Source organism: Arcicella sp. GW458-12-2-14-TSB2 (assembly GCF_059423785.1).
Genome location: NZ_JBWKYN010000007.1, coordinates 1 through 57,671, shown reverse-complemented (window position 1 = coordinate 57,671; position 57,671 = coordinate 1). Strand labels below are relative to the sequence as shown.

Below are 57,671 nucleotides of genomic sequence, written 5' to 3'. Positions count from 1 at the left end.
TTTTTTTCATTTTTTTCTCATTTCTGTGTTTTCTTGTCCTAGTTCAAGAGAAATCAATATCTGAGCGGATAACTTTGTATCAACAAAAAAGGAAAACAATTATGGAAAATAGAATAAATGGATTGCACCATATCACTGCTATTGCAGGAAATGCAAAGAGAAATTACGACTTTTATACAAGAGTAATGGGCTTGAAAATGATTAAAAAAACTGTCAATTTCGATGACCCAAATACATATCACTTTTACTATGGTAACGCTACAGGCGAACCTGGAACAGTATTAACATTCTTCCCTTGGGGTGATGGTATTCCACAAGGAAGAAGAGGGACTCGTCAAGCTACAGAAATTGGGTATGCAGTTCCAGAAGGAAGTTTAGAATTCTGGCAAAAGAGATTCGAGCAAAACAATGTTACTTATAATAAAGTAGCTGAGAAATTTGGAGAACAATACCTTACTTTCTTAGACCCTGACGGTTTGAAGTTTGAATTGATTGTTCCTAAAAAAGCTGATACTCGTGCTCCATTTGAAACAGAGGAAGTAACAGCACAACATGCTACTTTAGGTTTTCATAGTGTAACGATTACTACGAATAAAATTGATGCTACCGCTAAAGTGCTTACAGATATTTTCGGGTATCGTTTATTAGAACAACACGTAAATCGTTATCGTTTTGTAACTGATGCTGTTGAACAGGCAGCCATCGTTGATTTAGTAGAAGTACCAGGTGAAGGCGTAGGACACGTTTCAAAAGGTTCTGTACACCACGTAGCTTTCAGAGTAAGTGATGATAATATCCTAATGGAATTTCGCAAAAAAGTAATGGATGCGGGTTTACAGATTACAGAGAAAATCGATAGAAACTATTTCTATTCATTATATTTCCGTGAACCAGGTGGAGTACTTTTTGAAATTGCAAGTGATAACCCAGGTTTTACAGTAGATGAATCTTTAGAAGAATTGGGATTAAACTTAAAATTGCCTGCTCAATATGAACAATATCGTGCTGGTATCGAAAAAACACTCCCAAAACTGGATTAACTTACTCATTAAAATTATGTATTTACATAGCAAACAAGTTTTGACCACTGGTATTTCAATCGAAAAAGCCAAAAAAGCGATCGTGATGATTCACGGTCGCGGTGGTTCAGCTCAAGATATCATTACATTAAAAGACCATTTGAATCTTGGTGAAATGGCGATTTTTGCCCCTCAAGCTACGCAAAGAAGTTGGTATCCATATAGTTTCATGGCACCCGAGGAACAAAATCAACCTGCACTAGATTCGGCCCTGAATGTAATTGATGAGGTAATGAAAGATATTGAAAAGGCAGGTATTCCTGCTAATTCAATCTACTTTTTAGGGTTTTCTCAAGGAGCTTGTCTTACCTTAGAATACGTGGCTAGAAATGCTAAAAAGTATGGTGGTGTTGTCGCTTTTACTGGAGGCGTGATTGGCGAAGTATTGGTAAAAGAAAGGTATAAAGGAGACTTTGAGCAAACACCAATATTAATCACCACAGGCAATCCAGACCCACATGTTCCGTTAGTAAGGGTAGAAGAAAGTATTTCGATTCTAAAAAAACTTAATTCGAATGTTCATTCAGAAATTTTCAAAGGGAAACAACATGCTATTTCTTTGGAGGAAATCAATTTAGCGAATCAATATATTTTTAAAGAAAATTAATTATCAATTTCATAATATTAAACTTAAAACATCATGTCAACTACAATCTGGGCTATTGACCCATCACATTCAGAAGTACAGTTTAAAGTTAAACATTTGGTTATCACAACTGTAACAGGACATTTCAAAGAATTCAGCGGAACAGTTGAGGCTGGAGACGATTTTGAAGATGCAAAAATATCATTCGAAGCAAAAGTGGATTCTATTAGTACCAATAGCGAACAACGCGACGGACACTTAAAAAGTGCTGATTTCTTTGAAGTTGAAAAGTATCCAACACTTTCATTTACTTCTACTAAATTTACAAAAAAAGATGATGATGAGTTCGAATTAGTAGGTGACTTAACCATCAAAGGCGTAACAAATCCTGTAAAATTGGCAGTAGAATATGGCGGAACAGCAACTGACCCTTGGGGAAATGTAAAAGCTGGGTTTGAATTAACCGCTAAAATCAATCGTAAAGATTTTGGCTTAACTTGGAATGCTCCAACAGAAGCGGGTGGAGTTTTGGTAAGTGAAGAAGTGAAATTAATAGCTAATATTCAGTTATTAAAGCAAGCATAATACACATTTAAAAATGTCTCTATCCTCAAAAGTATAGAGACATTTTTAAATTAATATATTGATTTATAACAAGTTATTACGTATTGTATAAATTATTTATTAACAATATTTGTAGGATTTCCTCCGATATAGGCTGAGATATTTTCTAAAGCGATGGCTAGTAATCTTGTTCTTGCTTCTTTAGTAGCCCAAGCTATGTGTGGTGTAATAATACAATTTTCTGCTGTAAACAATGGATTATCTTTTTGAGGGGGTTCTACAGAAAGTACATCTATCCCAGCCCCTGCAATAGTGCCATTATTCAATGCTTCTGCTAAATCTTCATCGACTACAATGGGTCCTCTTGAGGTATTAATCAGGAAAGCAGTGTTTTTCATTTTCTGTAAATTTTCACGATTAATCAGTCCTTTTGTTTCGGCAGTTAATGGACAATGAATACTTACTACATCTGATGCTACTAACAAATCTGGTATGCTTGCCCATTTAAAATTTTTACGATGCGATTGGTCAGTTTGTGTACGACTATAACCAATGACGTCCATTCCAAAGGCTGTAGCAACATCTGCAACTCTTTGACCAATGCTACCAAAACCAATAATGCCTATGGTTTTTCCAGCTAATTCAATTAAAGGAAAATCCCAGAAACAAAAATCTTTAGAATTTGCCCATTTCCCCTCACGAACAGCATCACTATGTTTTTGAACATGTAAAGTAAGTTCTAGTAAAAGCGAAAAAGTCATCTGCACAACAGATTCAGTACCATAAGCAGGTACATTACTTACAATAACTCCTTGATTTTTAGCAGCTTCAATATCAACAATATTATATCCAGTAGCCAATACACCAATGTATTTCAAACTACTTAATTGTGAAATTTCTGAAGCTCCAAGTGGTGTTTTATTCGTTAACACAATCTCTGCCCCGTCGGCTCGCTCTACAATTTTTTCGCTTGGAGTTCTATCGTAAATTATTACTTCCCCTAATGCGTTTAACTCATCCCATGATAAATCCCCAGGATTTAAAGTATATCCATCTAAAACGACAATCTTCATCTTGCTTAGTTAATTTGTTATAATTACAAAGCTAATTAATTTACCAATTGTAATACAATGAAAGATTTCCGACACTATGTCTATACAGCCCTTTTTTATAAGCACTGGCTACTTTTTGATTATACGAAATACCAAAATTACCTTTAGTAATTACAGCTCCATATGAAATTTCAGCAAACCAATTTCTTATACTATTTTGATAAACATCTGTTTTCGAATTATTTACCTCTCCATTCATCAACTTATTAGTGAGGATATACGATGCTTCAGGTTTAAAGATAAAATATGCCTGAAATTTTTTAAAACGACTGGATTTACTTCCATATTGATTTAAAAATCCTTGAAAATATGGACTAAATTTACCAATCCTAACCATTGGATACACTGTTACAGAATTGAGCATATTACCAAGCGTGGCTCTCCCTCCTGCCATTACTTCAATAAATTTCTGAAAATGAAATACTTCTTTCTCAGCAGTGAAGTTTATGTTAAAAATAGCAGTATTATCTAATTGGTTATCCCATCCTCTTGGAATTTTATCATTAATTATCCTATGCATCAATGTTTGTGTTTGTTTTGCCAAAGCTGCTGGTCCCCTTACTCCCGCTATTATCTCTGTTTGAAAATCGTATTTCTTAACAGGATTATAAGAATAAAGTGTATGTGTAATATACAAAGACCCCGCAAATGGATAATCATCTGGTTGAAATTCAGTTTTGGTAATATCTCTCGGAGTAACCATGAGTTGTGCAAAGCCCCAACCAAAAACATTAATGGTGCTATCGCCTGCTTTCGGTAATAGTCTATCCACAAAAAAATGAGAGTCATGTTTTTTTGTATAAAATAAATCGAATCTTGTTCCATTGCTGTAAGCTTCATCAGTTCCTATTCCTCGAACGTTAAAAAAGTCATTGTCTTCGTACAATCTAAACATAAACCGTGGTGACGATTTTTGAGCAAATATTGAATTCGTAAATATTAAAGCTATAATAGTAGTTAAAATTTGAAACGCGTTTTTCATGAAGATTAAAATTAAAAAGTTCTTTCATCTGAGCTTTGACTTAGAACACTAAATACATTTTTTAAAAGTGATTATTAATAGTAAATGTATTTTGAAAGAATAAAATTCCTTTAATTAAAAAAAACTAGAAAATCAACCTTGAATAAAATAAAAATGATTTTTAGAAGTTTTGTTTAAAATCTAATACGACCCTCTTAGATTTTAAACAAAGCGTATTATATTTGTCTAAAAGTCAAACTTAAGGTTAAAATTCTAAAAGTTGATAGTTTCGGTTATTTCAAAAATTAAATTTGAAAAACAGCAGTAAAATGAAGCGCTTGAGAATCCGTTATTCTGTACCAGAATTAATCTGGCAAAGAAATAATAAAATCTCAGCGGATTTAAAAAAGAGATTTCAAACATATAAAATCTATCTATGAAAAAATATGTAAGCTATCTACGTGTTTCAACAAAAGGTCAAGAACGTTCAGGGCTTGGGTTAGAAGCCCAACGTGCCATTATTGAACATTATGCAAAAATTGATGAAGCAGCTATTGAACATGAATTTATTGAAGCCATCAGTGGTAAAGACATTGAAAATCGTCCTAAATTGATGGAAGCTATTAAATTGTGTAATGAAAAAAAATACACATTTATCGTTGCAAAATTAGATAGATTGAGCAGAGACATCGAGCATATTTTTAAATTGAAAAAATTATTAGGTGAAAACTTTAAAAGTTGCGATTTACCTGATACTGATACAGTTACACTAGGAATTTATGCAATTTTCGCTCAAAGAGAAAGAGAAATCATTAGTATCAGAACAAAAGTAGCCTTAGAAGCTAAGAAAAAAAGAGGTGAAAAAATGGGTAACCCACAGTATTTTACCCAAGAAACAAGAGACCTTGGCGGGAAGATGCAAAGAGAAAAAGCCATTAAAAATATTAACAATAAAATGGCAAGTGGGATGATAGCCCGATACAATAGAGATGAATATACGTTGGAAAGTATTGCTCAAGAACTCAATAATTTTGGTTTCAGAACCGTTAAAGGAAAACTGTTCAACCGTTCAACGGTTTGGTACTTAATAAAACGACAAAAAGAGATAAATACGACGTAAACAATGATTTTTATTACGTTAAATTTCCCTCGCTGTTCTTACCTTTGATAAATATTATTTTGCATTAATTAGACTTAAAAATTGTGAGCATACAGAGCAACCTTTTAAAAATTATCCAAGAAAATGCTACAGATAAAGAGCTAAATTGGATTTTAAGCAAAACATCGGGTGATAGTAAACATATTTTAACAGCATTTGTCGCCACACCAAGATTTGTATCAAAAAAAACAGTAACTACTTTAGTTGATAACGAAAATCTTGTTCATGAATGGACGATGGATAGGTTAACAAGAGTTTATTTATTGTTATCTATTCCACACGACTCAGAAGAAACGTATCTTAAAAATATTAATTCACTTTTTGATACCGCTGAAATCAATGAAGCTGTAGCCTTATATTCAGCTTTACCTTATTTAGCTTTCCCTCAAAAATGGGTTTACAGGGCTACAGAGGCCGTTCGTTCTAATATTGGTTTAATTTTCGATTCTTTAGCATTTAGAAATACTTTTGCTAGTACATATTTTTCTGAAGCAGAATGGAATCAATTAGTGTTAAAATGTATTTTTAATGATAAGCCGATTCATTTAATTCATGGTTTAGCCGACAGAGCTAATCAAAAATTAGCGGATACGCTTTCAGATTTTGCCCATGAACGTTGGGCTGCTGGCAGAACAGTTCCAGCACAAGTTTGGCGATTAGTCATTCAGTTTTTGAACGAGAGTTTATTGAAAGATATAGAGAAGTTATTGTTGACAGATAGTCAGCAAAATCAAATTGCTGCAATATTACTATGCAAAGAAACAACTTTTGAGCCTGCAAAATCCTTGCTTGAAAAATATTCAACATTAGTAGAAGGACTTGATAGTCAGCGTATTTCTTGGAAAACTTTAGAAGAATAAGTAATTATCGCTTCTATTGTCCGATAATAAAGGATATACTAATTAGTATTTTATTCGAAATTTAAAGCTAGTTCAAATCAGAGTTTGTGTGTTGACCTTTGAGCTAGTTATTAACCACTAATCAAATGTGCCAAAAACATAACGAAATAACCCAAAATCCTTCACATTTTGAAGGAACAGCCGAAGAATTGGCAACGGCTACGAATGTACAAGTCAATTTCATGGATTATATCAAAGACATGAAGTTTTTTGATCCACACATTCACATGACTTCTCGTACTACTGATGACTATCAAGCATTGGCTGATGCGGGCGTGGTAGCTATTATTGAGCCTGCTTTTTGGCTGGGTCAACCACGTACAGGGCTTTCAACTTTCAAGGATTATTACAGCAGCTTGATAGGATGGGAGCGTTTTCGTTCTTCGCAATTTGGTATCAAACATTATTGTACTATTGGTCTGAACTCTCGCGAAGCCAACAATGAAGCCCTTGCGGAAGAAGTTATGGAAATTCTACCGCTTTATTTATATAAAGAAGGTGTAGTTGGGGTTGGCGAAATTGGTTTTGATGACCAAACGCCTGCCGAAGAAAAATATTATCGTTTACAATTAGAGTTAGCTAAAGAAGCTGGTTTACCAGTACAAGTACATACTCCACACCGTGACAAGAAAAAGGGAACTGAAAGAAGTATGGCTATTGCACTAGAACATGGTATTAGTCCTGAAATGGTAATTATTGATCATAATAATGAAGAAACTGTAAAAAGTGTATTAGACCAAGGTTTTTATGCGGCCTTTACTATTTATCCATTCACAAAAATGGGTAACGAACGCATGGTAGAGGTGGTAAAACAATATGGTTCTGAAAGAATTATGATTAATTCTGCAGCAGACTGGGGTATTAGTGACCCCTTGGCTATTCCCAAAACGGCAGCGTTAATGAAAATAAAAGGAATCTCAGACCATGATATTCGTTTGGTTACCTATCAAAATGCCATTGATGCCTTTTCTCAGAGCGGACAAATTAATGTGGATGATTTTGAAAATCCGCAAGAAATAGACCAAAGTCTAAAATTTAATGGCAACACGATTTTGAGGGGAGGACAACAACCAAGAGTCGATAAAAATGCCTTAATCATTCGTTAAGTTTTGAACATAAAAGCATACTTCCAACTTTTAAGACCTGCCAACATTGTGACATCCGTAGCTGATATTTTCGCTGGGATTTCCATCGCAGGTTTTATTTTTTCAAGCGATACTCAAAGTATTCAAACGGTTCTTTTACTCGTCATTGCTACCAAGTGTTTATATGGCGGTGGTATCGTGTATAACGATGTTTTTGATGCTGAATTAGACGCTGTAGAGAGACCCGAACGACCAATTCCAAGTGGAAGAGTCAGTAAGCAAAGTGCTGCAATATTCGGCAGTATTTTGCTTATCATTGGTATTATTGCAGCCTTTCTCAACAGTACTCAAAGTGGACTAATCGCTATTGCCGTTGCCATTTTGGCATTGGTTTATAATCGTTTCGGCAAACATCATGATATCATTGGTCCAATTAACATGGGGCTTTGTCGTGGCGGAAACCTGATTTTAGGAATGTCTGCTGTAGCTACTGCTCCAGCGGAACTGTGGTATTTAGGCATTATTCCTGTTATATACATCGCTGCCATAACGATGGTAAGTAGGGGAGAAGTGCATGGAGGAAGCCAAAAAACATTATATTTTGCAGGATTTTTATATGCTTTTGTTAGTATTTCTCAATTGCTTTTTGCATTTCAATTAGGCTATTTTGAACTAGCAATTGGCTTTGTGTTATTACACATATACTTGATTTTCAAACCATTAATTACAGCAATTGCTGACCCAATAGGGCCTAATATCGGCAAGGCTGTGAAAGCAGGAGTACTGTCTTTAATCGTAATGGATGCAGCATGGGTAAGTGTTTCAGGAAACTGGATTCTTGCTTTATGTGTTTTAGCATTGTTGCCCCTTTCTATGAAATTGGCGAAGTTATTTGCCGTTACATAAAGTGAAGGAATTATGCCTTGATAAAGCCAATGGTATGGATTCATCATTAGTTAAATATTGTTTAAAATTTGATTTTTTACTCGTATTATAAATGTCTCAGATTCAGCAAACATTTCAGGTTAATTTTTCGTACAATATCTTATTTACCGAAAATCTCTTCGCCCCTGAAAACACTACTTTAATTACTTTCTTAAACGATTTTGGCAGTCATTATGGTGCAAATGAGTTTCGTAAGAAAATTTTATTTCTAATTGACGAAGGTGTTGCCAACACTCATCAATACTTGCAAGAAGCCATAAAAAAATACTTTGAAGGTCAAGAACAAGTGGAGCTAGTAGCAGACATTATCGTGTTACCGGGTGGAGAACAAGTAAAAAATGATGAAATATATTTAGCTCAAACACTCCGAGCAATTGATACTTATGGTATCGACCGTCACTCATTTGTAGCTGCCATAGGCGGTGGAGCATTTTTAGATATGACAGGCTATGCATCAGCGATTGCTCATAGAGGCGTAAAACATATTCGTATTCCTACGACTGTTCTTTCACAAAATGATTCGGGTGTTGGTGTAAAAAATGGTGTAAATTATTTTGGTAAAAAGAACTTTTTAGGCACATTTGCTCCGCCAGTAGCAGTATTTAATGATAGCACTTTTTTGAAAACATTAGACGAGCGTGACTGGCGTTCGGGTATTTCAGAAGCGGTAAAAGTGGCTCTTATCAAGGATATAACCTTCTTTGAATGGCTAGAAAACAAATCTGTTTTGTTGGCTCATAGAGATGAGGAGTCTATGAACGAGCATATTTTCCGTTGTGCTGAACTCCATGTACAGCATATTTCTAGTGGTGACCCTTTTGAAAGCGGTTCTGCACGTCCTTTAGATTTTGGTCACTGGGCGGCCCATAAATTAGAATATCTTACCAATTTTGAAATACGTCATGGCGAAGCCGTAGCCATTGGCATTGCCCTCGACTGTGTATATTCTTATTTAAAAGGTATGATTAGCGAAGATGCTTTGGATAGAATTTTGTTGGTTTTAGAAAATCTAGGCTTTGATTTATATCATCCTGCCTTAGCAGAAAATGACAAAATTAATCTTTGGAAAGGTCTTAACGAATTCCGTGAGCATTTGGGCGGTCGCCTAACCATTACTTTATTAGAAGGTCTAGGAAAAGGAGTAGAAGTACACGAAATAGATTTCGAATTGGTAAAACAAGCAGTAGATTTTCTCGAAAAACGCTCATAAAAAATTATGCAAACTGCCTTTGGACTTTTAACATATTGTAGTAATATTCATCCTGGTGTAGACTGGAATCACCATTTTTCAGTACTCCAAAGTAGCATTCCTGAAATTAAAAATTCAGTCAGTAAAGATGCTTCGATGGGTATAGGCTTGCGTTTGGCTAATCAAGCGAGCATAGATTTATCCGAAGCAGAGAACTTTAAGGCTTTTCAACAATGGTTGACTGAAAACGATTGCTATGTATTTACAATGAATGGTTTTCCGTATGGTGGGTTTCATGACGTAGTAGTAAAAGACCAAGTACATGCCCCTGACTGGACAACCGTTGACAGAGTACAATATACTATCAGGATGTTTAAGTTGTTGGCTAAACTTTTACCTGCTGAGATGAACGAAGGAGGAATTTCGACATCACCACTTTCCTACCGTTTTTGGTGGAAAGTTGAAAGTCATACTCCATCAGAAAGCCTTCATTATGCTACTACATTAGCTACCCAAAATATGCTTTTAGTAGTTGATGAATTAATTGCGCTTAGAGAATCAACAGGAAAAACATTACATTTAGATATTGAGCCAGAACCAGATGGTATCTTGGAAAATTCTACCGAATTTATCACTTGGTATCAAGACTATTTAAGACCTATTGCTATAGAATATTTTGCAAAAAAAGGACTTTCTTCTGACGAAACATTAGATATTTTACATACTCATATCCAATTATGCTATGATGTTTGTCATTTTGCGGTAAGCTATGAAAAGCCTGCCATCGTAGTTAAGCAATTATCAAAAGCAAATATTGCTGTTGGCAAAATTCAAATAAGCTCAGCTATTAAAGTAGATTTTACGAAAGATGCTGAGGAAAAATTAAAAGCCATTGCTCAGTACGATGAAGTCAGCTATTTACACCAAGTAGTTGCTAAGAAAGCTGATGGTACTTTTGAAAAATACCAAGATTTAAACCTTGCTATTCAAGCATTTGCACCAGAGAAACACGTAGAATGGCGAGTACATTTTCATGTGCCTTTATTTATTGAACAATACGGAGAGCTTTCTTCAACACAATCAGACATTGTAGATACCATAGCCATTCATAAACAAAAACCTTTTACTAATCATTTAGAAATTGAAACTTATACTTGGGGTGTTCTACCTCCTGAAGTGCAAGTCCCTCTGAATGAATCAATTGCTAGAGAGATTAACTGGGTGAAAAGTTTATTGTAAGCTATAAGAAGTGAGCTTTGAGCTTTTTATTTCTTAATAATATAATGGAGATTTACTCATGGCATGACTTGAAGTCATGCCATGAGTAGTTGACTTCTAACAAAAATGCTGAAAGCTGACGACTGACAGCAGATAGCTAAAAAATAATATGCAAAAAACAGTAGTCATTGATGTAGTCGGATTGAGTACTAGCGTCATCGGAGAACATACTCCATTCATTAAAAAATATCTTTCTGAGCATCACCTTACACATATAAAACCTGTATTACCTGCCGTTACTACCACTTCGCAAAGCTGTTATGTAACAGGAAAATTCCCTGATACCCACGGCATTGTTGGCAATGGCTGGTACGACCGTGAAGACAATGAGCATAAATTCTGGAAGCAATCTAACAAAATAGTAAAGGCAGAAAAAATTTGGGAAGCTGCTAAGCGTCAAGACCCGAATTTTACTTGTTCTAAAATGTTTTGGTGGTATAATATGTATTCTTCGGCTGATTATTCTGTAACGCCAAGACCACAATACCATGCTGATGGCGTAAAAGCCCCCGATTGTTATACACAACCAGCAGATTTGCGTGATAAACTTCAAGCTGATTTAGGCACTTTCCCATTATTTAGTTTTTGGGGACCGAATGCTAATATAAAATCTTCAAAGTGGATTGCTGATGCGTCTATCTGGGTTGACAAAGCGCATGACCCAACCTTAAGTTTAATTTACTTACCTCATTTAGATTATTGCTTACAAAAATATGGAGTAGATTTTTCTAAAATCCATAAAGAATTGGGAGAGGTAGATAAACTAGTGGAAGATTTGGTAACGCATTACCAAGCAAAAGATACTAACATCATCATTCTATCTGAATATGGTATCAATAGTGTGAACAATCCTATCCATATCAATAGAATATTCCGAGAAAATGGTTTGATTTCGGTAAGAGTAGAACGTGATTATGAATTATTAGATGCTGGTGTTTCAAAGGCTTTTGCTATTGCCGACCATCAGATTGCTCATATTTATATCAATGATAAAACTGAGGAAGCACGTGTAAAAAGTATTTTAGAAAATACCAAAGGCATTGCTCTAGTGTTGGACGAAGAAGGTAAAAAGGCTCATCACCTTAATCACGAACGTGCTGGGGATTTAGTTGTAATGGCAGATGCCGACAGTTGGTTTACTTACTATTACTGGCTAGATGATGCTAAAGCTCCTGATTATGCTCGTTTAGTAGATATTCATAGAAAACCTGGTTACGACCCTGTAGAGATGTTTATGAATCCTGCTAATCCATTTATTAAATTAAGAGCAGGCTATAAATTAGCCCGTAAATTATTAGGATTCAGGTATTTGATGGATGTTATTCCACTAGATGCGACGCTTGTAAAAGGCTCTCATGGAGGAGTTAATATTGGTAAAGAGTATTATCCTGTATTGATTTCTGATAAAAAAATAAGCGACGGCGAAATTCAAGCAACCGACGTATATGATGTAATTTGGGAAGCTTTGTTTTCAAAATAAGATTAACATATATTTTATTAGAAAGGCTACTTTTTTGAGTAGCCTTTCTTTTGGAGATAAAAACATCACTTTAAGCCAAATAGAATACTCAATTTGGCTTAAAGTGACATAAATAAGACAGATAGAGCCAAATCGACATTTATTCTTACATATCTACATATCGTATTTTCTATCCCTTATTGTTAATAACTAAGTCCTTCTCCAAACTTAAACAGTGCATAGCCTTTCGGTTTTAAATATCCCGGCACATCAGATTGATTTTCTGAAACGGCTTTCTCTGAAACAGGTGTAGTAAAAGGCATTTTACCTGTGGGGTTAAATGTACCACTTACTACATCCAAAAGTGCATCAGTTGTAGTACCAAATGTCGCTATTACTGTTTTTAAGTTTGTATCATCTATTTCATTAATTACCCAAGGATTAGTAAAGTTAATGGCAACCACTGTAGGCTTAGCCTTGATAATTTCATTTACATGGGCTACATCTATTTTATTTTTGGATAAACTCAATTCAATCGGTTTGCCTTGCGAACTAAACAAACTCCCACCATTAGGAATTAGCCATAATAAAACAACATCTGCTTCTTCTTTGCTTCCTACAAATTCAATATTAGGGTTCGAAATACTGGGTTTATTAACAGTAATGGGATTGGGGTTTCTACCATTGTCATAATATGTCTCAAAATATACTTTTGTCTTTTTAGTAATAGGCAAAACCTTTGTGTCATTACGCAATAAAACGATAGATTTTCTCAAGGCTAAATCTGCTTTTTTCTGAAAATTTGTATTGCCTACTGTTTTTACAGCTGTTTCTACATCAACGTAAGGGTTTTCAAAAAGACCTAATTCAAATTTTTCTTTCAAAAGTCTAGTAATCGACTCATTGATTCTTTCTTCGGAAACCAAGCCTTTTCTAACTGTTTCTAGTAATAAAGACGGGTCTGCACTTCCTGAGAAAATATCAACCCCAGCATCAATCGCTTTTTGATAACGCTGTAGAATCGACAAGTTTTCTACCCCCCAAGGCATCATATCAATAGGGCCTGTATCTGAATTAATAATTCCTTTAAACCCAAGTTTTTTTCTTAGCAAATCTTGGATAATTGCTTTGTTGTACGAAAATCCAACTTCTTCAAATCCATCTCCTTTAGGGGCAGAATAATAAGGCATAATAGCCGAAGTCCCTGCTGCAATGGCTGCTATAAAAGGCTTTAAATGGTATTCAAACATTCCGCCAGGATAATGTGCATTTTTCCCCCAATCAAAATGGGAATCTTGCCCGCCAACTTGTGGTCCACCTCCTGGGAAATGCTTGGTAGTCATAGCTACTGAGTTTTTATTCAATTTATTGCCTTGAAAACCCAATACAATTTCGCGAATCATGCTTGATGTCAAATCAGCATTTTCACCAAAAGTGCCTTCAATCCGTTGCCAACGAGGTTCGGTAGACAAATCTGCCATATACATATAGCCTTTTCGTAAGCCTACAGACGACCATTCTTTACCAGCTATTTCAGCAAATTCATGAGTAAGTTTTAAATCTCGCATAGCAGCCAAGCCTAATTCTCCGGGCCATTTTGAAAAAACAGTTGTACCTACACTCAGTCCTATTGAGGCATCAATCGTAACATGATTACGAGGATTGGAAGCAACGATAGCAGGAATGCCAAGGCGTGATGTTTCGCATAATGCTTGCAGATTATTTGACCATTCTGCCATGATTTTGGCTGTAGTATTGGCTCTTAGAATGAAGTGACGAAGGTGATAATTCATTACGCCTTTTGTTGTTCCTGCGGCTGACATGGTAGGAACTGGCAAAGGCTTACGGGTAAACATATTGATGGGTTGCATCAAATCTTCTTCATTAAAACCACTCGAAATTTCAGCTTTAGGTGCATTAGGTTGAAAAGAATAATCACCAGCCAAACGGGTGCTACTAATAATCATAAACCCTATTTTCTCTTCTAAAGTCATTTGAGCAACCAAGTCTTTTACTCTCAAGTCAATGGGCAATCGCCAGTCTTCGTATTTATCGAGTTTAGTATTCTTGTTTAAATCTTTAAATACAAGATTTTTCACTTTCAAAAGACTAACACTTCTATTGCCAAGTTCGGGCTGTATTATTTTCTGAGCATTTGAGCCTACCACAAAGAATGTTTGAAACACCACTACTGCTGTAACTTTTAAGTAAATATTCATATTTTAACTTTATTTTTAATGAACCAATTAGAAACAATCACCATTATTATAGTTAATTTACCCTTCAATACAAGCTCTATCATAGCGAATGGCTTATTTTATAAAGCCTACTATTATCAATTTATACTTATTTTTTATAAATAAAGTTATATTTTATAATCATATAGAGATGACAAACAATCTTAATATTTAAAACCATGAGTGACTCGAAATTCCCAGAGAAATCAATCTTTATTTGTGATGGAAGCAAGTGCGGAAAACACAAAGAAGTGCGTAAGATTTTTAAAGAAGCCATTAAAGAGAATGACTTAAAAGATACTGTAGAGATTTTTAAAATAGAATGTACTGACAGATGTAAACAAGCACCAGTTATGTGCTTTCAACCACAAAACAAATGGTTTACTGAGGTTTCAATGTGGAAAGCTGAGAAGATTTTCAAGGAGATGATTTTAACTAATTAGCGATTCAACAGCCTGAATTGCTCGGGCGTTTGATGAACATCTTTTTTGAACACCCTTATAAAATAAGAACAATCGTCATAACCAAGGTGATAGGCGATTTCGCAAATAGACATACTTGAATGCAATAAAAGCCTTTTAGCTTCCAAAATAATACGGTCGCGGATTAGCTCTCCAGCGGTTCTCCCTACTATTTTATTACAAATAGCATTCAGGTAATTAGCGGTGATGTTTAGTTGACTGGCATAGTCTTTCACAGATTTGTATTTTTGGTAATATCCTTCTATTAAGGTTTCAAAAGTTTTGAATTTTGAAATGCTTAATGTAGAAGTATCGTCTTTGTAATTGGGTTGATATACCCTCAGTGCCTGTATTAGAATTTGCTTAAGAATCGTTTTGATGTAAGATTCATAATGTGCTTTTTTATCGGAATATTCTTGAATAATTTCTTCAAAAAGGGCTTCAATTACTTTGCCTGTTGACTCATCAAAAATAACCATTGGTTCATCATTCGGACTATTGTTGAAAAAGGGTAATCCATTCAAGGAAAGATTATTTTCATCTACTTCATAGAATTCTTTCTTAAAGAAAAAGGAATACCCTTCAATATCATCACTAAGGTTCCATTCATGTACCTGCCCTTCATTCATTAAAAAAAGTTGGTGCGGTACTACCTCGTAATGCCTGAAATCAATATCATGAGTACCCGACCCTCTTTTTATATAAATCAAATTATAAAAATCATGTCTATGCGGAAAATCAGCAGGAGTCAATGTTTTAGCATGAACCTCCAATCTTCTAATATCCATATTCATCATGATATGTGTACCACAACTATTTAGTTGCTCGATGGTGATGATTGGAATTGGTTTTTTCATTTTATAGACAGAAGACGCAAGACTAAAGACTAGAAGATTAAGAATATAATTTTATAAGATTAAGATAGAAGAAACAAGACAAAAGAAGTAAGTTTTATAAAGACTAAAAAAATCTTGTCTTATATCTTATGTCTTGCGTCTTCTGTCTATAAAAAAACTTAATGTGGTAATTTATCTCTTAAATATCCGTACACCCACGTACCAGCAATAGCACTTATTAAGGTGACACTTACTACCGCAAAACCGCTACCGATTTGAGCGAACAATGGCCCTGGACAAGCACCAGTAATAGCCCAACCCAAGCCAAAAATTAAGCCTCCATAGATTTGCCCTTTATTGAAAACCTTATCATGGAAAATGATTTTTTCGCCAGAAAGTGTTTTTATCTTAAATTTCTTGATTAGAAATACAGAAGTCATTCCTACTATCACAGCCGTACCAATCACGCCATACATAAAAAATGATTGTAACCGAAACATCTCTTGTATTCTGAACCATGAAACTATTTCAGCTTTCACGAATACTATCCCAAAGATGATACCTACTAGCATATATTTAAAGTTGCTAGCGAAGGATTCTTTTTTAATTTGTTCGTTTGGTGCATCACACACAAACTCTTCATTCATTAAAACATCTTGTTTTTGCATGGTCTTAGAAAAGTTTAAAGATAAGAGGTAACAGCAGGAATGTCATCAAAAAGCCCCCAATCATAAATGAAATAGTAGCAATTAATGACGGAAGCTGTAGGGTTGATAAACCCATGATAGCATGTCCAGAAGTACAACCGCCTGCATATCTTGTTCCAAAACCAACCATAAAACCACCCAATATAAAAAAGAAGAAGCCTTTCAAAGTAAAAATATTGTCGACGTTAAATAAATCAGCAGGCATTAAGTTTGAAAAATCTGTAATACCCAAAGCTTTCAAATCCATAACCGTTTGTTCACTGATAACAATTGTATTGGGATTGGATAAAAAATTGGTAGCGATAAAACCTCCAATTAATACGCCTGTTACAAAAAACAAATTCCATATTTCTTTCTTCCAATCATATTTGAAGAAAGAAATATTAGCAGGAAAACAAGCTGCACAGATATGACGTAGAGACGATGAAATCCCAAAAGATTTATTCCCAATGATGAGCAAAGTCGGTACAGTTAGACCAATTAGTACTCCGGCAACTGCCCAATGCCAAGGCTGACGAATTAATTCTATCATTTTTCTCGATGTTAAATATTATTTTAATTTAGAAGGACATACAAAATCTGTTGTAGGAACAGCTGTTTTAGCAATCTCATTAAAACCTCCAGCCACATCTACTACATTATCAAAACCTCGGGCTTTTAAAATAGAGCTTGCCATCATAGAACGATATCCCCCCGCACAATGAATGTAATTGGTCTTTGTTTTTGAAAATTCAGCCATGTTATCACTTAATACTGCTAAAGGAATATTCATAGCTTCGTCAATATGCTCGGCTGTATACTCTGTTTGCTTACGAACATCCTTCACAATTAATTGCCCGTTAGCTTCTTCAAATCTTTTAGCAAATTCAGTCGCTGATATAGATTCTATACTATCTGTTTCTTTACCTGCCTTTATCCAAGCCTCGATACCACCTTCCAAATAACCAATCACATTGTCGTAACCAACTCGTGAAAGACGTGTAACAACATCATCGATATTTTCTTCATCTGCAATAAACAGAATTTCTTGTTCGATGTCAGTAATCAAAGTGCCAATCCACGGAGCAAAATCCCCTTTGATACCAATATTAATTGAATTAGGAATAAACGCATCTTTGAATACTTGTGCTGAACGAGTATCCAACACAACAGCTCCAGTTTCATTGGCAGCCGCCTCAAAGGCTTCTACCGATAAAGCCTGTACATTATTAACAATTTCCTTCATCGTTTTGATACCTGTTTTGTTCATCATTACGTTTTTAGGGAAATAATATGGGGGAGGCAACAAGCCATCCGTTACTGCTGCGATAAATTCTTCTTTGGTTTGTTCTTTCAAAGCATAGTTAGTCGCTTTCTGATTACCCAATGTGTCAAAAGTTTCTTTGCTCATATTTTTACCACAAGCCGAGCCAGCACCATGCGCAGGAAAAATAATTAAATCATCTGGCAATGTCATTATTTTATTTCTTAACGAATCATATAAAAAACCTGCTAAATCGTTTGTCGTGATACTTCCCAATTTCTGAGCTAAATCTGGACGACCAACATCCCCAATAAAAAGGGTATCTCCAGAAAACAGACAATGCTGATGACCGTTCTCATCTGTTAGTAAAAAACATGCAGACTCCATCGTATGTCCTGGCGTATGGAGTACTTTGATGCTTACTTTTCCAATTTGAAATACCTGACCATCTTCTGCGACAATACAATCGAAACTAGGATTGGCATTTGGGCCATAAACAATAGAAGCACCCGTTTGGCGAGATAAATCTAAATGCCCTGATACAAAATCTGCATGAAAATGGGTTTCAAAAATATATTTAATTTTTGCATTATTTCTAGCAGCCTTCGCAATATAAGGTTGTACTTCACGAAGAGGATCAATAATGGCAACTTCACCTTCTGATTGAATATAATAAGCACCTTGTGCTAAACAGCCTGTATAAATTTGTTCTACTATCATTGTTAATGAATACATCAATGAAATGTATTAGTTTATTGATTATTGATAAATAATATTAAATACTTAAAGTTTTTTCTTTAGAATTAGCACTGAAACGATACAATAGAATACAACTGGCAACCACAAAATGGAGAGTGAACTATAAAAAAAGGAAGCGATTCCCCCGACTATGAATCCTATAATATTCAGCATTTTAACACTGAAAGCTTTCAAAAAATCTTTTCTACAATCTGCTGAAAACCCTCCAAAAAAATACTTGGCGATATCCAGCCCCGAAGCCATTACAACACCTGTAATCTGTGAAGCTCGAATCTGATTGTCGCTATGATTAGCCCCTAATGCATTTTGTGTGCTGGACACTAAAAAAAGTAGCCAAATAATTAAGTGCTGTGACCAAAGTGCATATAACAGAATAGTCAGATTTAGAAAAATTGGGAATATTTTCACATACGTTTTATTGGTCTTTTTTCCATAATAAAAACATGAGGAAGTCCAAAAGGACCCTAACCAGTACATAAAAACATACGAACACGTAATAAGAATATCTTTATTAGTTTCTGTTTTATTTAATAAAATACTTGTGCTATAATGCCCCGTGATATTTGTTACTACTAATCCTAAAAATTGTATGCCCAAAATATTAATAATTCCCGAAACAAACGAAAATGAAAATGAGGATATATATGTTCTTCGACTAATCATTAATGGTGGTATTAAAAATTAATATATGTTGTTTCTATCATATATAAATGTCAAAAATCTTACATATTACAATCACAATTCTCAATGCATTGCAATAGTTTTACGATTTCCTTCTCCTTCAAATCATAATATACATTCAGTCCATCTTTATGAGATTGAAGTATTCCACGGAGTTTCATATTAATCAGGTGATGAGAAATAAGCGATTGTTCACAATCTAAGGCTTTACAAATATCATTTACTCCCATTTCTCCTTGCTGATTCAGCAAATCTATAATGGCTAAACGAACAGGATGTGCCACAGTCTTTAAGATATAGGCAGCCTTCTCCATTTTCTGTTTACTGGCTTGAAATCTTTCTTTAGGGGTGTTTTCTAATATTTCCATTGCTGTCTTGTTAATCACAATACAAATATATGATAATATTTTCATATATAAGTGAAGAATTGTTCAATCCGATGTCATTTAGGTAAATTGTACTGTAAATTTGTTGATTTGTTCGATAAAAACCATACTTAACCTTCTTTACTTTTTTGAATATCTTTTAAAATTTTATGGTCAATATAAAAAGTACCAAACGGTAAAATACTGGCTACTAATACCTTCCAAGTGGTTGTCGAAAACTTCCAGTTTTCTTCTACACCCACACTTAAAGCATTTAAAATGAAAAGGATAAATAATGCCCCATGAATAGGTCCAAGTATTTTTGTTCCTGCTGGACTATCAAAATAATATTTCATCGGCGTAGCGATAAAAAGTAATAATAAAAATGATACTCCTTCAAGAAAAGCAATGATGCGCAAACGCCCAATATTGGTCGATAATAATGTTTTCATCTTAAAATTGTCTAAAAAATGGTCTATGTGCTAAAGGAGAAAATGGCCAAGGAATGGCTATGAAAATGATGAATAAGGCTAATGAAAACCAAACTAAGATTGTCTTATATTTAACTTCATCGTTTTTTCTACGTTTTGCTAATGCCGAGCCAATGGTTAAAACTATGATGGCAATCGACATTAAAAGGATATGTATTAAACCGAAAAAAGTAAATTCTAAGTGCTGAATAGCCTGCTTAAAATTACTTAAAAAATATTTAACTGTTGGGCTTTTAATATAAAGATTAATCCCAACAACCAATTGGATATGAGCAATAGTAGCTGTCCAATGTCGGACTGAATTATCTGTTTTAGAAAAAGTAGTTTGATTTTTTAAACCAAGATAAGCCCTCAATATCGCATAAATGATGCTGATTAAGACTAGCCACCTTAACAGAGAATGAACAAATAAGAGTATATGCATTAATATTTTCAGTTTTAATACTGCAAAGATACCCAAAAACATACCAAATGGTATGTTTTTGGGTAAAAATTATTCCAATCGATTCAAATAGTTTTTTAACTCATTTAAATAGGCTCGATAATAATCAGCGTTCTCATATAATTTTCCTAAATTTCTGATACCTCCATAGCTAGCAGAAACGAAGATTGCTACTTGTTTACTATTAACATCTGCCCTTACCAAGTCCAAAGATTTTGCTCTTTCAACAGCTTTCTCAATACTTTGCAAAACATCATCCATAATTTTAGTAAGTGCTTTGCTAAAGTTTTCATTCAAAGGAGCCATTTCTTGAATCAGGTTGTTAGTAGGACAACCATACTTAATTTGTAAATAAGGTTCTTGCATTAATAAATATTCCATCATGTGATAAATAGCCATTAATGGGTTTTCAGCCGTCAAAAGTGGCTCTAATAACATTTTCCCCATCGTTTGCTGCATCATTTCGTTAATGACAGCAAGCCCCATTTCTTCTTTATTTTTAAAGTGATAAAAAAAAGCCCCCTTTGTTACTTTAGTAGTAGCAATAATATCGTCAATACTAGTAGCCTGATAGCCATTGATATAAATCAACTCAAAGGCTTTTTGTAGGATTGTCATTCGTGTTTCAGCAGCTTTTCCCATATTACTATTTCTAATTAATCTTATTTGGTGATACAAAGATGGCTGATTTATTGAAAAAACTCTTTAATTCTGATAGTCTGAAAATTAAAAACCCTTGAACATCAAAGTTAAAACCTTCATGTTCAAGGGTCAATTCCTCAATAATATTTAAATTATAGTCAGCTATATTTTAAGCTTAATCTTCTTTACTAAATCAAATTTATCTCCCTTTTTCAAAAAGTACATTTTCATTTCATTTTTCTTTTGTTGTGTATCAAAAATCAACACCTGACTTTCGCCTAGTACTTCAGCTAATTTATTGTCTTGTACGTATACAGCGGTATTTTCATCTATACCAATTCCTAGTAACGTTGGATTTTGAAGAATCAAGCCCATTAAGCGATTCTCTCGTTGTCTCTTTACAAAATGTTGATCTACAATTACATTGGGTAATAATCCTAAGCCTTTTTTAGTTTCAACCTGCGAACCGTCAATTACATCCAGTTTACCTTCGCCCGTAATCATCTTTTCAGACATGATGGCTGTTCCTGCACTAGTACCAGCAAAAACGATTTGTTTGTGATAACGTTCGTGCATAGCCTTGAATAAACTTTCGTCTTCCAACACCTTCATAATCCTAACTTGGTCGCCTCCTGTAAAGAAAACGCCTTTAGCCGTTTTTAATTGACTTAACAACACCTCTTTAGACTCTACTGTCAACGGAGAAACTGGTGCATGAACAACTTTAATAGGAGATAATGCTGAAATATCTTTTTTGATAGATTCAAAACTGGCTTCTTGTTCGCCACTTGCCCAAGTAATGATTAATATCTCGCCTTGGTCTTTACCACTTAATTCAATGAATTTTGTCAATACATCGGCAGGACGTTTTCCCCCTCCGATAATAATTAAACGTTCTTGAGCATAAGTCAAGCCCGAACACAATAAAATGATTGATAGAATTTTTAGAAGCATGTTTGTAAGAATTATTTGTTGAAGTATTTTCTTACAATATCGTAAATGTAATTTGTAAAAAATAGTATAAAGGCTTTCTGTTTTAGGCTTCGGATACTTTTTCGCCGTTGTTGGAGTTTGTCCTCCAACAACAGAGCGTAAGCAACACCAATGGCGAAAAAATACACTATTCCTTCAGTAATCTAATACTATAAATTGCCCCAGTACTCTGTTTATTTTTAGCTACAAACTTGATATTGATAGTTTTTGTATTCAATGCTTCTGGCAATTCATAATCAATATCAGATGGCTTTCTCGACTTTTTTGCTTCTAGTTGAATCGTTTTAAACAACTCACCATTGATAACAATATCAAATTCTCTTACTTTATTTTCATTCCCTACAGTAACTCTTAATTTCTTAGCAGTCTGCTCAGTATTTCTTAAATCATAGCTAATCCAATCGGTAGTGCTTCTCCAAAAAGCACCTAATTCTCCTCCTGTGTTTGATTGATTTCCTTGAAAATGATGGTCGGCTTCGGGTTGTTGTTCTCCTAAAGCTATTTGGTCTATGGTTTTCTGTTCCAATGCTAATTTCAATTGCTCTTTTTCCTTTATTTCCTGAATTTTACCAGCCAATTGTTCTTGATTCATTACTGGGAAATACATCATATAACGGGCATCGTGCAATTGATAAAAAGGAATTAAGGTGAGTGATTGGTATTTGCTTGGATAAAGTGCATCACCCATTGAAAACTGTAAAGCTTGATTTTTGATAGGCTGTATTTTCGATAAGTATTCATTTGAATTACTTACCAAAATCGGTGCTTCGTCTAAAGGATATAACTTCCCTGATGCTTCATGTCCCATACGACTAGCATCTGCAAAAAGCCCTTTTAGGTCTGTCGTATCTGTTTTGGCTGCTAATACAATCGGACCATGTAGAAAAGACACCCAAGATGAACCATCTGGTAGTGTTTCAGCTGTAGTTTCCATCGGGAAAGTTAGCGATACTTTATCCCCTGATTTCCAAGTTCTATTGATGGCAATAAACGAAGAAGGTTTTTCATTTACCACAAAGGCTTTGCCATTAACTTTTACTTGAAAAGCATTCTCTTTTACCCATTTGGGATAACGAACAAAAAGCGTAAAGGTCTGTGGCTTTGTAAGTTTTAAGCTAATCTCTGAATTTGAAGTATTTGGAAACTGGGTATTTTGGGTAAGTACTATTCCTTTTTCTTTCCAATTCAACGTTGAAGCCATAAAGAGGTTTACATATAAATCTTTGTCGGTATGTGCATAAATCATTTCACCATACTTCCCATGATTTTCTAATCCTGAGCCGACACAACACCAAAAGCCTTCTTGAGGTTGTGAATAAACACGGTAGTGACGAGGACGAATAGGTGTAAAATATACAAATCCTCCTTTAGTCGGATGTTGAGAAGACAAAATATGGTTGTATAAAGTACGTTCAAAGAAATCCATATAACTGGCTTTAGGTTCTGACAAAAACAAAGATTTAGTCAGTTTGAGCATATTATAGGAATTACAAGTTTCTGGTCCTTGATTAGATTCTAACATTGGCGTAAAATCATTAACAGGATTAAAATGTTCTCTGAAACTATTTCCGCCAAAAGAAACACTGCGTTTTGAGCTAACATTTTCCCAGAAAAAATTAGCGGCATTAGCCCAATCTTGGTTATTCGTCAAACTTGCTATACGCTGAAAACCAATCACTTTTGGGATTTGCGTATTAGCATGCAAGCCTGTCAGCGCATCTTTTTGTGCTAAGAGGGGATTTAAAATAGCACGATGAGAAATCTTCTGGGCTATCTCTAAATATTTTTTTTCTTTCGTAATTTCATACAACTCTGCATACACTTCATTCATTCCACCATGTTCTGTTTGAAGCATCTTTTGGATTTGAACTTCATTCAAATTTTGAATCGTACCAGCAAACCAATCGCCTAATTTTACCAAAACCGTTAAGGCTTGTTTATTACCTCCTATCGTATAGGCATCGTATAATCCTGCAAATAATTTATGGATATTATACAAAGGCACCCAAGTATTGTTCAACCCAAATCCGCTACCATCTAAATCTCCTTTGGCAATTCTCGACCAAAATACTTTTCCCTGTGGAATACCTCCAACATACCCATCACCATTTTTTTCTTGACATAAAGCCAATTCAGAAACCATGTAGTTTAGTCTTTTTTGCATTTCAGGGTTATTGGTGGAAGCGTACATCAACACCAAGGCTGATAAATAGTGTCCTCCGATGTGTCCATCTAATCCAGAATTTTCCCAGTTCCCATATCGTTCTGCTTTTAATGGCAAGCCTGCATCTATGCGATACGGTGCTAACAGTCTATCAGGATTTAAAGCAAGGATATATTTCATATCTACCTGCTGAGCATTCAAAAATGGTCCTGCTTGCAAACGAACAGCTTGTAAAGGAAAACTTTGAAGCTTTGGAGTAGTAGAAGACGTTTCTTGTTGAGCATAACTTGTTGTTAAAATGCTCATGAAAAACAAGAATAGAGAAAAGTGTTTGATAGACATTGTATTGTTCATGGATTAAAAATTGGACTTTGATAAAAATCGTCCACATTTAAAATGTGTATTTTTGACACAAATATAATTACGCTTTTATAAATATAAGTTTTTACTTGTAAAAACAAGGCTGTTAAGCACCACATCCATAACGAGGGACTTAAGTCCTTCGTTATGGATAAATGATTTTAAGTTTTTTACAATTCTACTTTTTGCATTTTGGGTGTCAGTAAATGAATAATGCCCCAAGCTAATAAATACGCAAAACCACAGACTAAGAAAATAATGTTGTATCCTCCGTTTAGATTTCCAAGCAGTTTGTATTCATCTAAAATAATTCCAATAAAGTAAGGGAACAAAACACCTCCTAAAGAACCTGCCATTCCTCCGATTCCTACTACGGAACTAATGGCTTTTTTAGGAAACATATCTGATACAGTAGTAAAAATATTAGCACTCCAAGCCTGATGAGCGGATGCTGCTAAGCTAATCAAAAATACTGCTAGCCAAATGTTAGTAGCATAACGCGCTAACACAATAGGTATAACGAATATGGCAAAAATCAACATGGCTGTTTTACGAGCTTTGAAAACTGGCCAGCCCTTTTTAATAAACCATCCTGATAAATAGCCACCCCCAATACTGCCTATGGTAGTGAAAGTATATAAAACGGCTAAGTGTATGCTTGGCTTTTTTAAATCTAAAGCAAAAGTTGACGAAAAATAAGATGGTAACCAGAATAAGAAAAACCACCAGATAGGGTCCGTCAGAAATTTACCCGTAACAAATGCCCAAGTTTGTTTATATTTAAAAAGTTGTAGCCAAGGCACTGATGCTGTAGTACCTTCTTCTTCTTCGTTATCACTATGAATGTGCTGAAACTCTTTAGCTGAAAGGTTTTTCTTACGAGTGGGAATTTCATAAATAAACCACCAAAAAAGTAGCCATATAAAACCGATGGCTCCCGTGATGATAAATGCTTCTTCCCAACCATAAGCACCCAAAATCCAAGGCACCATGATAGGAGCAACTACTGCCCCAATGTTTGCTCCAGAATTAAAAATACCCGTTGCCAAAGCTCTCTCTTTTTTAGGAAACCATTCTGCAACCGATTTAATGGCCGCAGGAAAGTTTCCAGCTTCTCCAAAACCTAACGAGGCTCTTGCAATGCCAAAACCTAAAGTTGTTTTAGCTGCTGCATGAAAAATAGCGGCAATACTCCAAATAATAATAGAAATGGTATAACCGAGCTTTGTACCAATTTTATCAATAATGCGTCCGAAAATCAATAAGCCAATCGCATAAGCAGCTGTAAACGACATCACGATTTTTGAATAATCGCTTTCTGTCCAAGATAATTCTTTTTCGAGCGTTGGTTTCAATAGACCTATTACTTGTCTATCGAGATAATTGATGGTTGTGGCAAAGAATAATAAAGCTACAATCGTCCAACGGTAAGTACCTGAATTTTTCATAGAGAATGGTTAAAACTTAACAACTTCCCAAAATGCTTTTTTGGGCTTAAGGTTTTGATCAAATAAAAGCGGGAAGTCTTTTCTACCTGTTACAGGAAAATTATCCAACCAAGAATATTGGTCTGAAAGATTCCAGAATGTTACGCTGGTAATGTTTTGTTTATGCTTTCTGAAAACATCAAAAACCATTTTGTATTGCTGTATCTGCTTCTGTTCCATTTCATCCGTGAAAATACCTACTCCATCGTTTTCCCTCCTTTCACGTCTTTCATGTTCTTTTGGATACACCGAAATATCTAGTTCAGTAATCTGTATTTGCAAACCCAAACTCGCAAATTTGGTAATTGATTCTTCTAATTCACTTTGTGTAGGTTCATCAATAGACCAATGGGCTTGTAAACCCACGCCATGAATAGGTACTCCTTTTTGTTTGAGTCCTTTTAATAATTGATAGATTTTTTCTCTTTTAGCTTTACTTTCTGTGTTATAATCATTATAAAAAAGTAAGGCATTGGGGTCAGCTTCATGAGCATATTCAAAAGCTTTGGCGATGTATTCTTCTCCTATAATCTCATAAAATTTAGATTTTCTATACATTGAAAGTCCAGTATCAGGCACAGCTTCATTGACTACATCCCAAACATAAATTTTGCCTTGATAACGTTTTACTACCTCGAAAATATGTGTTTTCAAACGAGCTAATAGTTCCTCTTTTGTAACGACTCTATCATCCTTTTTAAAAAACCACGCAGGTGTTTGGTTATGCCAGCATAAATTATGTCCACGAACTTTCAAGCCATTTTTCTGAGCAAACGCTACCATCTTGTCTGAGGCTTCCCAATTATACACATTCTCTTGAGGATGGATAGGTCCCATCTTCATGGAATTCTCAGGCGTAAGGCTATTGAATTGCTGTACAATAAAGGCAGATTCTGCACCTTCATTCACCATCCGAGGGTTTACGGCTACACCAATAGGAAAATAGGCTTGATAATAATCTTTGAGTCCCTTGACCTTTTCGCTTTGAGCGAAAAGGCATAAAGAGCTACAAGTATATAAAACGGTTAAAAGGGTTTTCTTCATTTATTTGTAGGCAGTGATTGTTTGAATACTTCCATCTGGATTATACTTCAACTCAGTCACTTTTACATTTCTTAAGTGTGTTTTTCCAGAAAGTTGTACATCGTGATAGAACAAATACCATTTTCCTTTGATTTCTACAATAGAATGATGGTTTGTCCAACCATCAACAGGATTCAAGACTACACCTTTGTAAGTAAATGGTCCATAAGGATTATCCCCAATAGCATAATTGATAAAATGGGTATCGCCTGTTGAATAAGAAAAATAATATTTTCCTTTGTATTTATGTAGCCACGAGGCCTCAAAAAAACGTTTGGTATTGTCGCCTGCCAATAATACTTTACCATTCTTATCTAGAATCTGTACATCTTTTGCTTCCTCGGCAAAACTTAGCATATCCTTACTCAATTTAGCTATTTTAGGGGTTAAAGCAGGTTGGTTATCATCTTGTAATTTCCCCTTAGGGTCATAGCTGCCAGTTTTCCAACGTTGCAATTGTCCTCCCCAAATACCTCCGAAATACATATAATAACTGCCGTCTGTATCTTTAAACACACAGGGGTCTATGCTATAACTCCCTTTAATAGGTTCCTTTTCTGCTTTGAATGGCCCTACGGGACTTTTGCTAGTGGCTACGCCTATTCTAAAAACATCATTCTTGTCTTTTACTGGAAAATATAAATAATAGGTTCCGTTTTTAAACGCAGCGTCAGGTGCCCACAACTGACGACCAGCCCAAGGGATATTTTTAATATCTAAGGCTACGCCGTTGTCAGTTACTTTCCCTCCTATTCTATCCATTGATAGAATATGAAAATCTTTCATATCAAAATGTCCACCCTCATCGTCTTCTTTCACGCCCGACTCAATATCATGTGAAGGATAAATATAGATTTTTCCATTAAATACATGGGCAGAAGGGTCGGCTGTGTAAATATGAGAAACCAAAGGTTGCGATATAGGCTTTTTCGCTTGTCCGAAGACAGACAAAGATGCAGCCACTAAGCATAATGATAAGAATTGTTTTTTCATGGATAATTAAAATTAAGAGTATGTAATAAGCAATTTTCAGTGCTTCACGTATTTATCAAACATTGATTTAAAAGCAAATATTATAATAATATCTGCTTTTTACAAGATTATTACAATAAAAAACTAGAACACATAAGAACTGTTTAAAACTATAGAGTCAATCGACTCTATAGTTGATGATGATTAATGGTTAGGCAATCACTAAAAACCGATTGAATTCCCGCCATCTACAGGCAACGAGGCTCCTGTAATATATTTGGCAGCTTCTGAAGACAGGAATACGGCGGCCATACCAATATCTTCTGGTTTTCCAAAGTACCCCATAGGCGTGCGGTCGAGTGCTTTATGCTTTCTAGCAGGGTCAGAATTCATCGCAGTCTGTGACATTGCCGTTTCGATAAACCCTGGCGCAATCGCATTTACACGCACATTGTCGACAGAAAACTCCATTGCTAATGCCTTCACCATACCTTCTACACCACATTTTGATGCCGTGTATGCTACTACTCTGTCTATACCATAGTAGGCCGCCATCGAAGAAATCATCAAAATTGAGCCCTTCTTACGTGGTAACATTTTTTTAGCACAGGCACGGGTTAAAGCAAATACGGCATTCAAATTGGTATGCACAATACGGTTGAAATCTTCGTCAGTTACTTCTACAGCGAATTTTTTCATATTGATACCTGCATTATTTACTAAAATATCAATAGCTCCTATTTTAGTTTCAATTTGCTCTACCAAGCCTTCTAAGTGTTCTAAAACTGTTACATCATTCACAATATAAAAAGCGTTATTACCCAATTCAGCAACCGCATCTTTTAAGGCTTGCTCACGTCTACCTGTAATAACTACTTTCGCTCCTGCCGTAACCATGCATTGAGCAATGGCAAAGCCAATTCCACTTCCGCCCCCAGTAATTAGGGCAATTTTTCCTTCTAATGAAAACATGATTTTTTTTTAGCTGTCAGCCATCGGTCATCGGCATTCAGCTTTTATATTAATAATTATTTTATGACATACGTCTGACAATTGAAAGCCGAAAGCTGATGTCCGAAAGCCTTCTAGCTACCTCAATTGATACGTTTCTACTAATGTTTTTACTTCCTCCAGACTTCTTTCGGGTTTTGGGAAAGGAGCAGGAATTGGCATTTTTGAATATTGCTGAAAATACAACACACAAGCATCTCTCCACCAAATGGCTTCTCTTTCCTGTACAGCTAGTCTACCTGCTACATCTTCAAAAATCTCTTTATCAACATTCGACTTCACGGATGACCATTGCTGACGCATTTCTTTTACTGACGCTAATCCTGTATAATATCTAGTACAAAGTTCATCCCAAAGCGTTTTCCCTGTTGATAATTTAGTTTTCCAGCCTACATGATGAAACCATAGTAAATAGGGCAATGGTGTTTTGTTAGGGTCATTCCATTGATTTTGTACTTCTGGTGCATACAGCAAAAGGGCTTCTGTGCCTTTTTTTGTTCTATCAAAACCAAGACCTACACTATCAGCACGATGATAATATGCTGATGCCCAGTCAGGACGTGCACTTCTCTCTAACCAAGGTTCAGGACCATAATGAATACCTTGTCCCATAATATGGTGAAGCCCCAACGGCGTAGTGAAATTCACATAGATTTCACGCGAGGCTAGCAATATACCAGTAACCATTTTTACTGCTTTCTCGTCTTGACTTAAAGTCATTTTAGTCCATTCATCTGCGATTTGTGCTGATGACAATTCATGATTCCACGCCAATCTACCAAATGCATACCAATTAGCTTGCGACATAAAATGACCTGTCCAATTACGGTCAGAACCTGTATTGGCTACTCCAGCAATGGCCGTTAAATTATAATCATGCAAAGAACCATCAACCACTTTCGCTACTGTTGAGCCTTTACCTTTTACATAAGTATCTGATTCAAGACATTCTTTGAAGAGGGGCGCTAAATAAACCAAATTGGTAGAAAATCCCAGATACTCTTGGGTAATCTGAAATTCCATCGCCAGTGGTGTTTTAGGCATAGCTCCAAAAAGTGGGTGAAAAGGTTCACGTGCTTGGAAATCAATCGGGCCATTTTTGACCTGAACAATTACTTTTCTATCAAATTGTCCATCTAACGGTTTGAAGTCATTATAAGCTTCTTTGTAGCGATCACCTTTGGGGTCATCTTTTGAACTTGGTTTATACACAAAGGCACGCCAAATAACTACACCCGTAAAAGGTTTTAAAGCTTCCGCCAACATATTTGCACCGTCGGCATGTGTTCTTCCAAAATCCTGTGGACCAGGCTCTCCTTCAGAATTAGCTTTTACCAAATACCCTCCAAAATCTGGAATAATACTGTAAATTTCCTTTGTTTTGGCTTGCCACCAAGCACGTACTTGAGGGTCGAGTGGGTCTGATGTTTTAGCTCCCTTTAAAATTTTAGGAGCAGCAAAATTCACCGATAAAAATATTTGAATGCCATAAGGACGAAAAACATCTGCCAAGGCTTTTACCTTTAAAAGGTATTCTTTGGTCATGAATCTTGCACTAGCATTTACATTATTGACTACCGTTGCGTTAATACCAATTGAAGCATTCGCACGCGCATAATCTTTGTAGCGAGGGTCAATGTTTTCAGGTAATTCATACCATTTCCATAGCGATGAGCCTGCATAACCTCTTTCGATGGTTCCCAATGGGTTATCCCAATGGTTCAACATCCGTAGTTTGATTTTAGGATTACTCGTTATAAAGATATTTGCTAAAGATTTCCCAGTCTGAATACTTCGTAGTAGTTCAAATGTTCCATACAATATTCCTTTTTCGGTATTGCCAGAAACCACTACATTACCATTTTGATTGATAATGGTAAATCCTTCATCATTCAAAGCCTGATTTTTCGAAAGTTGCAATACAATTCCTCCTGTATTTTTTGAGGTACTCAATACTGAAACTTGCTTACCAAGCAATCCTTGTAAACCACTTTTTAATTCATCAGTAGCTACTTTGATGATTTCATGTTGAGTATTGGCTACAATAAATTTTGTAAAATGCGTATAACTTTCTCGCTGTTGTTTATTACTGATTAAATCATATTTCAACCACAAACGATAACCATCATCGGCAAAGGTATTCATACTGACAAAAAACAGTAAAAACCCTAATATTTTTTTGTACATAATGCTATAATATTTTGACAATAATGTGAATTATTTCAGACTGCGTTCTATTCCTAATTCTAAACCTCTTAATTCTGCCAAGCCTTTTAAACGACCAATGGCAGAATAGCCTGGATACGATTTTTGCTTGCCTGTTTTCTCTAAATCATCCAACATCAAATGTCCGTGGTCGGGTCGCATAGGAATCGACACAACGCCATTATTAGTATCCTTTCTTCGGTTTTGTTCTAACACAATGGCTTTAACCACTTCATACATATCTACATCACCATCTAAATGAGCTGCTTCATGAAAATTGAGTGGATTCTCTTCTCGTTTAGTAGTACGCAAATGAATAAAATGAATCCGTTCTCCAAATCGCTGAATCATTTTAGGCAAATCATTATCATCTCTTACGCCTAAAGAACCCGTACAAAAAGTAATACCGTTGGCTTTTACATCAGCCACCGCCATTAGTTGTGCTAAATCATTTTCGGTACTTACTACTCTTGGCAAACCTAATAATGACTTCGGAGGGTCATCAGGGTGAATACATAAATTCACGCCTAGCTCTTGGGCTAAGGGTGCTATCTGCTGAATAAAATAATATAGATTTGCCCGCAATTCGGCATCACCAATATGTTTGTAATTATCTAAAAGTGCCTGAAAATTAGTTAATTCAAAGGCTTCTTCTGAACCGGGCAAACCTAATAAAACAGTGTTGGTAAGCAAAGCAATCTCTTCAGCAGACATTGCCTTCATTTTTGCTAACGCTGAAATTTGTACTGCTTCTGTATAATCCTGTTCTGCATTGGGTCTTTTCAGAATGTATAAATCAAACAGCGCAAAATCTTCCCAAACAAACCTAAGGGCTTTAGCACCATCTGGCATTTCATAATTCAAATTAGTACGAGACCAATCCAATACGGGCATAAAGTTATAGCAAACCGTTTTGATGCCACAAGTAGCTAGGTTCTGTAACGATGTTTTGTAATTTTCAATGTATTGCTCACGCGAAGGCAATCCTTTTTTGATGTCCTCGTGTACAGGTAAACTTTCTACCACCGCCCACGTAAGCGGACTATATTGTGCATTACCTTCTTCTATTATCTGAATGCGTTCCTTGATTTTTTCGACAGTCCAAATCTCTCCTACAGGAATTTGGTGTAAAGCCGAAACTACACCCGAGCAACCTGCTTGTCGAATGTGCATCAGTGAAACGGGGTCGTTGGGGCCAAACCAACGCATTGTGTGCATCATACTCATATTATGTAATCTAATAATTAAAAATCGATAGGTACAAAATCCTTATGCTTTTGTTAACTTATGTGCTAGTGTCTGCGCTTTAATAGATAATTCTGTTGCCAAAAAGCAATGTTCTTGCGTCATCGCCGTTTCTGTACGATTCACAATATCGTTCACTAATTGTTCTCCATAAGGTAAAAACTCGTTGCTACAATCTATGTATTTAGTTTCCTTGTTATTTACCAAGTATAAATTATTCCCGTGTTCATAGGTTGCTATGTCAATATTCTTGCGAATCTCAATGTATCCTTCCGTACCCAAAATAGTAAGGCGGCCATCTCCCCAAGTTTTCAGCCCATCTGGTGTAAACCAGTCAACCCTAACATAGCCTGAGCCTTCATTTCCACGCAACATCACATCACCAAAATCCTCAAATAATGGGTATTGAGGATGATTGACATTAGCAATTTGTGAAGCTACTACTTCTGCTTTTGTTGAGCCTGTAAAAAACAAAAACTGGTCGCATTGATGCGAACCAATGTCACACAGGATACCTCCAAATTGTTTTTTATCAAAAAACCAAGCAGGTCTTGAATTAGCATTAATTCTATGAGGGCCCAAACCAATAGTTTGTACTACCTTACCAATAGCACCAGCCTTTACAAGTTCTCCAGCCTTTACTGTCGCTTTATTTTCAAAGCGTTCGCTATACATGATAGAGTAAATTCGCTTGGTAGCTTTTTGTACTTTCCTTACTTCTGCCAATTGTTCAAGCGTTGTAATACCGGGTTTATCCGACATATAGTCTTTTCCATGCTTCATTACTCTGATACCTAGTGGAGCTCTTTCATTAGCAATAATCGAACTCAACACCAATTGTATCGACTTATCTTCCAGAATTTCTGTTTCGCTCGAAGCCAACTTAGCATTTGGATATTTTTTGGCAAAATTGGCTACTAAATCTGCCTCTTTAGCATAAAATGAAACCAATTCTCCTCCCCCACGAATTACTGCCTCAACTTGACTGTAAATATGGGCGTGGTTCATTCCTATTACTGCAAATTTAATTTTAGGCGCAAGGTGTCTATGAATATATGGTGAACTAATAGTTTCTATTTTGGTAGCACTAGCCATGATTTCTTGCGAAACACCCGACATTAACACCATGCCCGCTGCTGAAGAAAGCGTATTTTTAAGAAAATCTCTGCGATTGTTTTGTCCGTTTTCCATCGTTTTTTTCAGTTTTTCTACTTGTTAGATTGAGTTTTTTTAGCAATCTCCAAAGCCTTGGTTGTTGTGTAATATTTTGAAATCATATTGGGAACTTCCCAAGCGGGCAGTTTGCCTACTTTCAAAAAGTCTAAGTATTTTTCTGTAACTCTTCCAAAATGTGCCTCGTGACCTTCTTTATATTTTTCTGGTATCAACACTTCCCACCCTTTTGCATTTTTCTTTACAGCAATTCCTTCAAAATTCTTTTGCAAGGCTGTTACTGCTTTTAAAAGAGTAGGTTCGTAAGTATCAGCAGGATTGATAGGTTCTATATACAATGTTGGTTTATACCCTTGTTCTGCTCCCTGACGAATAATAAGATTAGCTTTTGTACCACGCATGATAGAATAATGCGTATCGCCACCACCCTCTGGTGCTTTATAAGCCCATATTACAGAAGCTTTGGCATGAACACCTTTTAGCTGATAATTGATTTCTGCATTTGCATATATTTTTAGGGTAGTATCATTGGCTAAGTCTTTCTTCAAAAATGCAGGAAAACCGTCTGTTTTAGTAATCGTTTTAAACTGACTCAAGGTCATGTCTGTCGTCCAACGCTTGGCATTCGTTATTTCAATATCTTTTTGGTAGTCAATTACTTGCTCAGGAAAACATTCCCATTGAATTAAATCAACTAAATGCGTTGTTACATCCACCATACCTTCGCCTTGTTGAGCAACATCCATAAACCAAGCTGGTCGCGTTAATACACTGCCAGATACATACTTATAAAAATGGTGAACGCTTTCTTTAGTAACTGCAGGATTATCAGGTGTTCCTTTTTCTAACGTACCAAACACATCAGGAATCCCTGAAAATGCCCTTTGAAGCATCGTGCTGATTTCATAGCGTTCTGTCATGATATCATAAAGCAGTACTTTCTTTTTAGCAGCATTGCTAAAAGTAGCTTTTAATCTCGTGAAATCTTTTGCATCAATTATCATCGGTTTGTCAGCAAGCACATTGAATCCTGCATTGACCGATTTCTCTAAATAATCTGCTTTGATTCTATTGTTTCCAGCTATCACTATCACATTCCCTGCTTTTTCAGATAGCATCTTTTCAAGGTAATCGCTCCCAGTATATAACTTTTCTTGCCAATGAGTAGGATTATCTGCCCGAGCATTATAAGAATTGATTCTATCAATATGAAATTGTACGTCGTTTCCAACAGGAGCATAAACATGTACTATCGGACTTACATCTGGATACATATTTTTTTGAACTAGTGCCGCATGAAAATGCCCAGGGTCGAGGGTGATTATTTTTACTGCTGCCGCTGATTGTGCTTGTGCGTATACACTTGAACACAATCCTAATCCAATGCACAAAAGCGTTTTATTGATTACTTTCATTATTATCTCTTTTTATTCTCTAAATAACTCATTGTTAAATTTTGATAGCATAAGGTGCTCGTTGCTCTCTGGCTAACAGTAAATTTGCCTCTGGGTCATTGATAAATCTTTCTTGTTTTGGATTCCAAAATAGTTTTCTATCAAGCTTCATCGCTGCATGATGCAACAAACAAGCAGTACATGAACGATGTCCTATTTCTGTGGGCGCAATTGGTTCTTTTCTAGATACAATGCTTTCCAACCAGTTGCCATGATGGTCTTTACTAACTGTTAAGTGAGTTTCGTTATCACCAATGACAGAAGTTATTATTTTAGGGTCGCTAGCGTCCAATGCTTTTGGGGCATTTTGTTTCGCTGTAGGGTCGCTTGAAGTAACGGCAGCGTCTCCTCTTGATACAAAAATCCATCCTTCAGTTCCTTCAAATTTAATACCGTTGGGCAGTTCATTGCTTACAACCATCCTTACGCCGTTTTCATACATTGCCTCAGTTCTGAAAATTCCATGAACATTCCAAAGTCCTTTTTTAGGGAAATCTGCTTTACCCCAAATCTCAATAGGGCCTGTATGTTCTGTATTCATAGCCCAGTGTGCACAGTCGATATGGTGAGAACCCCATCCTGTTATCATACCAGCACCAAATTGCTCACAACGCAACCAACCGGGGCGGTCGAAACCTGATTGTGGGTGTACTCTTTTTTCTGTATAATATACGTCTGGCGTTGTTCCCAGCCACATATCATAATTAAGGTTTTTCGGGATAGGCATTTGAGGTTCTTCATCACCTGATGGGTCACCCGGCAAGCCCACATAAACAGTCTTTAAAGTGCCTATTCTACCATTTCTTACCAATTCTGCGGCATACCTAAATTGGTTTGATGAACGTTGCTGACTACCTACCTGTACGATTCTTCCCGATTTTTTCACGGCATTAGCCATCATTCTTCCTTCTGAAATAGTCAAAGAAGCGGGCTTTTGCATATATACATCTTTCTTGGCACCTACAGCATGAATCACAATAGGCGCATGCCAATGGTCAGGCGTACTTACCAATACCGCATCAATATCTTTGTTGAGTAACAGTTCTCGATAATCTGTATAGGTTTTTACACCGTCAAATTCTTTTCCTGTTTTCTTTGAATAAAAATCATTTACTAGCTTTTTAGCTGATTCAACACGATTGCTGTCTAAATCACACACAGCCATTATCTGAGCATTATCGAATTTCCAAACGCCAGGCATATCATGCCCTCTTGAAATTCTCCCTGTACCAATTGCCCCGATGTTTATTCTATTACTGGGAGCATTCTTCCCAAACACAGAAGCTGGAACAATGGTTGGAAAACCTGTAATGATAGAACTTGCTAAAGTTCCTTTAATACCTAAATCAAGAAATTGTCTTCTAGATATTACATTTTTCTGTTCTTGTGACATATCCGTTTTATATTCAAAAATTAAAAAGGTTCTTAATGCTTTACTTGATAACTAATGTGTTTTTTCATGCTACAAGCTTTTATTCACTATTTAAATCAGCATGCTTATTAAATCAATATTCAATAGTATCTTGTATAAATATTTTTATACTATTTGATGTAAAACAATGCTTATGTCGCTGGTATCAAAAGTATCATAGCGTAGTATATCTACTGGTTTATCCTACCTAAATATTGTTATTTTAATTGAGAATGTAAAGATGGAAATTAATTTTTATTATGCAATCGGTTGCATAGATATTTTATAATTATTCCAATTAAATATTTTACTATTTAGTTTCACAAAAAATGAAAAAGCTAAAATAGAAGTCAAAAAGGGCATAAATGACCATTAAATGATAAATCAGGTTAAGAAAGGTCAAATCATTTATAAACATTAATACTGTAATATTTTCAATTGTTGCATAAAATTGTTTTATAATTGTACCATAATTATCCAATGAAAGAAATCCCAAGCATGATATTCTAGCAATAGGAATCTAGAAGGGTCTTAAAATTTATATCATGAGTAAAGAAATAACTATTTACGACATCGCAAGTCAATTAAAGTTATCCCCTGCAACTGTCAGCAGGGCTTTAAATGATCATCCTGCCATTAATGAAAAAACGAAGTTATTAGTCAATGCCAGAGCCACCGAATTGGGTTATCGTTCTAATAAATTTGCGAGTAATCTTCGTAGACAAAAAACGAATACTATCGGTGTTATTGTGCCTAGATTGAATAGTTACATCATGTCTACTGTTATTGCGGGGATGGAGAAAGTGGCTAATGAAGAAGGTTTTAATTTGATTATTAGTCAATCGCTTGAATCACAAAAAAAAGAAATCGCCAATGCTAAAACAATGTTTAGCAGTCGGGTAGATGGCCTATTGGTTTCTGTAGCTTTTGATACTGATTCCTTTGAACATTTTCAGCCTTTTCTGAAAAAGAAAATTCCTTTGATTTTCTTCGACCGTATTTTTGAGAATAGTGATTGTCCTGACATCGTCATTGATAATGCCAAGGCGGGTTATGAAGCCACCAAACACTTGATTGAACAAGGCCGAAGAAATATTGTCCATATTACAGGTAATTTAAAAAGGAATGTTTATTCCGACCGACTTAAAGGATATCAACAAGCACTTACAGAACAAGGCATTCCTCTGAATCAAGATTATGTTTGGGTTACAGCCCTCAACCTAGAGGCTGGTCGAGAAATAGCTCATCGAATAAAGGCATTAGCCAACAAACCCGATGCGCTTTTTATTGCCAGTGATTTATGTGCTGTTAGTTGTATCGCCACGTTGAAAGATTTGAATATAGATATCCCTAAAGATATTTCTGTAGTAGGTTTTAATAATGACCCTGTTGCACAAGTAATTTCACCTAAGCTAACTACTATTCATTATCCTGCTAAAGAAATGGGGGAAATGGCTGTAAAAAGTTTGATAAATCACTTAAAAGGCAATATGAATCTGGATACTACCACTACGATTACTTTACGTTCTGAATTGATTATTCGAGAATCAAGTTTGTTTTCGAGAGATTAGCTATCATTAAAAATTGCATTTTCAAAAAATATCCTCGACCTTAGAGGAATGCAATTTAATAATTAATTTATGCCAAATCTGAACGTTAAAATCAATAAAGATAATACCTACGATGCCATCGTGATTGGCTCTGGAATGAGTGGCGGTTGGGCTGCTAAAGAACTTTGTGAGAAAGGCTTAAAAACATTAGTCCTTGAAAAGGGAAGAATGGTAAACCATGTAGAAGATTACCCAACCATGATGTTGGATCATTGGGAACTTGAACATCGTGGTGGACTTTCGTATGAAGACCAACAAAAGCAACACATCCAGATACGAAGTGGGTTTGTTGGTGAATCCACCAAACATTTTTTTGCCAATGATGTCGATAATCCATACCAAGAAAAACAACGTTTCGACTGGATTCGGGGTAATCATGTTGGGGGGCGTTCACTCACTTGGGGAAAACACGTGTATCGTTGGAGCGATTTAGATTTTGAAGCCAATGCAAAAGATGGTATTGCTATCGACTGGCCAATTCGTTACAAAGATTTGGCTCCTTGGTATTCTTATGTAGAAAAATTTGTGGGCGTAAGTGGCGAGAAATTAGGTCTTGACCATTTGCCAGATGGAGAATTCCTTCCTCCATTTGAATTAAACTGCCTAGAAAAACACTTTAAAACTGAAGTAGCTAAAAAATTCAATGGTCGCCCAGTAACTACAGGACGTGTAGCACACCTTACTGAGCCACAACCACAGCACTTAGCTTTAGGGCGTGGCAAATGTCAAAACCGTAACCGATGCTCAAGGGGTTGTCCGTTCGGGGCATACTTTAGTAGTAATTCTGCTACTTTACCCGCTGCAAACAATACTGGCAACTTTTCTATTCGTCCAAACGCTATCGTTCATTCTATCATTTATGACGAAAAAACACAACGTGCTACAGGCGTAAGGGTAATTGATAGCGAAACAAAAGAAGAGATTATTTTCAAAGCCAAAATCATTTTTAGCTGTGCTTCTACTTTAGCCACCACTCAGATTTTATTAAATTCCAAATCAAGCCGTTTCCCCAATGGAATGGGGAATGATAGTGGTGAATTAGGGCATAATTTAATGGATCATCACTATAGAACAGGAGCCATGGGGTCTTATGATGGTTTTGAAGACCAATACTACAAAGGGCGTAAACCAACAGGTTTATTCATTCCAAGGTATGTAAATTTGAATGACGCTTCTAAAAATCCAAACTTTATTCGTGGTTATGATTATCAAGGAGCAGGTGGTGGCAGAGGTAACTGGGGAAGAGGTGTAAGCGAAGAGGGCGTTGGGGCAGCCTTTAAGGAGTCGTTATTTAAGCCAGGAGGCTGGGGAATGGCATTGATGGGTTTTGGGGAAGTATTACCATACCACGACAATATGGTAAGCTTAGACTCAGAGAAAACTGACAAATGGGGAATTCCACAATTGGTTTTTGATGCCGGATTGAAAGAAAATGAAATGAAAATGCGTGAGCAAATCAGGATTGATGCTGCCGAAATGTTGGAAAATGCAGGTTTTAAAAATGTAAAAACATTTGATAATGCTGGTGGACTAGGCGTAGGCGTGCATGAAATGGGAACGGCTAGAATGGGAAAAGACCCTAAAACTTCTGTACTCAACGGCAATAATCAAATTCATTCAGTGCCTAATGTATTTGTAACAGATGGGGCTTGTATGACGTCTGCTTCTTGTGTTAATCCTTCTATTACTTATATGGCACTTACAGCACGTGCTGTCGATTTTGCTGTGAATGAGTTAAACCGTAAAAATTTGTAACATCATGAATCGCAGAGAAGTCCTTAAAAATACATCCTTATTCTTAGGTTACAGTTTATCAGCCGGTGCCTTGTCCGAACTTTTTATTGCTTGCCAAAAAGAAGCGCAGTTAAACTGGAAGCCTGTTTTTCTTTCAAACAATCACGCTAACCTGATTGCAGAAATCACAGAAACGATTTTACCTAAAACAGAAACACCCGGAGCAAAAGAGCTTGGCGTACCTCAGTTTATTGATAAAATGTTAAAAGATATGCTTTCGGAAGAAGACCAGAAAGCCTTTGTAAAAGATTTAGAAAAGTTTGATGAAAGTTGTGAAAAAGCCTACAAAAAGCCCTTCATTGAATGTACGCAGGCTGAAAGAGAAGCCTTTTTATTAAAAGCAGATAAAGAAGCAGGCAAGCTCCCTCCTAGTGCTTGGGGCATTACTTTAGTAGCAAAACCAGACCCTATTTCATTTTTCAGGAGGCTCAAAAGCCTGACATTATTGGGTTATTATACTTCTGAAAAAATAGGTAAAGAAATACTTTCGTATGACCCTATCCCGGGAGAATTTATTGCTTGTATGCCTTTGGATAAAGTCGGTAATGCTTGGAATGAATAATATTACCCCTATCAAAAAAGAGTATTCAAACTTACTTTTGTCTTTTGGGTGTATCACTCAAAAATATAACATAATAAAATGAAAAGATTTTGTCTTGCCCTTGATTTAGTTGACGACCCGCAGCTCATCGCTGAATATGAAGCCTATCATCAAAACGTTTGGGAAGAAATAAAAGCTAGTATTTTGAACGCTGGGGTTATAGATATGGAAATCTATCGAATTATGAACAGACTGTTCATGATTATGGAAACGGAAGATGATTTTTCGTTTGATAAAAAAGGAGAAATGGATGCTAATAATCCTAAAGTACAAGAATGGGAAAAACTAATGTGGAAATACCAATCAGCCTTACCTATTGCCAAAGAGGGTGAAAAGTGGCTTTTAATGGATAGGATTTTTAAGTTAGTATAAAGTAAAATGCCTAAACTTTTGAAAAGTTTAGGCATTTTACTTTACAGCCTAGACAATTTTTATACTTTCAACTTTGCCAACTCATATTTTTCTCTAAGAAGCTGATTCCTATCATTTGCGATGATACAAATTTTAATTACTATTGCATTTATATCATCAGTTATAAACGACACTCCCATTAACCATGAAAAACAAAATCTTATTCGCATTAGTAATTGTATTAGTATTAATCCAATTTATCCGCCCTGAAAGAAATCTTTCCGACGACCAAACCTATAATATTTCTACTAAATATGTAGTAACAAATGAAGTGAAGGATATTTTAAAGGTAGCCTGCAACGACTGCCACAGTAACAAAACAGCATATCCGTGGTACGCTAACATTCAGCCAGTTGCTTTTTGGCTTAATCATCATGTAGAAGAAGGGAAAGAAGAACTTAATTTTTCAACTTTCACTAAACTTCCCATTGCTGTACAAAACCATAAATTAAAAGAAACAGTTGAACAAATAGAAAAGGGAGAAATGCCTTTACCTTCATACACTTATTTAGGTTTACACAAAGAAGCTAATCTGACAGAAACTCAAAAGAAAGTACTTATTGATTGGGCAAAAGCTCAGATGGACACGTTAAAGGCTACTTATCCAGCGGATAGTCTTGTATTGAAAAGAAGGAAAAAACCTGTGACCGATTAATTATGTAAGTTTTACCCATAATTATATAATATGTCTGCTAATACTTTACCATAATTTTGTGTTATTAAAATATCTCACAAATCATGGAAAGCGAAACAGGTATTCAACATAACATCAAAACCTTGGTTATCCCCGTTACGGGGATGACGTGTGCTGCTTGTGCTAGCAGTGTTGAAAATATCCTTCATAAGCAAAATGGCGTATTAGCATCAAGTGTAAATTTTGCAAGCGAATCGGCTAAAATTCAATTTGATACCAATCTTACTTCTCCAGAATTTTTACAGGGAAAACTCCAAGCAATCGGCTACGGCTTAATTTTGGGAACGCCCGAAAAAGCCAAAGAACAACAAACCCTCATTAAACAAAATCATTATAGAACACTCAAACAAAACTTAATCTGGGCGAGTATTCTTACGTTCCCTGTGGTAATCATTGGGATGTTTTTGATGGATATGCCTTATGCTAATTGGATAGAGTTGGTACTTACTACCCCTGTTCTTCTCTGGTTTGGGCGACAATTCTTTGTCAATGCGCTTAAACAAACCCGTGCTGGAAGTGCTAATATGGATACACTTGTGGCTTTAAGTACTGGTATTGCTTTTCTGTTCAGTTTATATAATACGCTGTTCCCTGAGTTTTGGCATCATAGAGGCTTACATGCACATGTATATTATGAAGCTGCTGCGGTGGTCATTGTATTTATTATGTTGGGCAAATTATTAGAAGAAAACGCTAAAGCAAATACTTCTACTGCCATCAAAAAATTAATGGGTTTACAGCCCAAAACAGTTTTAATAATTGATAATGGCGTAGAAAAAGAAATAGCCATTGCTGATGTACAAGTAAGTGATAGAATTTTGATTCGTCCGGGTGATAAGATACCTGTAGATGGGAAAGTACTTTCTGGAAATTCATTTGTAGATGAAAGCATGATGAGTGGTGAGCCTTTGCCTGTAGAAAAAAGTAAGGGTTCAAAGGTATATTCTGGTACTGTAAATCAGCAAGGTAGTTTCAAATTCATTGCTGAAAAAGTAGGTGATGAAACATTCTTAGCCCAGATTATCCAATTGGTACAAGAAGCCCAAGGCAGTAAAGCTCCCGTACAAAAATTAGTCGATAAAATTGCTAGTATTTTCGTCCCTATCGTTTTAGGCATTGCGGTTATAACTTTTATCGTTTGGATAATTTTCGGAGGAGAAAATGCTTTGACGCATGCTTTATTAACTTCAGTTTCAGTGTTAGTCATTGCCTGTCCCTGTGCTTTAGGCTTGGCTACGCCTACCGCTATTATGGTTGGTGTAGGGAAAGGTGCCGAAAACGGAATTTTGATAAAAGATGCTGAAAGTTTGGAAATTGCCCACAGGGTCAATGCCATTATTTTAGATAAAACAGGCACAATAACCGAAGGCAGACCTTCTGTAAGTGATTTAATATGGGTAAATGAACCCAATAACGAAACTTTCAAAAGTATTTTACTATCCCTTGAAAGTCTTTCTACACATCCTTTAGCAGAAGCAGTGACTCAATATCTAAAATCAGAAGGAACAAAACCTTTAACGCTTATTGATTTTGAAAATATCGTCGGCAAAGGAATACAGGCTACATTTGAAGGTAAAAAGTATTTTGTCGGCAGTCCGAAATGGATAGAAAATATCATAAAGACTATTGATAATAAAGCAGTTATCTCTTTAGAAAAGTCAGGGAAAACTGTAGTTCTTTTTGCAAATGAGGCTCAGGTAATAGCCATCATTGCTATAACAGATAAAATCAAAAGTACTTCTGCTGAAGCCATTCAACAATTACAAAAACAGGGCATTGACGTATATATGCTGACAGGTGATAATGCTTTAACAGCAGAAAAAGTAGCAAGCCAAGTAGGTATTACAAATGTACAGGCGGGCTTACTACCCAATGATAAAGCACTGTTTATTAAGCAATTGCAAAAAGAAGGCAAAGTAGTGGCGATGGTTGGTGATGGTATCAATGACTCGCAAGCGTTAGCTCAAGCAGATATTAGCATTGCGATGGGCAAGGGCTCGGATATAGCAATGGACGTAGCCAAAATGACTATAATATCTTCTGATTTACTAAAAATTCCGAATGCCTTACGGCTTTCTAGGCAAACGGTATCAACTATTCATCAGAATTTATTTTGGGCATTTATTTATAACCTAATAGGCATCCCATTAGCAGCAGGCGTATTATTCCCATTCAATGGTTTTTTGCTCAATCCCATGATAGCAGGTGCGGCAATGGCACTCAGTTCGGTTTCAGTAGTAAGTAATAGTATTCGTTTAAAATATAGATGATTGGTATCATCATTAAATCACAATCCAAGATGGCAACTTTAACATTCAAAACCAATATCAATTGCAATAATTGCGTAGCTAAAGTAAAACCTTTTCTCAACCAAGTAGAGAATATAGAAAATTGGCAAGTAGATATTGAAAATCCTGATAAAACCCTTAAAGTATCAGGTGAAGACGAACTAACGAGTCAAGAGGTAATTGAGGCTGTGCAGAAAGCTGGCTTTACTATACAACCAAAGTAAACAATTCAACCTGTGTACAAAAGTTTATCCTTCATTTCCATGAAGGATAAACAAATAGATATAGCTCGCTTATTTAATAATTAAAATCTTAGCATTTTCGAGGCATAATAATTCATGCAGAGCTTTCCCTTGAAAATGAATAAAATCACCCGTTTGAAAAATATTCGCCACTCCTTCAAGCTTAATTTCCATTTTCCCTGATTGCACTATCACAAATACGTCTGTTGGGTTACTATGCGATGGCATTTTATCTCCTGTTTCAAACGACTTACATATAATTTTTGCCCCTGCTATTTCTTGGAGTACTTGCATCTTTTTCTCAACAAGTGGGTATTGTCCTCCTAATAAACTTCCGATTTCCATGATATTATTGCTATTAATAGTGGTGATGATATTTGATTTACTATGCTAGCTCAGTATGTTGAAGCCAATAATAAAACTATGAACTATCGCACTAATCCAGAAAATGGTTACGCCAATCCTGACTGGTTGAGCGGAAAGTATAGGAATAAGTACACTAAAAAAACAAAGTACACAAGCTGCTAATTGCCAGTCGCCACCGTTATAGACATTCATACTCACTAAAGTAAGGGGAGTCAAAATAGTGGCTTGAATCATCAGTGAAAATCCATTCCAGAAAGCACGATTATTTTCTTGTTGTTCAAAAAAAATAGCATATTGATTTGTTAGCGCATTCATAATTATTTTGTGTTTGATTATGATACAAATTTGCAAGTAGCCTACCACTCCAGTTTATGACCTAAATCATATTATAAAAAATAATGCTGAGGATAGAAGTTTAACATCGTGTTACAAACAATCTGTAATTTTATATTCCATCGTTATCTTTGTTAAAATCTTGTATGCAATGATTCCTCCAGCTATTTTAGAAAAATTTGGTGCCACCCGTAAAGTATTGGTGAAAACTGAAGTGCTTTTTGAAGAAGGAGCTGACGCACATTTCTATTATCAAATTATCAATGGCGAGATTAAAGTATTGAATTGGTCGGAAGAAGGAAAGGAATTTATTCAAGGTATTTTCTCGGATGGTCAAGGTTTAGGCGAACCTCCATTATTAGGGCTTTTCCCCTACCCTGCTACAGCCATCGCCACTACAATTACCGAAGTATATAAGCTATCCTATCAGGCAATGATAGCTTTATTACAAGATAATTTTGATATTCATTTAAAACTCACACATATTCTTTCGAATAGGCTACAATACAAAGCCATGATTATGAAAGATATGAGCACTCAAGATGCTGAACACCGCATCGTTTCGATGCTTAGTTACTTAAAGAAAAAAGAAGGAGTTAAAGGGGTTTTTGAAGTAAATCTTACTCGACAAAATCTTGCTGATTTAACGGGATTAAGGGTAGAAACTGTAATCAGAACAATTAAACTAATGCAAGAACAAAAGAAATTAAAGATAAAAGGAAGAAAAATTTGGTTTGAATAGTTGTTTTAAAAATCTAGTAAGAGAAAATTTTTACTCATCTTTGAAGTGTAAAATATGGTCAAAAAGGGCTATTTTTTCAAAACTATTAAAGCCTTATTATCGCTACAAAAATCAATTATTTAAAAAGCTAGTTAAGAAATCAGCACATTTTGTTAAAAAAATTAAGTATATTTAAAGATTAAGTGTCTTTTTTTATTGAAAACGCAATTATTTTAACTGAATGACCCCAAAGTTTTTATATGATGAAAAGGAACTGTTAACGCTTGCGTCATCTGGCCATGAACAAGCTTTTACGATGCTTTTTCATGCTTATAAAAATAAGTTATATGGCTATTTGTATCGATTGACAGACTCTAACGAGATAACAGAAGACATTATTCAAGAGCTTTTTTTGAAACTTTGGAAGGATAAAAGTGAACTAGTCAATATCGTTCAGTTTGATGCTTATTTGTTCAGGATGGCAAAAAATCAAGCCTTGAATGCTTTTAAAAGCATGGCAAGGCAGACGCTTTTGTATGCTGAATATTTTGATACTCAAAGCATCGAAGTATATTCAACTGATAATATTATCCAATTTGATGAAACACAAAAACTGTTGAAGCAAATTATTGAAAACCTTCCTCCCCAACAAAAACTTATCTTTAAATTAAGTCGTGAACAACATTTAAAACACGATGAAATTGCAGATATGCTCAATCTGTCACCTTCTACAGTAAAAAACCACATCATTCAAGCCCTCAACACGATAAAACATAAGCTTAAATATCAAGCTGCATTCTACCTTTTTTACATGTTTTGGATTGCCATAAAAAAATAATTTAAAAATTATTTAACATCGACTAGTCCTATCTTTTCCCAGAATTGTCTTCTATTTAGTTAACATCAAAAAACAGTAGTTTTATTGATTGTTGACTTATCAATATTATAATCTAAAAGGGACGAAATCCATTGATGTGATATGCCTTCAGAGAGAATCAGTTTTTTAGTGGAAAGATATTTCAGTAATACTTGTACTGAAGCAGAAAAGTATGAACTGATGCAATGGGCAAATACGGCTTCTGAAACTGAACTTGAAGAGATTTTGCATAGTTCATGGCAAAACTATGAATCAAATCTGGAGATGCCTACAGAAATGTCTGACAGAATAATGTCTAAAATATTTACACAAAATCCAGTTGTTGAAGAAGATAATGAATATTCAGAAGAAGAAAATAAACCAAGTATTGGCTTTTGGCGTATTAATTACAGTATAGCAGCCTCGATTGCCTTAATTATTTCAGTTGGGTTGTTCGCATGGTTTCAATATAACACGGTTGATAAAAGAACAGAAAACAGAATAGTTCAAGTAAAAGAATTTGAAAAAAATGATGTATTGCCCGGTAGCGACAAAGCGATTCTAACATTTGATGATGGTACTAAAGTAGTATTGGATGATTCAAAAAACGGAAGTCTAGGGAAACAAGGGGAAACCAATATCCTTAAGCCAGAAAAAGGACAACTAGTATATCAATCTAACAAAACCGCTGTCGCCCAACCAATGTATAATACCGTCACGACACCAAAAGGCGGGCAGTATCAGGTGGTGCTATCAGATGGCACCAAAGTATGGTTGAATGCGGCATCTAGCCTAAGATTTCCATTAGTTTTTGAAGGGAATGAACGGAAAGTGGAAATGACTGGCGAGGTATATTTTGAAGTAGCGAAAAATGCTAAAAAGCCGTTTAAAGTCATCAGCAACGGGCAAGAGGTTGAAGTATTGGGAACACATTTTAATATCATGGCTTATCCTAACGAAAAAGCCATTAAGACTACCTTATTAGAAGGTTCAGTAAAAGTTAGTAAAGATGACCATTCAACGATATTAGAACCTGGTCAACAAGCAAAAGTGGGCTTTAATAATAATATTTTCAGAACGATAAATGATGTTAGTCTGGAAGAAGAGCTTGCTTGGAAAAACGGATATTTTCAGTTCAATAATGCTAGTTTAGAGATGATTATGCGACAGATAGAACGTTGGTACGATGTTGAAATTCAATATATTGGCAAAATACCTGATGAACATTTTACGGGCAAGCTCCCACGAAATACCAACTTATCGAACGTATTGAAAATATTATCAATGAGCGAAGTACAATTTAAGATAGAGGGCAAAAAAATAGTGATAACACCATAGTTTGGAAAGCTTAAAAATACTGAGTATAAATAAAAAAATTGTTAAACATATTTTCAGTGAAAGTGGCACTCAATCCACAAAAAGGCATTAAACAACGAAAAAGCGAAAACGCGGCAACGTTTTCGCTCTAAATCGGAGTTTGATTAAAATAATTTTTCCAAGTATCTCATTTAACCCCAAAACAAAAGTATGAATCGCAATCCTATTTTCCAAATTAGGCTGGGTTTGCCGTGTAATTCGGCGTCCTGTCGTGGACAACAATTTTCCACTAAATTTTTCAGGGTCATGAAACTAACCTTTATTTTATCATTGACGATATATTTACAGGTAAGCGCTGTTGGGTTTTCACAAAGGTTTAATTTAAATCTTAGAAATACCGCTATTAATAAAGTATTCAACGAGATTGAAAAACAAAGCGATTATACTTTTTGGTATAAAACAGATTTGTTGTTAAATGCAGAAAAGGTTTCTATCAATCTTAAAAATGCTAAGCTTGAAGAAGTCCTTGAGAATTGTTTTGCCAATCAACCCCTCGATTATTTGATTGTTGATAAAACCATTGTCATCAAATCCAAAAAAGTTAATCCTAAATTAGAACTTCCTATTGAAATACTATTACAAACTGTTAAAGGAAAAGTAATCTCCTCTACTGATTCAAAACCATTAGTAGGCGTAAATATTGCTATAAAAGGCACATCCAGAGGAACCACAACAGATCCAAACGGAGAGTTCTCCTTAAATGCTACTAAAAACGAAACCCTTGTGTTTTCTTATATTGGCTATAAATCAAAAGAAGTATTGGTAGGTAACCAAACATTTATTTCGATTAATTTACAAGAAATAGCTACATCTTTGGCAGAAATTGCAGTGGTAGGTTACGGAAACCAATCACGTAAAACACTTTCAAGTGCTGTTAGTACTATTAAAACTGAAGAGCTTAACAAAGGGGCAATTACAGACCTCGGACAATTACTACAAGGTAAAGTACCAGGGTTAAATATCACCGCCAATGGTGACCCTAACAAACCTGCTGCTGTGATTTTGAGGGGTGCTTCAACCTTGAATAGCTCACAAGGCCCATTTTATGTAATTGATGGAGTACCGGGTGCTGATATTTCAACTATTGCACCAGACGATGTTGCTTCAATTGATGTGCTGAAAGATGCCGCAGCAACAGCTATTTATGGAAACCGTGCTGCCAATGGGGTAATCATGGTGACAACTCGAAAAGGCAAGAAAGGACAAACACAAGTTTCGTACAGTTCATTTGTGGGTCTCGAAAAAGTATCTAATAAACTAGATATGATGACGGCTTCAGAATTGCGTGCGTTTATGCAAAAACTGAATATTTCTTTCTCTCCAAAAGACGATAAAGGTGCTGATACTGATTGGCAATCTGCTATCCAAAAGAAACAGGCTATTTCAACTAACCACAACCTTTCTGTAAGTGGTGGTGGCGAGCATACTTCTTATAGTGCAAGTTTAAACTATGTAAAGAAAGATGGTATTTTGTTGAATAGCTCTTTAGAAAGAGTAATCGCTCGTTTGTCGATTGAGCAATTAGCTTTGAAAGACAAATTAAAATTTGCTTTCTCCATCACTAATTCAAGCAGTGATGCTGAGGATATTCCTTATAGAAATACGGTTCTTTTACAGTCAACATCTTATTTACCTGTATCGCCAATTACAAATGCTGATGGTACTTATTTTGAGAATTTAGAAAACTCTGGTTATTACAATCCTGTTGCGATGGTTAATAATAGCCAAATGAGAACCAAGTATAGTAATTTGATTGGAAGTTTTAAAACACAGTTAGAATTACCATTTGGTCTAACTTATAATTTAGACCTTTCTTACATGAATTCTAATACACTACAAGGTACATATTACAATAAATATTATACAAGTACTTATAACAATATGTATGACAACCCAGATCCTGGTCTAGGTTTTCACTATCAGCAAACATTTGGTAAGGACGGTCAAGCTAGTAGAAGTTCGTACCAGAATACGAACAAAATTTTAGAAACATATTTAACTTGGAATAAAGAGTTTGGCAATCACACAATTAATGCAGTACTAGGTTATTCTTGGCAAAACAATAAAATTGGTGATGGCTTCCAAGTAACTACCAGTAACTTACCGGTTGATAACATAGGTTATAACAACTTAGCACTAAGTAATCCTTATGGAATCTCAGGCTATCAGATTAGTTTTGGACCAGACGGTGTTTATCAAGAGACTCAATTAATTTCAGACTTTGCTAGATTCAATTATAATTACAACAATAAATACTTATTACAAGGCTCAGTAAGAAGAGATGGTAGTTCAGTATTTGGTAAAAATAATCAGTGGGGATATTTCCCTTCAGTGGGTGCTGCTTGGAGAATCAGTCAAGAAGATTTTATGGCAAATCAGGATATCTTGAGTGATTTGAAATTAAGAGCAAGTTATGGTGTAACAGGTAACGCTTCAGGGTTTAATGCTTATACTTCTCAATTTATTTCAGGAGGTTTAGGAACATATTACTATAATGGTACATTAGTAGCTGCAAACGGGCCAACTAAAGCGGCAAACCCAGATTTGAAATGGGAAAAAACAGCCACAACGAACATCGGTCTAGATTTTGCAACGGCTAATAATAAAATTAGTGGTTCATTAGAATTGTATAATAAAAATACTACTGGAATGATTTATTCTTATAGTGTTGACCCAATTCTTGTACCAGTAGGAAGTATTGTTGCTAATGGTGGAAGTATCAACAACAAAGGGATTGAATTAACTGTTAATGCAAAGGTAATCAATAAGGGCAAATTTAACTGGGCAACTACCATTAACCTTGCACATAACAGTAACGTAATTACAAGTTTAACCAATCCTTTATTTGCAGGTGGAGATTCAGTACTTTTATCTCGCCCAGAAGGTGGCGGACAATCAGGACGTTCATTACAAATTCTAAAATCAGGAAGACCACTCGGACAATTTTTTGCTTTAGAATATGCAGGAAAAAATGCTTCAGGAGTTTCTCAGTTTGTTGGTGCTGATGGTAAATTAACGACTACACCGAAAGAAGGAGTTGATTATCATTACTTAGGTAGTGCACAACCAAAATTATTATTAGGTTGGAACAATACATTCAAGTATAAAAATTGGGATTTGAATGTATTCATCAGAGGCGTTTTTGGCAATAAAATTTTCAATGCTACGCGTGCTGACTTATTCAGACCAAACACAGTACAATATGCTAATATCTTGGCAGATGCAGCCAACGAATCGGCTTCAGATTATAATGCATATTTTTATTCATCACGTTTTATTGAAGATGGAAGTTTTATCAGATTTGATAATGCTACTTTGGGTCATAACTTCAAAAACTTAGGTTCAGCAGTTAAAAACCTAAGAATTTACGGTTCTGTCAATAACCTTTTTGTGATAACAAAATATACAGGTGTTGACCCAGAAGTAAACCAAGGAGGTATCGCTCCAGGGGTAGATTATAATAACTTCTATCCAAAAACGCGTACTTTCTTAATAGGTGTAAATGTTTCATTTTAATTGTTAAAAATCTGAAATTATGAAAAAGTCATATTTATATACATTACTATCAGTACTACTTTCGGGTGTACTGTTCTCTTGCCATGATTTAGTCGTGCCAGTAACGACTGAACTAACTCCAGACGTTTTTCCGACCAATACTGAACAATATATTTCGGCATCTGGTCCTGTATATGTTTCACTAAGAGGTAATTATGCTGTTGAACATTTCCAACAACAATCTTATAGTACAGATGAATCTATTATGCCAGCAAGAGGTGGGAACTGGTTTGACGGTGGACAATGCCAAACGATGCATTATCATACTTGGACAAAAGACAACGGTTTTATTAACGGGAACTGGACTTGGCTATCGACAACTATTGGCGTTGCCAACCAAACGTTAAATATTCTATCGACAACCATGCCAGCAGGTGCCACTAAAAATACAAGTCTTGCTGAAATAAAGATGGTAAGAGCTTTTACGTATTTTTTGATGATGGACAGTTACGGTAACGTACCGATTGATACGGTTTATGGAGATTTTACGCCCAAAACCAATGTAGCAAGAGCAGATGTATTCAAATTTATTGAGAAAGAAATTAATGCTGCTCTTCCTTATCTTAGTGAAACTTCGGGTGTGGTTACTTATGGAAGACCTAATAAATGGACGGCTTATGCTCTATTAGCTAAAATGTATTTGAACGCAGAGTATTACACTGGTACAAAAAGATACGATGATTGTATTGCAGCTACTGACAAGATAATCAATTCGGGGTTATTTGCTATTGAACCTAGAAGTACCTATCTAAAAATGTTTTATCCTGATAATGGTCCTTCTAAAAAGGAATTTATTTTTGCGATTCCTTATGATGCAACTTCAACCAATAGCTTTCCATTTAGATCAACAAACTTGCATGCTCGATATAGCATTCCAAGAAGTATGCGTGCAAAATTTAAGTTGCCATTTACACCAAGTGGCCCTGAAAGTACTTTGCCAGAATACTATGCCTACTTTAACGATGCTAATGATGTAAGAAACGGTCAGTGGTTAACTGGATTACAATATATGGATGATGGTTCTCCAATAACTGTTCAAACAACAAAATTAGGTCTTGACCAATTCTATAAAGGTAGCGATGGAGCTACTCCGGTTACTTATCAAGTAAATTTAACACCAGAAGTAATTCTTCGTCAAGATGTTGCTGCTTTTGATGCAGGAAATGATGAAATTGCTTGGAATATGGGTTATCGTAACAATAAATTTTATGCAGATGGTACTTCATTAAGCAGAAATCAAAATAATGACATTCCTATTTTCCGTTATTCTGATATACTGTTGATGAAAGCAGAAGCTATTCTTAGAGGTGGCGCAGCTACATTAGGACAAACTGCTCTTTCTCTGACAAATCAAGTAAGATCTGAAAGAACTACTTCTGCTTCATTAACAAGTGTAAATTTAGAGTCACTTTATGGAGAAAGAGTAAGAGAGTTTGCTTATGAAGGATGGCATAGAAATGATATGATTCGCTTTGGTAAGTTTGAGGGTAAATGGGGTTATAAAACAGATTCAGATGTTAATCATAGAATTTTCCCAATCCCAAGAGTTGCCTTACAGCTTAACCCAAATTTAAAGCAAAATCCTGGTTATTAATTAAATCGACCATTTTTTAAGGTCTTGTCAATATATAGTGTTCACAAACGTATATTATACATAGTTCAATTGTGAAATGATTTTATTATAACATTTTATTACCCGTTATGCGCTAACTCCCGCCAGAGCTTAGCGTATAACTTACAAACAGATACTTACTCATGACTAGACTAACTTACCAAATTTTCTTATTGGTCATTGTGGTGCTTTTTAGTAGCCATTATGCTGTGGCTCAGCTTAATAAACAAGAAGCTTTAGCACTTATTAGCAGGGTTATTCCTAAACAAGCACATAACTTTGAAGTAAAGTCATTACCAAGTACTGCCCCAAAAGACCTTTTTGAAATAGAGAGCAAAAATCAAAAAATTGTTTTGAGTGGAAACAATGGCGTAGCTGTAGCTTCTGCTCTATATTATTACTTAACAGAATATTGTCACTGCCAGATTACGTGGAATGGTACAAATCTGGATTTACCTACAACTTTACCCAAACTTTCCACTAAAATCACTAAAAAAACACCCTACCAATATCGCTATTATCTTAATTATTGCACATTCAACTACAGTATGTCTTGGTGGAATTGGGAAAGATGGCAACAAGAAATAGACTGGATGGCGATGCATGGCATCAATATGCCTTTGGCCATCACAGGCGAAGAATATACTTGGCGAGAAGTATATAATGAAATGGGATTTTCGGATACAGACCTAAAAGATTTCTTCAGTGGGCCTGCTTATTTCTCGTGGTTTTGGATGGGAAATCTTGATGGTTGGGGTGGACCACTTCCACTCAGTTGGATGAAATCTCATAAGGATTTACAAGTAAAAATATTGTCAAGAGAACGTGCCTTGGGCATGAAGCCTGTTTTACCTGCTTTTACTGGACACGTACCTTCGGCTTTTAAAAAGAAATATCCACAGGCCAAACTAAAAGCAACCAACTGGACAAACGGTTTTGGCGACACTTATATTCTTGATGCAGAAGACCCACTTTTTGCAGAACTTGGCAAAAAGTTTATCAAAAAACAAACACAGTTATTTGGCACAAATCATTTGTATTCTGCTGATACTTTTAATGAAAACGAGCCTCCGACTGACGAACCAGCCTTTTTGTCTAAGCTGACGGCTAAAATTTATGATGGCATGAAGCAAGCCGACCCTGAAGCTATTTGGGTAATGCAGGGGTGGTTGTTTTATAGTGATAGAAAATTTTGGAAAGCTCCACAGATAGAAGCTTTATTAAATGCTGTACCAGACGACAAGATGCTTTTGTTAGACTTGGCTACCGAAATAGAACCTGTTTGGAAAAGAACAAATGCTTTTCATGGTAAGCCTTGGATTTGGAATATGCTCAATAATTTTGGCGGAAACGTCAATCTTTTTGGACGCATGGATGGTGTAGCAAGTGGCCCTGCTGTGGCTTTGAATGACCCTAATTCGAAGAATTTACAAGGAATAGGGCTAACAATGGAGGCAATAGAACAAAACCCTGTGATTTATGAATTGATGATGCAACATACTTGGCAAGATACACCTATTGAGCTAAACGATTGGTTAGTAATATATGCAAAGAATCGTTATAAAACAGATGATAAAACCTTGGTAGATGCTTGGCAAATATTAAGACAAACAGCTTACAATGGCAAGGATATTAGAGATGGTGCTGAGTCAATCGTTACTGGTCGCCCTACATTTGATTCGACTACTGTTTGGACAAGAACAAAGCTCAATTATCCTCCGAAAGACTTTTTGAAAGCTTGGGATCTATTTGTACAAGCTTCTCAGCATGGAGTTGATTCGGACGGATTTCAGTATGACCTTGTAGATATTACACGACAAGTGTTGGCAAACTATGCGTTAGTTTTGCAGAAAAAATGGAAGAATTCTTACAAAGCAAAAGATGAAGCTCAATTCAAAAAAGATGCCCAAGCATTTATTGATTTGATTGCAGATATGGATGAGCTATTGGCTACCAGAAAAGATTTTATGCTTGGCCCGTGGATTAGCTCGGCTAGAAGTTGGGGAAATACTAGTGAAGAAAAAGCCTTGTATGAACAAAATGCTAGGGACATTATCACGCTCTGGGGCGATGCCAACAGTCCTTTGCATGAATATGCTAACCGCCAATGGAGTGGTCTATTGAATGATTTTTATAAACCAAGATGGCAAATGTTTTTTACAGAACTGAATCAAGCATTAAATACGAAGAGAGAACCAGATTTAGCACACTTTGACCGTACCATTCGTGAATGGGAATGGAATTGGGTAAAAGCACATCAAGATTTTCCTGTTGTACCAAAAGGAAATAGTCATTCATTGGCATTGAAAATGTATAAAAAATACCGTGATGCCTTAACGGTAGCTTATCCTTGAGGGAGTCATACATTCTACGACTTACCAAAGCATTCAACAACAAACTACCAAAACTATGAATAACAATCCAAAAAGTATAAGACTCGTTTCCCTAGATGCACTCAGGGGATTCGATATGTTTTGGATAATGAGTGGCGAACACATTATTCACGCTTTAGCAGAAACAACGCATATTCCACTGTTTGAATGGATGTCTGAACAATTACATCATACTGCTTGGAATGGGATTACTTTTTATGATATGATATTCCCGCTTTTTCTTTTCATTGCTGGGGCGTCTATGCCCTTTTCGATGCAGAAGAAAGTGAATGAAGCTTCTGTTGAGTCTGCCTATGAATTACCCAATGTAGTAAAAAGGTCGCTATACGTTGCGATGGTAAAACGAACGGTAATATTGATATTTTTAGGCATTGTAGTGAACGGACTTTTTAAATGGAATGGTTACGAACAGACACGCATCGCCAGTGTATTAGGCAGAATTGGCTTGGCTTGGTTTTTTGCAGGAATTATCTATTTGAATAACAACACATTGAAGCAAATTTATTGGTTTGTATTTATTCTAGTAAGTTATTGGTTAATCATGAAGTTTGTACCCGTACCAGGTTTTGGTGCAGGCGTACTGACCAAAGAAGGTTCTTTAGAATCGTATATTGATAGAATTTTATTACCAGGACGATTACACAGCAAAGTACATGACCCCGAGGGAATTTTATCTACTATTCCCGCCATCGGAACGGCTATGTTAGGCGTATTTACAGCTACCTTTTTAAAAGCCAAAAATACTTTTTCAGCTTATCAAAAAGTATTAGTGATGGTCTTAGCTGCATTTATATTAATCGTCATAGGCTTATTATGGGATTATTCTTTTCCTATTAACAAACGCCTTTGGTCAAGTTCATTTGTATGTTTCGTTGGGGGATGTTCAATCTTGCTTTTTACGTTGTTTTATTTGATAATAGACCTCTGGAAACTACAAAAATGGGCGTTGCCTTTCGTTTGGATTGGTTCTAATTCCATCTTGATTTATATGGCATCTGAAGGTATTATTAATTTTGGGTACACTGCTAATTTTTTATTTGGTGGACTGATTTCATATACACCAGAAATTTGGCAACCTGTCTTTACTGCTTGTTCTATTACAGTTACTCAAATTATATTACTGTATATTCTCTTCAAGAAGAAAGTTTTTTTGAAGATATAGTTTTTACGCATGACCTAATGAAAAATGGACATATAAAAATAGTTCTACATTTAGATTTTCTTCCATAACAAGATTAAGACATCTATTAAATAAAGAATGATAGCAAATAGCCATTAAGAAGTAGTTAAAAGTGATTATCTCCACAATATTTTTGATATATTGCCTGTTACAATGGAATAACTCAATTAAGTATCTATCAAAAATGACTACAGAAATCCTCATATCACTCATTACACTTATCGTTCTTGAAATTGTCTTAGGTATCGACAATATCATCTTTATTTCTATTCTATCCGATAAACTCCCCGTTGATAAACGTAAAAAAGCTCGTCTGGTTGGTTTAAGTTTGGCATTAATTACCCGTTTGATTCTGCTTGCTGGAATCAGCTGGATTATGAAGCTCGATAAAACACTTTTCGTGGTTTCGGGGATTGATATTTCTGGGAAAGACTTAATTTTGATAGTAGGAGGTTTATTTCTGTTGTACAAGAGTAACAAAGAAATCTTTGAAAAAACCGAAGATGAACACGAAGACAAACCCTTTGTTTATACGTCTTTTTCAAAAATCATCGGGCAAATCATTATCCTAGATTTAGTATTTTCTATCGATAGTATCATCACAGCGGTAGGTTTGGTGGAAGAACTGTGGGTGATGTATGCAGCCGTAATCGTTTCTATTTCAATTATGATGATGGTCGCTGGAACGATTAGTGCCTTTATTAGTAAACATCCATCTTTAAAAATATTAGCCCTTTGCTTCTTGATGATGATTGGTATTACGTTGATTGCAGAAGGTTTAAACTTCCATATTCCTAAACAATATATTTATTTCTCAATGGCGTTTTCATTCTTGGTGAATGTAATTCAAATTAGAAAAAATGCAAAGTAATGATATACAAATTTAGGACATCCTAAATT

Annotated in this window: 51 protein-coding genes; 26 read left to right on the top strand and 25 right to left on the bottom strand. The window is 35.6% G+C overall.

The genetic code is table 11. The features are described 5' to 3' along the window. Positions 1-101: 101 nt before the first annotated feature. The 3 genes from AC07XN_RS01950 to AC07XN_RS01940 are packed head-to-tail and all read left to right on the top strand — an operon-like array spanning position 102 to position 2,250. Entirely contained in the window at positions 102-1,040 is a 939-nt protein-coding gene (locus AC07XN_RS01950) for a ring-cleaving dioxygenase (RefSeq protein ID WP_494741851.1), read from the top strand. Between the two features lie 16 nt (positions 1,041-1,056). Continuing rightward, positions 1,057-1,686, top strand: coding sequence for an alpha/beta hydrolase (locus AC07XN_RS01945; RefSeq protein WP_494741850.1), 630 nt, complete (start codon positions 1,057-1,059; stop codon positions 1,684-1,686). Between the two features lie 33 nt (positions 1,687-1,719). Continuing rightward, the gene (locus AC07XN_RS01940) at positions 1,720-2,250 is read left to right on the top strand and encodes a YceI family protein (RefSeq protein ID WP_309917493.1); all 531 of its coding nucleotides are present in this window, start codon (positions 1,720-1,722) and stop codon (positions 2,248-2,250) included. A 92-nt stretch (positions 2,251-2,342) separates the two neighbouring features. On the opposite strand, the gene AC07XN_RS01935 is transcribed toward AC07XN_RS01940, so the two are convergent. Next, a complete protein-coding gene (locus tag AC07XN_RS01935; RefSeq protein ID WP_494741849.1) occupies positions 2,343-3,302 on the bottom strand; it encodes a D-2-hydroxyacid dehydrogenase in 960 nt (319 codons plus the stop codon). A gap of 40 nt (positions 3,303-3,342) precedes the next feature. Beyond that, positions 3,343-4,323 (bottom strand): lipid A deacylase LpxR family protein, encoded by a 981-nt coding sequence (locus AC07XN_RS01930; protein WP_494741848.1) that lies wholly within the window; start codon positions 4,321-4,323, stop codon positions 3,343-3,345. Between the two features lie 415 nt (positions 4,324-4,738). On the opposite strand from AC07XN_RS01930, the gene AC07XN_RS01925 reads away from it, so the two are divergent. The 7 genes from AC07XN_RS01925 to AC07XN_RS01895 all read left to right on the top strand — a co-directional run bounded on the left by AC07XN_RS01925 (position 4,739) and on the right by AC07XN_RS01895 (position 12,337). Then, positions 4,739-5,422, top strand: a complete 684-nt coding sequence (locus tag AC07XN_RS01925; protein ID WP_309917504.1) for a recombinase family protein — start codon at positions 4,739-4,741, stop codon at positions 5,420-5,422. Positions 5,423-5,505: 83 nt separating this feature from the next. Then, positions 5,506-6,321 (top strand): EboA domain-containing protein, encoded by an 816-nt coding sequence (locus AC07XN_RS01920; RefSeq protein WP_494741847.1) that lies wholly within the window; start codon positions 5,506-5,508, stop codon positions 6,319-6,321. A gap of 125 nt (positions 6,322-6,446) precedes the next feature. Further along, positions 6,447-7,466, top strand: a complete 1,020-nt coding sequence (locus AC07XN_RS01915) for a TatD family hydrolase (RefSeq protein ID WP_494741846.1) — start codon at positions 6,447-6,449, stop codon at positions 7,464-7,466. A 3-nt stretch (positions 7,467-7,469) separates the two neighbouring features. After that, positions 7,470-8,351 carry a UbiA-like protein EboC gene (gene eboC / locus AC07XN_RS01910; RefSeq protein ID WP_494741845.1) on the top strand — a complete coding sequence of 294 codons (882 nt, stop codon included), beginning with the start codon at positions 7,470-7,472 and terminating at the stop codon, positions 8,349-8,351. Between the two features lie 91 nt (positions 8,352-8,442). Next, positions 8,443-9,600 carry a 3-dehydroquinate synthase gene (locus AC07XN_RS01905; protein WP_494741844.1) on the top strand — a complete coding sequence of 386 codons (1,158 nt, stop codon included), beginning with the start codon at positions 8,443-8,445 and terminating at the stop codon, positions 9,598-9,600. Positions 9,601-9,606: 6 nt separating this feature from the next. Beyond that, positions 9,607-10,818, top strand: coding sequence for a metabolite traffic protein EboE (gene eboE, locus AC07XN_RS01900; protein ID WP_494741843.1), 1,212 nt, complete (start codon positions 9,607-9,609; stop codon positions 10,816-10,818). Positions 10,819-10,966: 148 nt separating this feature from the next. After that, positions 10,967-12,337 carry an alkaline phosphatase family protein gene (locus tag AC07XN_RS01895; RefSeq protein ID WP_494741842.1) on the top strand — a complete coding sequence of 457 codons (1,371 nt, stop codon included), beginning with the start codon at positions 10,967-10,969 and terminating at the stop codon, positions 12,335-12,337. Positions 12,338-12,519: 182 nt separating this feature from the next. On the opposite strand, the gene AC07XN_RS01890 is transcribed toward AC07XN_RS01895, so the two are convergent. Continuing rightward, complete coding sequence (locus AC07XN_RS01890; RefSeq protein ID WP_494741841.1) at positions 12,520-14,535, bottom strand: glycoside hydrolase family 3 protein; 2,016 nt, start codon at positions 14,533-14,535, stop codon at positions 12,520-12,522. Positions 14,536-14,732: 197 nt separating this feature from the next. Here AC07XN_RS01890 and AC07XN_RS01885 point away from each other — a divergent pair, with 197 nt between their 5' ends. After that, the gene (locus AC07XN_RS01885) at positions 14,733-14,996 is read left to right on the top strand and encodes a (2Fe-2S) ferredoxin domain-containing protein (RefSeq protein ID WP_494741840.1); all 264 of its coding nucleotides are present in this window, start codon (positions 14,733-14,735) and stop codon (positions 14,994-14,996) included. On the opposite strand, the gene AC07XN_RS01880 is transcribed toward AC07XN_RS01885, so the two are convergent. The 20 genes from AC07XN_RS01880 to AC07XN_RS01785 all read right to left on the bottom strand — a co-directional run bounded on the left by AC07XN_RS01880 (position 14,993) and on the right by AC07XN_RS01785 (position 36,720). After that, complete coding sequence (locus tag AC07XN_RS01880) at positions 14,993-15,871, bottom strand: AraC family transcriptional regulator (protein ID WP_494741839.1); 879 nt, start codon at positions 15,869-15,871, stop codon at positions 14,993-14,995. The two genes, AC07XN_RS01885 and AC07XN_RS01880, sit on opposite strands and share 4 nt — an antisense overlap. Positions 15,872-16,029: 158 nt before the next feature. Further along, a complete protein-coding gene (locus tag AC07XN_RS01875; protein WP_323248577.1) occupies positions 16,030-16,518 on the bottom strand; it encodes a DUF6691 family protein in 489 nt (162 codons plus the stop codon). 4 nt (positions 16,519-16,522) lie between these two features. Beyond that, positions 16,523-17,089, bottom strand: a complete 567-nt coding sequence (locus AC07XN_RS01870) for a YeeE/YedE family protein (RefSeq protein WP_494741838.1) — start codon at positions 17,087-17,089, stop codon at positions 16,523-16,525. An 18-nt stretch (positions 17,090-17,107) separates the two neighbouring features. After that, positions 17,108-18,520 carry an MBL fold metallo-hydrolase gene (locus AC07XN_RS01865; RefSeq protein WP_323248574.1) on the bottom strand — a complete coding sequence of 471 codons (1,413 nt, stop codon included), beginning with the start codon at positions 18,518-18,520 and terminating at the stop codon, positions 17,108-17,110. A gap of 63 nt (positions 18,521-18,583) precedes the next feature. Further along, positions 18,584-19,222, bottom strand: a complete 639-nt coding sequence (locus AC07XN_RS01860) for a DUF1275 family protein (protein ID WP_494741837.1) — start codon at positions 19,220-19,222, stop codon at positions 18,584-18,586. Positions 19,223-19,281: 59 nt separating this feature from the next. Continuing rightward, positions 19,282-19,608, bottom strand: a complete 327-nt coding sequence (locus AC07XN_RS01855; RefSeq protein WP_494741836.1) for an ArsR/SmtB family transcription factor — start codon at positions 19,606-19,608, stop codon at positions 19,282-19,284. A gap of 128 nt (positions 19,609-19,736) precedes the next feature. Further along, positions 19,737-20,057 (bottom strand): DUF3817 domain-containing protein, encoded by a 321-nt coding sequence (locus AC07XN_RS01850; RefSeq protein ID WP_309916941.1) that lies wholly within the window; start codon positions 20,055-20,057, stop codon positions 19,737-19,739. A 1-nt stretch (position 20,058) separates the two neighbouring features. Continuing rightward, a complete protein-coding gene (locus AC07XN_RS01845) occupies positions 20,059-20,520 on the bottom strand; it encodes a hypothetical protein (RefSeq protein WP_494741835.1) in 462 nt (153 codons plus the stop codon). A 69-nt stretch (positions 20,521-20,589) separates the two neighbouring features. Next, positions 20,590-21,180 carry a TetR family transcriptional regulator gene (locus AC07XN_RS01840; RefSeq protein WP_494741834.1) on the bottom strand — a complete coding sequence of 197 codons (591 nt, stop codon included), beginning with the start codon at positions 21,178-21,180 and terminating at the stop codon, positions 20,590-20,592. Between the two features lie 162 nt (positions 21,181-21,342). Further along, entirely contained in the window at positions 21,343-22,134 is a 792-nt protein-coding gene (locus AC07XN_RS01835) for a cyanophycinase (RefSeq protein WP_494741833.1), read from the bottom strand. Between the two features lie 166 nt (positions 22,135-22,300). Next, positions 22,301-24,643: a beta-L-arabinofuranosidase domain-containing protein gene (locus AC07XN_RS01830; protein WP_494741832.1), complete on the bottom strand. Its 2,343-nt coding sequence runs from the start codon at positions 24,641-24,643 to the stop codon at positions 22,301-22,303. Positions 24,644-24,867: 224 nt separating this feature from the next. Then, positions 24,868-26,145, bottom strand: a complete 1,278-nt coding sequence (locus AC07XN_RS01825; protein WP_494741831.1) for an MFS transporter — start codon at positions 26,143-26,145, stop codon at positions 24,868-24,870. A gap of 9 nt (positions 26,146-26,154) precedes the next feature. Then, positions 26,155-27,228, bottom strand: a complete 1,074-nt coding sequence (locus AC07XN_RS01820) for an endo-1,4-beta-xylanase (protein WP_494741830.1) — start codon at positions 27,226-27,228, stop codon at positions 26,155-26,157. Next, positions 27,229-28,260 (bottom strand): glycoside hydrolase family 43 protein, encoded by a 1,032-nt coding sequence (locus AC07XN_RS01815; RefSeq protein ID WP_494741829.1) that lies wholly within the window; start codon positions 28,258-28,260, stop codon positions 27,229-27,231. Between the two features lie 201 nt (positions 28,261-28,461). Then, positions 28,462-29,211, bottom strand: coding sequence for an SDR family NAD(P)-dependent oxidoreductase (locus AC07XN_RS01810; protein WP_494741828.1), 750 nt, complete (start codon positions 29,209-29,211; stop codon positions 28,462-28,464). Positions 29,212-29,328: 117 nt separating this feature from the next. Further along, the gene (locus AC07XN_RS01805; protein ID WP_494741827.1) at positions 29,329-31,437 is read right to left on the bottom strand and encodes an alpha-glucuronidase family glycosyl hydrolase; all 2,109 of its coding nucleotides are present in this window, start codon (positions 31,435-31,437) and stop codon (positions 29,329-29,331) included. Positions 31,438-31,467: 30 nt separating this feature from the next. Then, complete coding sequence (gene uxuA, locus AC07XN_RS01800; protein ID WP_494741826.1) at positions 31,468-32,682, bottom strand: mannonate dehydratase; 1,215 nt, start codon at positions 32,680-32,682, stop codon at positions 31,468-31,470. A 42-nt stretch (positions 32,683-32,724) separates the two neighbouring features. After that, positions 32,725-33,891, bottom strand: a complete 1,167-nt coding sequence (locus AC07XN_RS01795) for a Gfo/Idh/MocA family protein (protein ID WP_494741825.1) — start codon at positions 33,889-33,891, stop codon at positions 32,725-32,727. Positions 33,892-33,908: 17 nt separating this feature from the next. After that, positions 33,909-35,288 (bottom strand): putative oxidoreductase C-terminal domain-containing protein, encoded by a 1,380-nt coding sequence (locus AC07XN_RS01790; RefSeq protein ID WP_494741824.1) that lies wholly within the window; start codon positions 35,286-35,288, stop codon positions 33,909-33,911. Positions 35,289-35,322: 34 nt separating this feature from the next. Next, positions 35,323-36,720, bottom strand: coding sequence for a Gfo/Idh/MocA family protein (locus AC07XN_RS01785; RefSeq protein WP_309916983.1), 1,398 nt, complete (start codon positions 36,718-36,720; stop codon positions 35,323-35,325). 563 nt (positions 36,721-37,283) lie between these two features. Between AC07XN_RS01785 and AC07XN_RS01780 the strand changes: the two genes are divergently transcribed. The 7 genes from AC07XN_RS01780 (at position 37,284) to AC07XN_RS01750 (ending at position 44,360) form a co-directional block, all read left to right on the top strand. Then, entirely contained in the window at positions 37,284-38,309 is a 1,026-nt protein-coding gene (locus tag AC07XN_RS01780) for a LacI family DNA-binding transcriptional regulator (RefSeq protein WP_494741823.1), read from the top strand. A gap of 69 nt (positions 38,310-38,378) precedes the next feature. Further along, positions 38,379-40,103 (top strand): GMC oxidoreductase, encoded by a 1,725-nt coding sequence (locus tag AC07XN_RS01775; RefSeq protein WP_494741822.1) that lies wholly within the window; start codon positions 38,379-38,381, stop codon positions 40,101-40,103. 4 nt (positions 40,104-40,107) lie between these two features. After that, positions 40,108-40,704: a gluconate 2-dehydrogenase subunit 3 family protein gene (locus AC07XN_RS01770; RefSeq protein WP_494741821.1), complete on the top strand. Its 597-nt coding sequence runs from the start codon at positions 40,108-40,110 to the stop codon at positions 40,702-40,704. Between the two features lie 78 nt (positions 40,705-40,782). Continuing rightward, the gene (locus AC07XN_RS01765) at positions 40,783-41,115 is read left to right on the top strand and encodes an L-rhamnose mutarotase (RefSeq protein ID WP_494741820.1); all 333 of its coding nucleotides are present in this window, start codon (positions 40,783-40,785) and stop codon (positions 41,113-41,115) included. A 184-nt stretch (positions 41,116-41,299) separates the two neighbouring features. After that, positions 41,300-41,809, top strand: coding sequence for a heme-binding domain-containing protein (locus AC07XN_RS01760; RefSeq protein ID WP_494741819.1), 510 nt, complete (start codon positions 41,300-41,302; stop codon positions 41,807-41,809). 83 nt (positions 41,810-41,892) lie between these two features. Then, on the top strand, positions 41,893-44,118 hold the full coding sequence (locus AC07XN_RS01755) for a heavy metal translocating P-type ATPase (RefSeq protein ID WP_494741818.1): 2,226 nt from the start codon (positions 41,893-41,895) through the stop codon (positions 44,116-44,118). 29 nt (positions 44,119-44,147) lie between these two features. Further along, a complete protein-coding gene (locus tag AC07XN_RS01750) occupies positions 44,148-44,360 on the top strand; it encodes a heavy-metal-associated domain-containing protein (protein WP_309917003.1) in 213 nt (70 codons plus the stop codon). Positions 44,361-44,429: 69 nt separating this feature from the next. Here the strand turns inward: AC07XN_RS01750 and AC07XN_RS01745 are convergent, their stop codons facing one another. After that, complete coding sequence (locus AC07XN_RS01745) at positions 44,430-44,723, bottom strand: cupin domain-containing protein (protein WP_494741817.1); 294 nt, start codon at positions 44,721-44,723, stop codon at positions 44,430-44,432. Between the two features lie 45 nt (positions 44,724-44,768). Continuing rightward, positions 44,769-45,059: a hypothetical protein gene (locus tag AC07XN_RS01740; RefSeq protein ID WP_494741816.1), complete on the bottom strand. Its 291-nt coding sequence runs from the start codon at positions 45,057-45,059 to the stop codon at positions 44,769-44,771. Positions 45,060-45,228: 169 nt separating this feature from the next. On the opposite strand from AC07XN_RS01740, the gene AC07XN_RS01735 reads away from it, so the two are divergent. The 8 genes from AC07XN_RS01735 (at position 45,229) to AC07XN_RS01700 (ending at position 57,642) form a co-directional block, all read left to right on the top strand. Beyond that, positions 45,229-45,819, top strand: a complete 591-nt coding sequence (locus AC07XN_RS01735; RefSeq protein WP_494741815.1) for a Crp/Fnr family transcriptional regulator — start codon at positions 45,229-45,231, stop codon at positions 45,817-45,819. A 220-nt stretch (positions 45,820-46,039) separates the two neighbouring features. Beyond that, complete coding sequence (locus AC07XN_RS01730; protein WP_309917015.1) at positions 46,040-46,636, top strand: RNA polymerase sigma factor; 597 nt, start codon at positions 46,040-46,042, stop codon at positions 46,634-46,636. A 141-nt stretch (positions 46,637-46,777) separates the two neighbouring features. After that, positions 46,778-47,992: a FecR family protein gene (locus AC07XN_RS01725; protein ID WP_494741814.1), complete on the top strand. Its 1,215-nt coding sequence runs from the start codon at positions 46,778-46,780 to the stop codon at positions 47,990-47,992. 285 nt (positions 47,993-48,277) lie between these two features. Further along, positions 48,278-51,547, top strand: coding sequence for a TonB-dependent receptor (locus AC07XN_RS01720; RefSeq protein WP_494741813.1), 3,270 nt, complete (start codon positions 48,278-48,280; stop codon positions 51,545-51,547). 19 nt (positions 51,548-51,566) lie between these two features. Continuing rightward, positions 51,567-53,180: a RagB/SusD family nutrient uptake outer membrane protein gene (locus AC07XN_RS01715; protein WP_309917023.1), complete on the top strand. Its 1,614-nt coding sequence runs from the start codon at positions 51,567-51,569 to the stop codon at positions 53,178-53,180. Between the two features lie 161 nt (positions 53,181-53,341). Continuing rightward, a complete protein-coding gene (locus tag AC07XN_RS01710) occupies positions 53,342-55,552 on the top strand; it encodes an alpha-N-acetylglucosaminidase (protein ID WP_494741812.1) in 2,211 nt (736 codons plus the stop codon). Positions 55,553-55,607: 55 nt separating this feature from the next. Next, positions 55,608-56,753, top strand: a complete 1,146-nt coding sequence (locus AC07XN_RS01705; RefSeq protein WP_494741811.1) for an acyltransferase family protein — start codon at positions 55,608-55,610, stop codon at positions 56,751-56,753. Between the two features lie 202 nt (positions 56,754-56,955). Further along, positions 56,956-57,642: a TerC family protein gene (locus tag AC07XN_RS01700; protein WP_309917033.1), complete on the top strand. Its 687-nt coding sequence runs from the start codon at positions 56,956-56,958 to the stop codon at positions 57,640-57,642. Positions 57,643-57,671: the final 29 nt, after the last annotated feature.

Excerpts from the sequence above, each read along its gene's own strand:
- AC07XN_RS01925 (WP_309917504.1), top strand. The coding sequence starts at position 4,739 with ATGAAAAAATATGTAAGCTATCTACGTGTTTCAACAAAAGGTCAAGAA.
- AC07XN_RS01875 (WP_323248577.1), bottom strand. The coding sequence starts at position 16,518 with ATGCAAAAACAAGATGTTTTAATGAATGAAGAGTTTGTGTGTGATGCA.
- eboE (WP_494741843.1), top strand. The coding sequence starts at position 9,607 with ATGCAAACTGCCTTTGGACTTTTAACATATTGTAGTAATATTCATCCT.
- AC07XN_RS01740 (WP_494741816.1), bottom strand. The coding sequence starts at position 45,059 with ATGAATGCGCTAACAAATCAATATGCTATTTTTTTTGAACAACAAGAA.
- AC07XN_RS01945 (WP_494741850.1), top strand. The coding sequence starts at position 1,057 with ATGTATTTACATAGCAAACAAGTTTTGACCACTGGTATTTCAATCGAA.
- AC07XN_RS01930 (WP_494741848.1), bottom strand. The coding sequence starts at position 4,323 with ATGAAAAACGCGTTTCAAATTTTAACTACTATTATAGCTTTAATATTT.
- AC07XN_RS01845 (WP_494741835.1), bottom strand. The coding sequence starts at position 20,520 with ATGCATATACTCTTATTTGTTCATTCTCTGTTAAGGTGGCTAGTCTTA.
- AC07XN_RS01765 (WP_494741820.1), top strand. The coding sequence starts at position 40,783 with ATGAAAAGATTTTGTCTTGCCCTTGATTTAGTTGACGACCCGCAGCTC.
- AC07XN_RS01825 (WP_494741831.1), bottom strand. The coding sequence starts at position 26,145 with ATGAAAAATTCAGGTACTTACCGTTGGACGATTGTAGCTTTATTATTC.
- AC07XN_RS01820 (WP_494741830.1), bottom strand. The coding sequence starts at position 27,228 with ATGAAGAAAACCCTTTTAACCGTTTTATATACTTGTAGCTCTTTATGC.
- AC07XN_RS01850 (WP_309916941.1), bottom strand. The coding sequence starts at position 20,057 with ATGAAAACATTATTATCGACCAATATTGGGCGTTTGCGCATCATTGCT.
- AC07XN_RS01830 (WP_494741832.1), bottom strand. The coding sequence starts at position 24,643 with ATGAGCATTTTAACAACAAGTTATGCTCAACAAGAAACGTCTTCTACT.
- AC07XN_RS01895 (WP_494741842.1), top strand. The coding sequence starts at position 10,967 with ATGCAAAAAACAGTAGTCATTGATGTAGTCGGATTGAGTACTAGCGTC.
- AC07XN_RS01915 (WP_494741846.1), top strand. The coding sequence starts at position 6,447 with ATGTGCCAAAAACATAACGAAATAACCCAAAATCCTTCACATTTTGAA.
- AC07XN_RS01880 (WP_494741839.1), bottom strand. The coding sequence starts at position 15,871 with ATGAAAAAACCAATTCCAATCATCACCATCGAGCAACTAAATAGTTGT.
- AC07XN_RS01725 (WP_494741814.1), top strand. The coding sequence starts at position 46,778 with ATGCCTTCAGAGAGAATCAGTTTTTTAGTGGAAAGATATTTCAGTAAT.
- AC07XN_RS01760 (WP_494741819.1), top strand. The coding sequence starts at position 41,300 with ATGAAAAACAAAATCTTATTCGCATTAGTAATTGTATTAGTATTAATC.
- AC07XN_RS01745 (WP_494741817.1), bottom strand. The coding sequence starts at position 44,723 with ATGGAAATCGGAAGTTTATTAGGAGGACAATACCCACTTGTTGAGAAA.
- AC07XN_RS01775 (WP_494741822.1), top strand. The coding sequence starts at position 38,379 with ATGCCAAATCTGAACGTTAAAATCAATAAAGATAATACCTACGATGCC.
- uxuA (WP_494741826.1), bottom strand. The coding sequence starts at position 32,682 with ATGAGTATGATGCACACAATGCGTTGGTTTGGCCCCAACGACCCCGTT.
- AC07XN_RS01700 (WP_309917033.1), top strand. The coding sequence starts at position 56,956 with ATGACTACAGAAATCCTCATATCACTCATTACACTTATCGTTCTTGAA.
- AC07XN_RS01810 (WP_494741828.1), bottom strand. The coding sequence starts at position 29,211 with ATGTTTTCATTAGAAGGAAAAATTGCCCTAATTACTGGGGGCGGAAGT.
- AC07XN_RS01715 (WP_309917023.1), top strand. The coding sequence starts at position 51,567 with ATGAAAAAGTCATATTTATATACATTACTATCAGTACTACTTTCGGGT.
- AC07XN_RS01780 (WP_494741823.1), top strand. The coding sequence starts at position 37,284 with ATGAGTAAAGAAATAACTATTTACGACATCGCAAGTCAATTAAAGTTA.
- AC07XN_RS01795 (WP_494741825.1), bottom strand. The coding sequence starts at position 33,891 with ATGGAAAACGGACAAAACAATCGCAGAGATTTTCTTAAAAATACGCTT.
- AC07XN_RS01790 (WP_494741824.1), bottom strand. The coding sequence starts at position 35,288 with ATGAAAGTAATCAATAAAACGCTTTTGTGCATTGGATTAGGATTGTGT.
- AC07XN_RS01870 (WP_494741838.1), bottom strand. The coding sequence starts at position 17,089 with ATGATAGAATTAATTCGTCAGCCTTGGCATTGGGCAGTTGCCGGAGTA.
- AC07XN_RS01755 (WP_494741818.1), top strand. The coding sequence starts at position 41,893 with ATGGAAAGCGAAACAGGTATTCAACATAACATCAAAACCTTGGTTATC.
- AC07XN_RS01940 (WP_309917493.1), top strand. The coding sequence starts at position 1,720 with ATGTCAACTACAATCTGGGCTATTGACCCATCACATTCAGAAGTACAG.
- AC07XN_RS01885 (WP_494741840.1), top strand. The coding sequence starts at position 14,733 with ATGAGTGACTCGAAATTCCCAGAGAAATCAATCTTTATTTGTGATGGA.
- AC07XN_RS01815 (WP_494741829.1), bottom strand. The coding sequence starts at position 28,260 with ATGAAAAAACAATTCTTATCATTATGCTTAGTGGCTGCATCTTTGTCT.
- AC07XN_RS01750 (WP_309917003.1), top strand. The coding sequence starts at position 44,148 with ATGGCAACTTTAACATTCAAAACCAATATCAATTGCAATAATTGCGTA.
- AC07XN_RS01865 (WP_323248574.1), bottom strand. The coding sequence starts at position 18,520 with ATGATAGTAGAACAAATTTATACAGGCTGTTTAGCACAAGGTGCTTAT.
- AC07XN_RS01950 (WP_494741851.1), top strand. The coding sequence starts at position 102 with ATGGAAAATAGAATAAATGGATTGCACCATATCACTGCTATTGCAGGA.
- AC07XN_RS01840 (WP_494741834.1), bottom strand. The coding sequence starts at position 21,180 with ATGGGAAAAGCTGCTGAAACACGAATGACAATCCTACAAAAAGCCTTT.
- AC07XN_RS01860 (WP_494741837.1), bottom strand. The coding sequence starts at position 19,222 with ATGATTAGTCGAAGAACATATATATCCTCATTTTCATTTTCGTTTGTT.
- AC07XN_RS01855 (WP_494741836.1), bottom strand. The coding sequence starts at position 19,608 with ATGGAAATATTAGAAAACACCCCTAAAGAAAGATTTCAAGCCAGTAAA.
- AC07XN_RS01785 (WP_309916983.1), bottom strand. The coding sequence starts at position 36,720 with ATGTCACAAGAACAGAAAAATGTAATATCTAGAAGACAATTTCTTGAT.
- AC07XN_RS01720 (WP_494741813.1), top strand. The coding sequence starts at position 48,278 with ATGAAACTAACCTTTATTTTATCATTGACGATATATTTACAGGTAAGC.
- AC07XN_RS01935 (WP_494741849.1), bottom strand. The coding sequence starts at position 3,302 with ATGAAGATTGTCGTTTTAGATGGATATACTTTAAATCCTGGGGATTTA.
- AC07XN_RS01730 (WP_309917015.1), top strand. The coding sequence starts at position 46,040 with ATGACCCCAAAGTTTTTATATGATGAAAAGGAACTGTTAACGCTTGCG.
- AC07XN_RS01735 (WP_494741815.1), top strand. The coding sequence starts at position 45,229 with ATGATTCCTCCAGCTATTTTAGAAAAATTTGGTGCCACCCGTAAAGTA.
- AC07XN_RS01805 (WP_494741827.1), bottom strand. The coding sequence starts at position 31,437 with ATGTACAAAAAAATATTAGGGTTTTTACTGTTTTTTGTCAGTATGAAT.
- AC07XN_RS01835 (WP_494741833.1), bottom strand. The coding sequence starts at position 22,134 with ATGCTTCTAAAAATTCTATCAATCATTTTATTGTGTTCGGGCTTGACT.
- AC07XN_RS01770 (WP_494741821.1), top strand. The coding sequence starts at position 40,108 with ATGAATCGCAGAGAAGTCCTTAAAAATACATCCTTATTCTTAGGTTAC.
- AC07XN_RS01890 (WP_494741841.1), bottom strand. The coding sequence starts at position 14,535 with ATGAATATTTACTTAAAAGTTACAGCAGTAGTGGTGTTTCAAACATTC.
- AC07XN_RS01705 (WP_494741811.1), top strand. The coding sequence starts at position 55,608 with ATGAATAACAATCCAAAAAGTATAAGACTCGTTTCCCTAGATGCACTC.
- AC07XN_RS01710 (WP_494741812.1), top strand. The coding sequence starts at position 53,342 with ATGACTAGACTAACTTACCAAATTTTCTTATTGGTCATTGTGGTGCTT.
- AC07XN_RS01905 (WP_494741844.1), top strand. The coding sequence starts at position 8,443 with ATGTCTCAGATTCAGCAAACATTTCAGGTTAATTTTTCGTACAATATC.